The sequence below is a fragment of the Ralstonia flatus genome, assembly GCF_958439105.1.
Classification (GTDB): Bacteria; Pseudomonadota; Gammaproteobacteria; order Burkholderiales; family Burkholderiaceae; genus Ralstonia; species Ralstonia flatus.
Map to the genome: position 1 here is coordinate 338,303 of NZ_CAUDLI010000003.1, position 56,768 is coordinate 395,070.

The 56,768-nt window shown below is 65.2% G+C and carries 50 protein-coding genes, 1 tRNA gene and 2 pseudogenes (2 of these 53 running past the window's edge); 25 read left to right on the forward strand and 28 right to left on the reverse strand.

Features of this window, described 5'->3' with window-relative positions:
• From R2676_RS08620 to R2676_RS08630, 3 genes are all read left to right on the forward strand, one after another.
• On the forward strand, window positions 1-509 hold the 3' portion of the coding sequence (locus R2676_RS08620; protein ID WP_206275545.1) for a GNAT family N-acetyltransferase. It extends 100 nt beyond the left edge of the window; only the last 509 of its 609 coding nucleotides appear in the window; the start codon falls outside the window, past its left edge; its stop codon occupies window positions 507-509.
• Between the two features lie 16 nt (window positions 510-525).
• Window positions 526-1,701, forward strand: a complete 1,176-nt coding sequence (locus tag R2676_RS08625; protein ID WP_012761614.1) for a vWA domain-containing protein — start codon at window positions 526-528, stop codon at window positions 1,699-1,701.
• 148 nt (window positions 1,702-1,849) lie between these two features.
• Window positions 1,850-2,248: a nuclear transport factor 2 family protein gene (locus R2676_RS08630; RefSeq protein WP_316857035.1), complete on the forward strand. Its 399-nt coding sequence runs from the start codon at window positions 1,850-1,852 to the stop codon at window positions 2,246-2,248.
• Between the two features lie 68 nt (window positions 2,249-2,316).
• Here the strand turns inward: R2676_RS08630 and R2676_RS08635 are convergent, their stop codons facing one another.
• The 6 genes from R2676_RS08635 to R2676_RS08660 all read right to left on the reverse strand — a co-directional run bounded on the left by R2676_RS08635 (window position 2,317) and on the right by R2676_RS08660 (window position 8,850).
• Window positions 2,317-3,192: a class I SAM-dependent methyltransferase gene (locus R2676_RS08635; protein ID WP_206275547.1), complete on the reverse strand. Its 876-nt coding sequence runs from the start codon at window positions 3,190-3,192 to the stop codon at window positions 2,317-2,319.
• Between the two features lie 8 nt (window positions 3,193-3,200).
• Window positions 3,201-3,959 carry a tetratricopeptide repeat protein gene (locus R2676_RS08640; protein WP_206275548.1) on the reverse strand — a complete coding sequence of 253 codons (759 nt, stop codon included), beginning with the start codon at window positions 3,957-3,959 and terminating at the stop codon, window positions 3,201-3,203.
• Window positions 3,960-4,167: 208 nt separating this feature from the next.
• Window positions 4,168-4,677, reverse strand: coding sequence for a DUF1993 domain-containing protein (locus R2676_RS08645; RefSeq protein ID WP_206275549.1), 510 nt, complete (start codon window positions 4,675-4,677; stop codon window positions 4,168-4,170).
• A 163-nt stretch (window positions 4,678-4,840) separates the two neighbouring features.
• Window positions 4,841-5,338 (reverse strand): DNA-deoxyinosine glycosylase, encoded by a 498-nt coding sequence (locus R2676_RS08650; RefSeq protein ID WP_206275550.1) that lies wholly within the window; start codon window positions 5,336-5,338, stop codon window positions 4,841-4,843.
• An 8-nt stretch (window positions 5,339-5,346) separates the two neighbouring features.
• A complete protein-coding gene (htpG, locus tag R2676_RS08655) occupies window positions 5,347-7,269 on the reverse strand; it encodes a molecular chaperone HtpG (protein WP_027677813.1) in 1,923 nt (640 codons plus the stop codon).
• Window positions 7,270-7,371: 102 nt separating this feature from the next.
• Window positions 7,372-8,850, reverse strand: a complete 1,479-nt coding sequence (locus R2676_RS08660) for an aminotransferase-like domain-containing protein (protein WP_206275551.1) — start codon at window positions 8,848-8,850, stop codon at window positions 7,372-7,374.
• Between the two features lie 130 nt (window positions 8,851-8,980).
• Here R2676_RS08660 and R2676_RS08665 point away from each other — a divergent pair, with 130 nt between their 5' ends.
• The 7 genes from R2676_RS08665 (at window position 8,981) to R2676_RS08695 (ending at window position 15,371) form a co-directional block, all read left to right on the forward strand.
• Window positions 8,981-9,700, forward strand: coding sequence for an alanyl-tRNA editing protein (locus tag R2676_RS08665; protein ID WP_206275552.1), 720 nt, complete (start codon window positions 8,981-8,983; stop codon window positions 9,698-9,700).
• Between the two features lie 9 nt (window positions 9,701-9,709).
• On the forward strand, window positions 9,710-10,648 hold the full coding sequence (locus tag R2676_RS08670) for a DMT family transporter (RefSeq protein WP_206275553.1): 939 nt from the start codon (window positions 9,710-9,712) through the stop codon (window positions 10,646-10,648).
• 45 nt (window positions 10,649-10,693) lie between these two features.
• Complete coding sequence (locus tag R2676_RS08675) at window positions 10,694-11,164, forward strand: RidA family protein (RefSeq protein ID WP_009238591.1); 471 nt, start codon at window positions 10,694-10,696, stop codon at window positions 11,162-11,164.
• A gap of 131 nt (window positions 11,165-11,295) precedes the next feature.
• Window positions 11,296-12,486 carry an aminotransferase-like domain-containing protein gene (locus R2676_RS08680; RefSeq protein ID WP_102064829.1) on the forward strand — a complete coding sequence of 397 codons (1,191 nt, stop codon included), beginning with the start codon at window positions 11,296-11,298 and terminating at the stop codon, window positions 12,484-12,486.
• Window positions 12,487-12,532: 46 nt separating this feature from the next.
• A complete protein-coding gene (locus R2676_RS08685) occupies window positions 12,533-13,174 on the forward strand; it encodes a glutathione S-transferase family protein (protein WP_206275554.1) in 642 nt (213 codons plus the stop codon).
• 89 nt (window positions 13,175-13,263) lie between these two features.
• A complete protein-coding gene (locus R2676_RS08690; protein ID WP_206275555.1) occupies window positions 13,264-14,550 on the forward strand; it encodes an MASE1 domain-containing protein in 1,287 nt (428 codons plus the stop codon).
• The gene (locus tag R2676_RS08695) at window positions 14,547-15,371 is read left to right on the forward strand and encodes an alpha/beta hydrolase (RefSeq protein WP_206275556.1); all 825 of its coding nucleotides are present in this window, start codon (window positions 14,547-14,549) and stop codon (window positions 15,369-15,371) included. The genes R2676_RS08690 and R2676_RS08695 overlap by 4 nt, the downstream gene beginning before the upstream one ends.
• Before the next feature lie 12 nt (window positions 15,372-15,383).
• Here the strand turns inward: R2676_RS08695 and R2676_RS08700 are convergent, their stop codons facing one another.
• The 3 genes from R2676_RS08700 to R2676_RS08710 form a co-directional block, all read right to left on the reverse strand.
• Window positions 15,384-18,314: an efflux RND transporter permease subunit gene (locus R2676_RS08700; RefSeq protein WP_206275557.1), complete on the reverse strand. Its 2,931-nt coding sequence runs from the start codon at window positions 18,312-18,314 to the stop codon at window positions 15,384-15,386.
• Between the two features lie 2 nt (window positions 18,315-18,316).
• The gene (locus tag R2676_RS08705; RefSeq protein WP_206275558.1) at window positions 18,317-19,498 is read right to left on the reverse strand and encodes an efflux RND transporter periplasmic adaptor subunit; all 1,182 of its coding nucleotides are present in this window, start codon (window positions 19,496-19,498) and stop codon (window positions 18,317-18,319) included.
• 181 nt (window positions 19,499-19,679) lie between these two features.
• Window positions 19,680-22,055: a patatin-like phospholipase family protein gene (locus tag R2676_RS08710; RefSeq protein ID WP_206275559.1), complete on the reverse strand. Its 2,376-nt coding sequence runs from the start codon at window positions 22,053-22,055 to the stop codon at window positions 19,680-19,682.
• Window positions 22,056-22,314: 259 nt separating this feature from the next.
• Between R2676_RS08710 and R2676_RS08715 the strand changes: the two genes are divergently transcribed.
• Together R2676_RS08715 and R2676_RS08720 are read left to right on the forward strand one after the other, a co-directional pair.
• Window positions 22,315-23,991 carry an L-lactate permease gene (locus tag R2676_RS08715; protein WP_206275560.1) on the forward strand — a complete coding sequence of 559 codons (1,677 nt, stop codon included), beginning with the start codon at window positions 22,315-22,317 and terminating at the stop codon, window positions 23,989-23,991.
• A 441-nt stretch (window positions 23,992-24,432) separates the two neighbouring features.
• Window positions 24,433-26,265, forward strand: a complete 1,833-nt coding sequence (locus tag R2676_RS08720; protein ID WP_206275561.1) for an ABC transporter ATP-binding protein — start codon at window positions 24,433-24,435, stop codon at window positions 26,263-26,265.
• Between the two features lie 3 nt (window positions 26,266-26,268).
• Here R2676_RS08720 and R2676_RS08725 read toward each other — a convergent pair whose 3' ends face one another.
• From R2676_RS08725 to R2676_RS26175, 10 genes and pseudogenes are all read right to left on the reverse strand, one after another.
• Complete coding sequence (locus tag R2676_RS08725) at window positions 26,269-27,588, reverse strand: MFS transporter (protein WP_206275562.1); 1,320 nt, start codon at window positions 27,586-27,588, stop codon at window positions 26,269-26,271.
• 47 nt (window positions 27,589-27,635) lie between these two features.
• Entirely contained in the window at window positions 27,636-29,018 is a 1,383-nt protein-coding gene (locus R2676_RS08730) for an amino acid permease (RefSeq protein WP_147214160.1), read from the reverse strand.
• 238 nt (window positions 29,019-29,256) lie between these two features.
• On the reverse strand, window positions 29,257-29,802 hold the full coding sequence (locus tag R2676_RS08735) for a chromate transporter (RefSeq protein ID WP_206275563.1): 546 nt from the start codon (window positions 29,800-29,802) through the stop codon (window positions 29,257-29,259).
• Window positions 29,784-30,356 (reverse strand): chromate transporter, encoded by a 573-nt coding sequence (locus tag R2676_RS08740; protein ID WP_316887242.1) that lies wholly within the window; start codon window positions 30,354-30,356, stop codon window positions 29,784-29,786. Before R2676_RS08740 ends, R2676_RS08735 begins: the two co-directional genes overlap by 19 nt.
• A 4-nt stretch (window positions 30,357-30,360) precedes the next feature.
• Complete coding sequence (parC, locus tag R2676_RS08745; RefSeq protein ID WP_206275565.1) at window positions 30,361-32,703, reverse strand: DNA topoisomerase IV subunit A; 2,343 nt, start codon at window positions 32,701-32,703, stop codon at window positions 30,361-30,363.
• Window positions 32,704-32,752: 49 nt separating this feature from the next.
• Window positions 32,753-33,643, reverse strand: coding sequence for a lytic transglycosylase domain-containing protein (locus tag R2676_RS08750; RefSeq protein WP_206275765.1), 891 nt, complete (start codon window positions 33,641-33,643; stop codon window positions 32,753-32,755).
• A 16-nt stretch (window positions 33,644-33,659) separates the two neighbouring features.
• A complete protein-coding gene (locus R2676_RS08755) occupies window positions 33,660-35,645 on the reverse strand; it encodes a DNA topoisomerase IV subunit B (protein ID WP_206275566.1) in 1,986 nt (661 codons plus the stop codon).
• Between the two features lie 172 nt (window positions 35,646-35,817).
• Window positions 35,818-36,123, reverse strand: coding sequence for a hypothetical protein (locus tag R2676_RS26165; RefSeq protein WP_410003868.1), 306 nt, complete (start codon window positions 36,121-36,123; stop codon window positions 35,818-35,820).
• Between the two features lie 258 nt (window positions 36,124-36,381).
• A pseudogene (locus R2676_RS26170) lies at window positions 36,382-36,693 on the reverse strand (ATP-binding cassette domain-containing protein); the annotation flags it as partial.
• A gap of 201 nt (window positions 36,694-36,894) precedes the next feature.
• A pseudogene (locus tag R2676_RS26175) lies at window positions 36,895-37,728 on the reverse strand (ABC-F family ATP-binding cassette domain-containing protein); the annotation flags it as partial.
• A gap of 175 nt (window positions 37,729-37,903) precedes the next feature.
• Between R2676_RS26175 and R2676_RS08765 the strand changes: the two are divergent.
• Together R2676_RS08765 and R2676_RS08770 are read left to right on the forward strand one after the other, a co-directional pair.
• Window positions 37,904-38,110, forward strand: coding sequence for a hypothetical protein (locus R2676_RS08765; RefSeq protein WP_206275766.1), 207 nt, complete (start codon window positions 37,904-37,906; stop codon window positions 38,108-38,110).
• Between the two features lie 472 nt (window positions 38,111-38,582).
• Window positions 38,583-39,494, forward strand: coding sequence for an amino acid ABC transporter substrate-binding protein (locus R2676_RS08770; protein ID WP_206275568.1), 912 nt, complete (start codon window positions 38,583-38,585; stop codon window positions 39,492-39,494).
• A gap of 80 nt (window positions 39,495-39,574) precedes the next feature.
• Here R2676_RS08770 and R2676_RS08775 read toward each other — a convergent pair whose 3' ends face one another.
• Complete coding sequence (locus tag R2676_RS08775; protein WP_024976225.1) at window positions 39,575-39,790, reverse strand: hypothetical protein; 216 nt, start codon at window positions 39,788-39,790, stop codon at window positions 39,575-39,577.
• 311 nt (window positions 39,791-40,101) lie between these two features.
• Between R2676_RS08775 and R2676_RS08780 the strand changes: the two genes are divergently transcribed.
• A tRNA-Arg gene (locus R2676_RS08780) sits at window positions 40,102-40,176 on the forward strand.
• Window positions 40,177-40,288: 112 nt separating this feature from the next.
• Here R2676_RS08780 and R2676_RS08785 read toward each other — a convergent pair.
• The gene (locus R2676_RS08785) at window positions 40,289-40,477 is read right to left on the reverse strand and encodes a hypothetical protein (protein WP_012435166.1); all 189 of its coding nucleotides are present in this window, start codon (window positions 40,475-40,477) and stop codon (window positions 40,289-40,291) included.
• A 494-nt stretch (window positions 40,478-40,971) separates the two neighbouring features.
• On the opposite strand from R2676_RS08785, the gene R2676_RS08790 reads away from it, so the two are divergent.
• Window positions 40,972-42,837 (forward strand): DEAD/DEAH box helicase, encoded by a 1,866-nt coding sequence (locus R2676_RS08790; RefSeq protein ID WP_206275569.1) that lies wholly within the window; start codon window positions 40,972-40,974, stop codon window positions 42,835-42,837.
• A 140-nt stretch (window positions 42,838-42,977) separates the two neighbouring features.
• On the opposite strand, the gene R2676_RS08795 is transcribed toward R2676_RS08790, so the two are convergent.
• Together R2676_RS08795 and egtD are read right to left on the reverse strand one after the other, a co-directional pair.
• Window positions 42,978-44,276, reverse strand: a complete 1,299-nt coding sequence (locus R2676_RS08795) for an SUMF1/EgtB/PvdO family nonheme iron enzyme (protein WP_206275570.1) — start codon at window positions 44,274-44,276, stop codon at window positions 42,978-42,980.
• A gap of 67 nt (window positions 44,277-44,343) precedes the next feature.
• Complete coding sequence (gene egtD, locus R2676_RS08800; protein ID WP_206275767.1) at window positions 44,344-45,390, reverse strand: L-histidine N(alpha)-methyltransferase; 1,047 nt, start codon at window positions 45,388-45,390, stop codon at window positions 44,344-44,346.
• A 43-nt stretch (window positions 45,391-45,433) separates the two neighbouring features.
• Here egtD and R2676_RS08805 point away from each other — a divergent pair, with 43 nt between their 5' ends.
• The gene (locus R2676_RS08805) at window positions 45,434-45,706 is read left to right on the forward strand and encodes a hypothetical protein (protein WP_316857044.1); all 273 of its coding nucleotides are present in this window, start codon (window positions 45,434-45,436) and stop codon (window positions 45,704-45,706) included.
• A gap of 198 nt (window positions 45,707-45,904) precedes the next feature.
• Window positions 45,905-46,597 (forward strand): TerC family protein, encoded by a 693-nt coding sequence (locus R2676_RS08810; protein ID WP_206275573.1) that lies wholly within the window; start codon window positions 45,905-45,907, stop codon window positions 46,595-46,597.
• Here the strand turns inward: R2676_RS08810 and R2676_RS08815 are convergent.
• The gene (locus R2676_RS08815; protein WP_206275574.1) at window positions 46,594-47,595 is read right to left on the reverse strand and encodes a threonine dehydratase; all 1,002 of its coding nucleotides are present in this window, start codon (window positions 47,593-47,595) and stop codon (window positions 46,594-46,596) included. The two genes, R2676_RS08810 and R2676_RS08815, sit on opposite strands and share 4 nt — an antisense overlap.
• Window positions 47,596-47,807: 212 nt before the next feature.
• Here R2676_RS08815 and R2676_RS08820 point away from each other — a divergent pair, with 212 nt between their 5' ends.
• Together R2676_RS08820 and R2676_RS08825 are read left to right on the forward strand one after the other, a co-directional pair.
• The gene (locus R2676_RS08820) at window positions 47,808-48,602 is read left to right on the forward strand and encodes a thymidylate synthase (RefSeq protein WP_206275575.1); all 795 of its coding nucleotides are present in this window, start codon (window positions 47,808-47,810) and stop codon (window positions 48,600-48,602) included.
• Between the two features lie 4 nt (window positions 48,603-48,606).
• Window positions 48,607-49,110, forward strand: coding sequence for a dihydrofolate reductase (locus R2676_RS08825; RefSeq protein WP_206275576.1), 504 nt, complete (start codon window positions 48,607-48,609; stop codon window positions 49,108-49,110).
• Between the two features lie 63 nt (window positions 49,111-49,173).
• On the opposite strand, the gene pmbA is transcribed toward R2676_RS08825, so the two are convergent.
• On the reverse strand, window positions 49,174-50,547 hold the full coding sequence (gene pmbA, locus R2676_RS08830; RefSeq protein ID WP_206275577.1) for a metalloprotease PmbA: 1,374 nt from the start codon (window positions 50,545-50,547) through the stop codon (window positions 49,174-49,176).
• Window positions 50,548-50,640: 93 nt separating this feature from the next.
• Between pmbA and yjgA the strand changes: the two genes are divergently transcribed.
• A complete protein-coding gene (gene yjgA, locus R2676_RS08835) occupies window positions 50,641-51,258 on the forward strand; it encodes a ribosome biogenesis factor YjgA (protein WP_308217190.1) in 618 nt (205 codons plus the stop codon).
• Window positions 51,255-51,902: a molybdopterin adenylyltransferase gene (mog, locus tag R2676_RS08840; protein WP_206275578.1), complete on the forward strand. Its 648-nt coding sequence runs from the start codon at window positions 51,255-51,257 to the stop codon at window positions 51,900-51,902. Before yjgA ends, mog begins: the two co-directional genes overlap by 4 nt.
• On the opposite strand, the gene orn is transcribed toward mog, so the two are convergent.
• Window positions 51,903-52,550, reverse strand: coding sequence for an oligoribonuclease (orn, locus tag R2676_RS08845; RefSeq protein WP_410482486.1), 648 nt, complete (start codon window positions 52,548-52,550; stop codon window positions 51,903-51,905). It abuts the gene before it with no gap.
• A gap of 76 nt (window positions 52,551-52,626) precedes the next feature.
• On the opposite strand from orn, the gene R2676_RS08850 reads away from it, so the two are divergent.
• Genes R2676_RS08850 through R2676_RS08860 form a run of 3 tightly spaced genes read left to right on the forward strand, consistent with a single transcriptional unit; the run spans window position 52,627 to window position 55,175 of the window.
• The gene (locus R2676_RS08850; protein WP_206275580.1) at window positions 52,627-53,886 is read left to right on the forward strand and encodes a M48 family metallopeptidase; all 1,260 of its coding nucleotides are present in this window, start codon (window positions 52,627-52,629) and stop codon (window positions 53,884-53,886) included.
• Window positions 53,883-54,830, forward strand: coding sequence for a ribosome small subunit-dependent GTPase A (gene rsgA / locus R2676_RS08855; protein WP_206275581.1), 948 nt, complete (start codon window positions 53,883-53,885; stop codon window positions 54,828-54,830). Before R2676_RS08850 ends, rsgA begins: the two co-directional genes overlap by 4 nt.
• 30 nt (window positions 54,831-54,860) lie before the next feature.
• Complete coding sequence (locus tag R2676_RS08860; RefSeq protein WP_206275582.1) at window positions 54,861-55,175, forward strand: putative signal transducing protein; 315 nt, start codon at window positions 54,861-54,863, stop codon at window positions 55,173-55,175.
• Between the two features lie 36 nt (window positions 55,176-55,211).
• On the opposite strand, the gene R2676_RS08865 is transcribed toward R2676_RS08860, so the two are convergent.
• Entirely contained in the window at window positions 55,212-56,153 is a 942-nt protein-coding gene (locus tag R2676_RS08865; protein ID WP_027677851.1) for a CobD/CbiB family protein, read from the reverse strand.
• Between the two features lie 107 nt (window positions 56,154-56,260).
• A protein-coding gene (locus R2676_RS08870) for a CoA pyrophosphatase (protein WP_206275768.1) crosses the window boundary here: on the reverse strand, window positions 56,261-56,768 show its 3' portion. 197 nt of this gene lie beyond the right edge of the window; the window shows 508 of its 705 coding nt (coding positions 198-705); its start codon lies beyond the right edge, outside the window — the gene reads right to left on this strand; the stop codon is at window positions 56,261-56,263.

Sequence of the window (56,768 nt, forward strand, 5' to 3'; positions counted from 1 at the left end):
ATGGCGAGCTGTGGAAGCTTTGGTACACATCCGTCCCCTCGCCCGACAAGACCGGCGATTGGCTGGCCATTGCGCTGGACATGCGCGAACGCCTCGGCGCGATGCCGTTTGTTGTGCGCGAGATGCGTGACGGACAGCCCGGCAAGGTGGTCGGTGCGACGCGCCTGTTCAACGTGGACGAAGCCAACCGCCGGCTCGAAATCGGCCACACGTGGTACGCCAAATCGGTACAGCGCACGGCCGTCAACACGGAATGCAAGTTGCTGCTGCTCACGCATGCGTTCGAAACCGTGCGCTGCATTGCCGTGGAATTCCGCACGCACTGGATGAATCACCAGAGCCGAGCCGGCATCGCCAGGCTCGGCGCCAAGCAGGACGGCGTGCTGCGCAACCACCAGCGCATGCCGGATGGCAGCTTCCGCGACACGGTCGTGTTTTCGATCATTGAATCGGAATGGCTGGCCGTGAAACGCCATCTGCAATACAAGCTCGAGCAACCGCGCGCCTGAGCGCCGGAGGACCACCATGCTCATCGATTTCTTCTTCACGCTGCGGCACGCCAAGCTGCCGGTCTCGGTCAAGGAATACCTGACGCTCCTGGAAGGGCTCAAGCAGCAGGTCATCGCGCCGTCGCTCGACGAGTTCTACTTCCTCGCGCGCATGACGCTGGTGAAGGACGAAAAGCACTTCGACAAGTTTGACCAAGCGTTCGGCGCCTACTTCAAGGGCGTGGAAGGCGCGGTCGATTGGCGTGCGGACATTCCGCTGGATTGGCTCACCAAGAAGCTGGAGCGCGAACTGTCGCCCGAAGAGAAGGCCAAGATCGAGGCCATGGGCGGCCTCGACAAGCTGATGGAGCGGCTGAAAGAACTGCTGAACGAGCAGCACGAGCGCCACGAAGGCGGCAACAAGTGGATCGGCACCGGCGGCACGTCGCCGTTCGGGCACGGCGGCTACAACCCGGAGGGCATCCGCATCGGCGGGCCATCGAAGGGCAACCGCACCGCGGTGAAGGTGTGGGAAGCACGCGCGTACAAAGACTACGACGACACCGTCGAACTCGGCACGCGCAACATCAAGGTGGCGCTGCGCCGCCTGCGCAAGTTCGCGCGTGATGGTGCCGACATCGAGCTGGACCTGGACGACACCATCCACTCCACCGCCGCCAACGCCGGCATGCTCGACATCAAGATGCGCCCCGAGCGGCACAACAACGTCAAGGTGCTGATGCTGATGGATGTGGGCGGCTCGATGGACGACCACATCAAGCGCGTGGAAGAACTCTTCTCCGCCGCCAAGACCGAGTTCAAGCACCTCGAGTATTACTACTTCCACAACTGCGTCTACGAATGGCTGTGGAAGAACAACCGGCGCCGCCACGCAGAACGCTTCTCCACCTGGGACGTCATCCGCAAATACCCGCCCGACTACAAGCTGATCTTCGTGGGCGACGCGACCATGAGCCCGTATGAAATCCTGCAGGCCGGCGGCTCGGTGGAATACAACAACGCCGAAGCCGGCGCCACATGGCTCAAGCGGTTGATCGAACAGTTCCCGAAATTTGTCTGGCTCAACCCCGAGCCGGAAGGCCTGTGGGAATACCGCCAATCCATCTCGGTGATCAACCAGATCATGAAGACGCGGATGTATCCGGTGACGATTGCCGGGTTGGAATCCGCAATGCGGCTGCTATCGAAGTAACGCACCTCCGAGCGCTTCTCCGGGCGTGGACACGGTGATTACCTGACGCGTAATCGACACCATCCACGCTGCCGCCGAAGATGAAGCCATCCAGCGCATGCCCCATCACCGCGCTGGGCAAGCTTCCCACTTCGAACGGAGAAACGTCATGACCGCCACCCAACTCGCCGCCAACGACACGCTCGCCGATACGCTGGTCGACCGTTACATCGCCGCGTGGAACGCAACAGACACTGCGCAACGCCGCGCCCTCGTCGCGCAAACCTGGACGGAGAGCGCCACGTATGTCGATCCGCTGATGCAGGGCGCCGGCCATGACGGTATCGAGGCGCTCATTGCGGGCGTGCAGGCCAAGTTCCCCGGCTTCCGCTTTGCGCGCGACGGCCGCGCGGATGTCGTGCAGGACACGATCCGCTTCCGCTGGACGCTCGGCCCCGACGGGCAGCCGCTGGTCAAGGGCACCGATTTCGTACGCATCGAAGGCGACCGCATGCAGACGGTGACCGGCTTCATTGACCAGATGCCAGGCATGGGCGACGCCGCCTGAGCGCGCCCCGCACAACAGCAAACGCCCCGAAAGTCGGGGCGTTTTGCATGGGCGGCACGCGGCAGCGATCAGATGGACAGCGCGTCTTCCTGGCCCGCGTTGGCACTGCGCAAACCCTCAGCCCAGCCCTTGGTCGGCAGCTTGAGCGAGGCCTGCAGCGCGGCGGCGCGCGCCTGCACATCTTCCCAACTGACGTGCAGCGGCGGCCCATTGAAGGCAAGCGCGATCACATTGCCGTCGTGCACTTCAGGGAAGACCAGCACGCGATTGTCGAACGCGTCGCAGATGCGCTCGATATTGCGCGGGAAGCTGGTGTGGTCGCCAAATAGGTTGATCGTCATCACACCCGGCGAGCGCAGCACCTGGCGGCAAGCCTTGTAGAACGCCGGCGTATCGAGCACGGGGCCGCGCGCGGTGGCGTCGTACAGGTCGATCTGCAATGCATCGACGGTGCCGTGGTGGCTGGCGTCCATCACCCAGTCGTAGGCGTCCTGTTCGAGCACGCTCAACCGCGCGTCGTCAAACGGCAGGCCGAACATGCTGCGCGCCGCGACGATCACCGACGGGTTCAGCTCCACCGCCGTCACCTGCGCGGGCGCGAGATGACGGTGGCAGAACTTGGTGAGCGCGGCAGCGCCAAGGCCGAGCTGCACGACGTGGAAGTCCGCTCGCGCGGCAGGGTCGAGAAACAGCAGCCACGCCATCATCTGCTGCGCATATTCCAGCTCGATGGCATCGGGCTTGGACAGCCGCATAGCGCCCTGCACCCATTCGGTACCGAAGTGCAGATAGCGGACCCCCGCCAGTTCAGAGAACGTGACGGGCGCAAAGCGCGGGGCCATGCGCTTCGGTTCGTCATCGTGGCTCTGGCGGTCTTCGCGCTTGGCACGGGCTGGACGGCGCGAGGCGACGGCCTCGATGGATTTACGTTTCAACAGCGTCATAAAGCGGATCAACGGGAAGAAGACTGAGCGGCCGCGGCACGCTGCAGCCATTCGCGATTGTGGTCTTTGGCGTAGCGCGTCCAGTGCTTGGCGTCGCGCAGGATTTCTTCAAACAGGGCCTGCGCGCGCTGCTTGTCGGCATCGTTGTTCTGGGCGAGCAGCCATTCGCCGAAGAGGCAACGGGCTGCGGCATCGTTCGCGCAGGTCAGGGCCTGCTCGAACGCTTCACGCGTATTCGGCGCGTTCGTCACGGCCAATGCACGTGCGTACAGCAATGTGGGGTCGGGCTGCTGGCGTGTCACGCGATGCGCTTCGAACAGCTTGTCGAGCGTGTCCTTGGCGCGCGCCGCCTCGCCCGTGGCGAACTGCGCGCGCGCCAGGCCGAGCAGCACGGCCGGGTCGCCGGCAAACGGGCCGGTCGCCGCCTGCTCGAAGTGCTGGCGCGCTTCCTTCGCATCGCCGGCTTCCAGCAGTGCTTCGCCCAGACGCAGGCGATGCTGCACGGTCGGCGCGCGGTCGAAATCGTTGCGGGCTTCGCGCACGGCGCGGTTCGGATCGATCAGTTGCGTCACTGCGCGGCTGGCAACGCGGGCGCCGCGCGAGTGACGCATCTCCGGCAGATAGATCGCGAAGAAATACACCACGCTGCCCAGCAACGGAAACGCAAACAGGATGAACAACCAGTACATGTTCTGGTTGTTGCGCACGACGTGCACCGCAAAGAACAGCGCGACGATGACGTGAAACCCGATTCCAAGAAACGGCATGTGAAGGCCCGGTAGTGAAATGCACCGACGCCCCCCGCGTCGGCCTCGGGCGCGATTGTGACAGATGCGCTGCGAGGCGGGTGTGTCAGGCCCTTAACGTTTGCGCATTGGCGGCCCGGAATCCGCATGGAGCCGCGGTTGGACCGCTCGTTCGGCAATGCACGCCGGCGCCTGTCATCAGGCGGCCGGCGTGGTTCTGCGGCGCTTCTCAGGGGCGCCCGAGAAAATCCATCTTGCCGATTTCCACGCCGTTATGGCGCAGCAGCGCGTAGGCCGTGGTGACATGGAAATACAGGTTCGGCAGCACAAAACCGCGCAGGTAATCGATGCCCGTGAACTGCAGTTCGCGCGTCGGGCTCTTGAGCGTGATCTGGCGATCTTCACTGCCGGCGAACGCCGCGGGGTCGATGCTGTTGACGAACGCGAGCGTCTTGGCAATGCGCGCCTTCAGCTCCGGAATGGTCGTCTCCTCATCCGGGTACGACGGCACCTCGTTGCCCGACAGCCGCGCTGCACCGCCCTTGGCCTGATCGCAGGCAATCTGCACCTGCCGCGTGAACGGATGCATGTCCGGCGCAAGACGCGCGGTCATCAGGTTGGCCGGGTCGAACTTCTTCGCTTCTGCGTAGGCGGCTGCCTTGTCGAGCAGCGCCGACAGGTTGCCAAGCATGCGGTTGGCAGTCGGGACGAGAAACTCGTACATCGAAGGTGTGGTCATGGAACTGATTTCCTTGGTATCCGTTGTTGTGGCAGCGAACGATCCGTCGGCGCCGCGCTTTCTCGCGCAGGGCACAGTGTAGGCCAGCGATTCGGCCGATGCAGGACGCGCCTGCACGCCACCTGACGCGACTATCCAGTACAACGGCTGGCCAGGTCGCGCGCTACGACAGCCACTCACGCAACGCCTGCCACGCCGCCAACTTCTGGGCATACGGCACGGCTGCATAGGCCGGACTGCTGGAAGGAAGTTTGAGGATGGTGTGGCGATCGCCCATATCGCCCAGCGCTTTCATGCCGATGCGCGCGGCGGTACCGCCGTTGAAGGCAATGACCGCCAGTTCCGGCAACGAAGCGATCAAGCCCGCGAGGTCATTCCCGGCAAGGTCCCGAATCTTGCTGTCGAGACTGCCTTCGCGCTTGGCTTCAGCCACCACGTCCCACAAGCCGATGCGATGCGCGAGCAGCGCCTGCAAGCGCGCTGCGTACTCCATGCCCGGCAAGTCCTCGCCGATCACCTCGCCGGCGAGGCGCCAGAACTGGTTGTGCTTGTAGGCGTAGTACTGCGATTGCGCAAGCGATGCTTCGCCGGGCAGGCTGCCCAGGATCAGCACGCGCGTGCGCGCGTCGACCACAGGCGGAAAGCATCGCTTGAGCGTCACGCTCGTCGTCAGGCCAGCAGACGGTTCACGCGTTGGACGTAAGCCGCCGGGTCGGTCAACGCGCCGCCTTCCGCCAGCAGTGCCTGATCGAACAACACGTGAATGCGATCCTCGAACGCGGCGCGGTCGGCTTCGTTGCCGGTCACGGTTTCCAGCAGCGCGAGCTTGCGCACGAGCGGATGCGTCGGGTTCAGCTCCAGCACCGGCTTGCTGTCGGGCGCCTGTTGGCCGGCCTGCTTCAGCAGACGGGCCAGCGTGCCGCTGATATCGCCTTCATCGGCCACCAGGCACGACGGCGAATCGGTCAGGCGATGCGTGATCCGCACGTCCTTGGCCTTGTCGCCCAGCACCGCCTTGGCGCGCTCGACCAACGGCTTGAACTCGCCTTCCACCTTGGCGTGCTCGGCCTTCTCGGCTTCGTCTTCCAAGGCGCCCAGGTCCAGATCGCCACGCGCCACCGACACCAGTTCCTTCTCTTCGAAGTCGTGCAGGAACGAGAGCATCCACTCGTCCACGCGGTCGGTCAGCAGCAGCACTTCCACGCCCTTCTTGCGGAAGATTTCCAGATGCGGGCTCGACTTCGCGGCCGTCCAGTTTTCGGCGGTCACGTAGTAGATCTTGTCCTGGCCTTCCTTCATGCGGCCGATGTAATCCGCCAGCGAAACGGTCTGTGCGCTGTCTTCGTTGTGCGTGGAAGCAAAGCGCAGCAGCTTGGCGATGCGATCCTTGTTGGCGTGGTCTTCGCCGATGCCTTCCTTGAGCACCTGGCCGAAGTTCTGCCAGAACGTGGCGTACTTTTCCTTCTCGGCGGCGTCATCCGACTCGGCCATCGATTCGAGCATGCCCAGCACGCGCTTGGTGGAACCTTCGCGGATGGCCTTCACGTCGCGGCTTTCCTGGAGGATTTCGCGCGACACGTTCAGCGGCAAGTCCGTCGAATCGATCACGCCCTTCACGAAGCGCAGGTAGCCCGGCAGCAGTTGCTCGGCGTCGTCCATGATGAAGACGCGCTTGACGTACAGCTTCAGGCCGCTGCGGCGCTCGCGATCCCACAGGTCGAACGGCGCGTTGGTCGGGATGTACAGCAGCTGCGTGTATTCGCTGCGGCCTTCCACGCGGTTGTGCGTCCAAGCCAGCGGCTTGCCGTTTTCGTGCGCGATGTGCTGGTAGAAGGCGATGTACTGATCGTCGGTCACGTCAGCGCGCGGACGTGCCCACAGGGCGCTGCCCTGGTTGATGGTTTCCCATTCGTCCTGGGCGACCATCGCTTTTTTCTCTTCGTCCCATGCTTCCTTGCGCATCTGGATCGGCAGGGAGATGTGGTCCGAATACTTCTGCACGACCGACTTGACGCGCCAGGCGGAGAGGAAATCGTCCTCGCCTTCACGCAGGTGCAGCGTGATGGTGGTGCCGCGCTCGGCGCGTTCGATCGTGTCGACGGTGAATTCGCCGTCGCCCGTGCTTTCCCAGCGCACGCCTTCTTCGGCCGGCACGCCGGCGCGGCGCGATTCCACCGTTACGCGGTCGGCCACGATGAACGCCGAGTAGAAGCCCACGCCAAACTGACCGATGAGGGCGGCGTCCTTCTGCTGGTCGCCCGACAGCTGGCTGAAGAACTCGCGCGTGCCCGAACGGGCGATGGTGCCGAGGTTGCGGATGGCCTCGTCGCGGCTCATGCCGATGCCGTTGTCGGCGATGGTGATGGTGCGCGCGGCAGCGTCAAAGCCGATGCGGATGCCCAGCTCCCCGCCGCCTTCCAGCAGCGACGGATCGGCGATGCCCTCGAAGCGCAGCTTGTCGACCGCATCCGACGCATTGGAAACCAGCTCCCGCAGGAAGATTTCCTTGTTGCTGTACAGCGAGTGGATCATCAGATGCAGAAGCTGCTTCACTTCTGCCTGGAAAGCCATCTTCTCGTGCGGTGCGCTCATGGTGTGCATAAAAAGTCTGGAAAGTGGAAAGAGAAGCGGGCTACACCTTGCGCGTGCGCCCGCATGAATTTGTGAGGCTAGATAAGGCGTGGCGACCGTTTTTCAAGCCCCGCGATCGAGCTGCTCGGCCAGAAACCGCAGCAACTCCGGATCGGCGCTGGTCGCAATGTTGAAGCGCATCCACGTCGACGGCATCTGCGACGGCGAAAACAGGCTCCCCGGGGCAAACACATAGCCTTGTTCGTGCCCGGCGCGGGCAATGGCGTTGGTGTCCTGGCCGGTATCGGCCCAGAGAAACATGCCCGCGCCCTGCTGCGCAAACAGCTTCAGGCCCGTGCGCTCCAAGTTGCGCTGCACGCCGTCGCGGGCGCGGTCCAGCCGGGCGCGTATGCGTTCGACATGCTTGCGGTAATGGCCTTCGGTCAGGATCTTGTAGAGCACGCGCTCGTTGATCTCGGGCGTGACCAGGCCCGTCAGCAGCTTGCCGTCGACGAGGTTCTTGGCCAGCTCGGGGTGGCAGGCGATGAACCCCACGCGCAGGTTGGCCGCGAGCGTCTTGGAGAAGCTGCTCAGGTAGATCACACGGCGCAGCTGGTCGAGGCTAGCCAGCCGCGTGCCCGGGTGGCCGGGCGGGGCGAGATCGCCGTAGATATCGTCTTCGACGATCAGGAAACCGTACTGCTCGGCCAGCCGCAGCAGCTGAAACGCCTTGGCCGCCGACAGCGACGTGCCGGTCGGGTTATGCAGGATCGAGTTGATGATCAGCAGCTTGGGCCGCCGCACCTGCACCAGCCCCTCCAGCGCCACCAGGTCGGGCCCCTCGGCGGTGTACGGCACGCCGATCACCTGCGCCCCTTGCGCGGCAAAGCGGCCGAACATCAGGAACCACGCCGGGTCGCCCACCAGCACCGTATCGCCGGGCTGCACGTACTGGCGCGCGATCAGGTCGAGCGACGAGGTGATGCCCGAGGTCATGACGATCTGGTCCGGCCGCGCGCCGATCTCCAGCTCCGCCAACCGCGTCTGCAACTGCTGGCGCAGCGGCAAGAAGCCCTGCGGCGATCCCCACGCCAGAAACTGGTTGCCGTTCTGCCGGCCGAGCGTGCGCAGCGCGTTGGCGATCAGTTCGCCGTCAAGCCAGCCGTTGGGCAGAAAGCCGATGCCCGGCGCCTTGCGTGGCTCGGCGGAATGGAACATGTTCCGCAGCAGCCACGTCACGTCGATCTTGCGCGCGGCGGTGGGCGGCGGCGCGACCGGCTCTTCGGGCAATGGCGCCTGGCGCTCCTTGACGTAGAAGCCCGATCCGCGGCGCGATTCCAGATACCCCTGCGCCACCAGCCGCTCGTATGCCTCCACCACGGTGAAGCGCGAAATGCTCTTCTCCTGTGCCAGTTGCCGGATCGACGGCATGCGCATGCCGGCACGAAACACGCGCTCGTCGATGCGCATACGCGCCCATTCGGTGAGCTGATCCACCAGCGTCATCTGCGCCGACGGAATCGGGTCGGGCAGCTGCTCCGCGGCCGGGCGGGCAGCCGCGCGGCGGGCATCCAAGCTGATGATGTGGGAGGTGGAATTCATGACAAGGTAGGCGGAAGCGGGCCGAAAACTGTACAGAAAGCGCCACGACAAAGTGTACAGGTACTGTACAGACGCAGTTCGGTAGGATCAAGGTCAGAATTCCGCCCCCAGCGAACCCGGAGACGCCCCGATGCCAACGTTGAAACGCTTTGATGAAGACGCCTACCGCGCCACCTGCGACGCTTCGGTCGTCGCCGTGCATCCGGAAGGCATCGAACTGGACGCCACGGTGTTCTACGCCCGCAGCGGCGGCCAGGCGGGCGACACCGGCACGTTGGTCCTGGCCGATGGGCACACCCTTGCGATTGCCGACACCGTCTACAGCGCCGATCGCCAGACCGTTCTGCATGTGCCTGCCGACAGCGCAGACCTCTCCCCGCTCAAGCCCGGCACGCCGGTCACGGCCACCATCGACTGGGAGCGCCGCCACCGCCTGATGCGGCTGCATACGTGCCTGCACCTGCTGGGCTCGCTGATTCCGGTGCCGGTCACGGGTTGCGGTATCTCGCCGGACGCTGGCCGCATCGATTTCGACCTGCCGGAATCCACGCTCGACCGCGACACGCTCACCACGCAGCTGAACGAACTTATCGGCCGCAACACGCCGGTGCGCATCGACCTGATCACGCCGGAAGAACTGGCCGCGCAACCCGAACTCGTGCGCACCATCGGCGCGGCGCCGCCGGCAGGCGCCTCAGCCATCCGCATCATCCACATTGACGGCATCGACCGCCAACCGTGCGGCGGCACCCATGTGCGGGCCACCGGTGAAATCGGCCGCGTGGTGGTCACCAAGATCGAAAAGAAAAGCCGCCAGAACCGACGCGTCGCCGTGGCGTTTGCCGATTGAGCGGCCGCCATGAACAAGTCCGTCACCCTGCCCGCACCACACATTGACCACGCTGAACGCCGCGGCCTGCTGCTGGGCTTTATCGGCGTGGCCATCTTCAGCCAGACGCTGCCGTTCACGCGCATGGCCGTCGCCGAACTGGATGCCACCTTCGTAGCGCTGGCGCGCGCGGTGCTGGCAAGCGTTCTGGCGCTCGTGCTGCTCGCGGCCACGGGCGCGTTCTCGGCCGGCAAGCGCCCGCGCGGCAATCAATGGTGGCAATTGGCGGTGACGGCGATGGGCGTGGTGGTCGGCTTTCCGCTGTTCTCGTCGCTGGCGATGCGCGATGTGCCGGCCGCCCATGGCGCCATCATCACCGGCCTGCTGCCGCTTGCGACCGCCATCTTTGCCGCGTGGTTCGGGCGCGAGCGGCCGTCCGCGGGGTTTTGGCTGTGCGCGGTCATTGGCAGCGTGCTCGTTGTTTCATTTGCACTGCTGCAAGGTGCGGGAGCGCTGCACCGCGCCGATTGGCTCCTCTTCGCCGCCATGGTGACGGGCGCCCTCGGCTATGCAACCGGCGGCAGGCTGGCGCGTGAGCTGGGCGGCATGCAGACAATTGCCTGGGCGCTGGTCGTCTCCCTGCCCGTGCTGCTGCCGCTGGTGGGCGCGCTGGCATGGCTGCCGTCCACACATCAGGCCGAGGCGCTGGCGCATGCGTCGTCCCGGGCCTGGATGGGGCTGGCTTATGTATCGGCCTTTTCGATGTTCATCGGCTTCCTGTTCTGGTATTCCGGCCTGGCAGCGGGCGGTGTTGCGCGGGTCGGCCAGATACAATTGCTGCAACCTTTCATGACGTTGATCGGCGGCTGGCTGCTGCTGGGCGAATCGCTCGATGCGCCGACCGTGCTGTTTGCGCTGGCCGTCATTGCCGTGGTCGGCATCGGCCGGCGCACGTCGGTCCGCCGATAGCAACGTCTTCCCTCTTTTGTTGACCGCACTTACCAAGGAGTCTTCATGACCGCCTCGCACGACGCTCAGGCCAAGCTCAAGCAACTCGGCATCGAACTGCCCGCCGCCGGCGCCCCCGCTGCCGCCTACGTCATGGCCGCGCAAACCGGCAACCAAGTCTTCCTGTCCGGCCACATCGCCAAGAAAGACGGCAAGCCGTGGGTTGGCAAGCTGGGCGCCGACATGACGACCGAGCAAGGCAAGGCAGCCGCACGCGCCATCGCCATCGACCTGATCGCCACGCTGAACACGCACCTGGGCGGTGACCTCAGCCGCGTCAAGCGCATCGTCAAGGTGATGAGCCTCGTCAACTCCACCCAGGAGTTCACCGAGCAGCACCTGGTGACCAACGGCGCATCGGAACTGTTCGTCGAAGTGTTTGGCGACGCCGGCAAGCACGCCCGCAGCGCCTTCGGCGTCGCACAGATTCCGTTTGGTGCGTGCGTCGAGATCGAGCTGATTGCCGAAGTCGCCTGAGCGACGCTTTTTCCTGCTGTGCCACCGGCAGCCGGCCAGTGTTAGACGGGCCGGTTGCCTGCTATTCTCACCGTCTTGCCCACCCACGGCGCCCGCTCACGAGGTGGGCGCCGCAACACTAGGACCACACCATGGACCACACCGCCTGTACCTTCTCCAGCCGCGCTCAGAAACTCACCAGCTCGGCGATCCGGGAAATCCTCAAGATCACCGAACGTCCTGAGGTCATTTCGTTTGCCGGCGGCCTGCCCGCCCCGGTCACCTTCCCGGTCGAAGCGATTCAGGCGGCGTGCGCCCGCATGTTTGCCGACAACCCGCAGGCCTCGCTGCAGTACACGCCGACCGAAGGCCTGTCGGTGCTGCGCGAGTGGATCGCCCAGCGTCATGGCACCACCGCCTCGCGCGTGCTCATCACCACGGGCTCGCAACAGGGGCTGGACCTGCTCGGCAAGATCTTCATCGACCCGCAAAGCAAGGTGCTGGTCGAAACGCCGACGTACCTCGGCGCGCTGCAGGCGTTCTCGCTGTTCGAGCCGAGCTATACGTCCATCGCCACCGACGACAAGGGCCTGTTGCCCGACGCGCTCACGCCCGAGCTGGCGGCTGGCGCGCGCTTCTTCTACACGATCCCGAACTTCCAGAACCCGACTGGCCGCCGCCTGCCGCTGGACCGCCGCCAAGCCCTGGTCGCCCGCGCGAAGGAACTCGGCGTGCTCCTCGTTGAAGACGACCCGTACGGCGAACTCAGCTACACCGGCGACGCCCTGCCCTCGCTGCGCTCGCTCAATCCGGACGGCGTGGTCTACATGGGCTCGTTCTCGAAGATCCTGGCACCGGGCATGCGCCTGGGCTACATCATCGCGCCCGAACATATCCACTTCAAACTCGTGCAGGCCAAGCAGGCATCGGATCTGCACACGCCCAGTTTCACGCAGCGCGTGGCGTATGAGGTGCTGAAGACCGGGCTGCTCGACACGCACATCCCGAGCATCCGGAACCTCTACGGCAAGCAATGCGAAGCGATGCTCGACTCGCTCACGCGCCACATGCCGGCTGGCGTGCACTGGAACCGCCCGGAAGGCGGCATGTTCATCTGGGTGGAAGTGCCGGAAGGCATCGACACGATGTCGCTGCTGGAAAAGGCCGTCGCGCGCAACGTGGCGTTCGTGCCGGGCGCGCCGTTCTATGCCAATGCGCCGCGTCGCAACACCCTGCGCCTGGCGTTCGTGACGGTGGCACCGGAGCGCATCGAGCAAGGCATCGCCGTGCTGGGCGAGCTGATCCGCGCAGAAATCGCTGCGCTCACGCCGAAGGCCGCCTAAATTACCTACCTGTCCATTCATCCATTCGAGAAAGGAGCCGTCGTCGATGCTGCGGATCTGGGGAAGACTCTCTTCGGTCAACGTTCAGAAAGTGGTCTGGTGCGCGCGCGAGCTGTCGCTGGACCATGAGCGCATCGACGTCGGCGGCGCCTTCGGCGGCGTCGACACGCCGGAATTCAAGGCGATGAACCCGAACGGGATGATCCCCGTCATCGAAGACGGCCTGAACGATGCCGGCGATACGCGCTTCGTGCTGTGGGAGTCCAACGCCATCGTGCGCTATCTCTCGGCACGCTACGGCCCGGGCAACCTCTACCCGCTCGAGCTTCACGAGCGCGCCGATGCCGACCGGTGGATGGACTGGCAGACCACGTCGTACAGCCCGTCGATGGTGGATGCGTTCATGCAGCTCGTGCGTACGCCGGACGACCAGCGCGACGCCGCACGCATTGAACGCTCGCGCCAGGCCGCGGAGCGCAGCACCGCCATCCTCGAAGCCGTGCTGGCCAAGCAGCCCTACGTGGCCGGCCGCCGCTTCACCATGGCCGACATCGTCTGCGGCTGCGCCACACACCGCTGGCTCGGCCTGCCGATGGACCGCCCGGCGCGCCCGAACCTCGAGCGCTGGATGGCCGAGTTGCGCGACCGCCGCGCCGCGCGGGAAGTCTTGGCGCTGCCTGTCGTCTAAGCCCGCCCGAAACCGGTTGCGGTAGCATCACCAACCGCGCACGGCATCCAAGCCGGCGCGGTTTTTTGTTTTCACCGAGGGAAACCCGGATGCCATTGAACCGACCTTCCACCACCGTCGCCACGATCCTCTGGGGCGCGCTTTACCTGGTTGCCGCCATCGTGTCGCACCGGCTGAATGGGCCGGTCGACATGACGGGATACATCTGGCTGCCGGCAGGCGTGACCATGGCGGCGTTCATGCTGCGGCCGTACCGCGAATGGCCGGGGCTGGGCGCGGCATTTGCCGTGGCCCAGCTGGCGCTGGCCGCGATTGAACACACCAACCCGGCGCACGCCATGCTGTTCGTGCTCGACGAAGCCGGGAGCGCGGCCCTGGCCGTGGCGCTGGTGAGGCTCGCGCGCGTCCCGCTCGAAGGTTTGTACTTCGTGCGCGCGATGCTGGTGGCAGGCGCGGTCAGCGCGCTGCTCGGGGCGCTGTTCGGGGCGGCATGGTTTGCGTGGTCGCAGGGCGGCGCGTTCGGGCACGTGCTGCGCATCTGGGCGGCGTCGGACTTCCTGGGCGTGCTGATCGTCACGCCGGTGCTGGCGGCGTGGTCCCGCTTTCGCGCGTTCCGCTCGGGCGGCACGGACCGCACGGATTTCCTGCTCGGCCTGGCGGCCGCGATTGCGCTGGCGCTGTCGGCGTACGTCATTTTCGATGGCAACAGCGATGCCAAGTTTGGCGACGGCATCGGCTTTGCGCTGACCTACGTCCCGCTGTTCTTTGCCGTGGTGGTGGCCCTGCTGTGGGGCGGCCGCGGCGGCTCCATGGCCGTGCTGCTGCTCACGCTGGTGGCGCTGACGCAAACCGCCGAGGGCGACGGCCCGTTCGCCGTGCTCGATCACCACTATGGCCAGTCGCTGCTGGAAGCGCAGCTGTACCTGGGCATTGCCGCGCTGCTGGTGCTGCTGGTGAGCGCGCTCAAAACCACGCGCGAACAACTGCACGAGCAGAGCGCGCAATGGCAGAACCGCGTGGAACTGGCGTTGGCAACATCGGGCCAGCTCGTCTACACCATCGACCCGGCCAGCGGCCGCATCGACTGGGGCGGCGACGTGGTCCTCGTCTTCGGACACGACGCGGCGAGCATGGCGTCGATCTCGACCGTACTGCAACTGGTGCACCCGGATGATCGCGATGCGCTGCGCGCACGGTGGCTCGGAGAAACCGCGCTGGACGACGGGGCCGCCATGCCCGCACGCCGCCAGACGCTGCGCATCACCGCGCGTGACGGCACGCTGCACACCGTGGTGGATACCGGTGGGCCGCTGAGGGATGCGGTCGGCAACATGGCGCTCGTCGCCGGTACCTGGTCGGTCGAGACCGCACTGTGACGACATCGGCGCCCGGCAGCACGGCTGTGCTGCTGATCCATGGTCTGGGCGGCACGGCCTACGACGTGGGCGTGCTGCAGAAAGCGCTGCGCAACGCCGGCGCGGTCACGCACGTGCCAACCTTGCCCGGCCACGGCACGCGCCCCGAAGACCTGATCCACATGCCCGCCGAGGCCTGGCTTGAAACGCTCACGCAAACGTATGAGCAGCTCATCGCCGAGCACGACACCGTGCATATCGCTGGGATGTGCATGGGCGCATTGCTCGCGCTGGTGCTGGCGCACCGGGTTCGGCATGGCATTGCGCGCCCGCAGGACAGGCTGGCGCTGCTCGCCACGCCGATCCATATCGATGGCTGGTCGACGCCGTGGTATCGGGATCTGCGCTACCTGGTCTATCGCATCCCGGGCATGGCGGCGCGCATGCGCGTGGAAGAAGACGAGCCGTTCGGCATCAAGAACCCGCTGTTGCGGCGGATCATCAAGGCGAAGCTCGCACGCGGCGACAGCTTCCACTACCCGTGGGTACCGCTGGCATGCATTCGGCAGGTGGATCGGCTGCGACGCTGGGCGCTGTCCGGCGCGCCCGAGACGCAGTGCCAGACGCTGGTGATCCATTCCCGCGAAGACGAACTCACCAGCCTGCGCTCGGCCCAAACACTGCAGGCCACCCTGCCCCATGCGCGCAGCGTGGTGCTGGAAAACAGCTACCACATGATCTGTGTGGACAACGACCGCGATCAGGTCGCCGCCGAGGTCCTCGGCTTCTTCGGTTTCGACCCCGCAGCAGCCAGGCGCAAAGGCCCAGCCGCCGCAGATTGATCACGACGCCGATCAGGCCGCCGGCCCCGCAGTCTCGTGCTCGTGCGCCGCGTCCAGCCGGCGCTGCCGCTCGCTACCCTTGAACACGCGCCGCACCACCACAAAGAACACCGGCACCAGGAACACTGCCAGCACCGTCGCCGCGATGATCCCGCCCAGCACACCCGTGCCGATGGCGCGCTGGCTGGCCGATGCCGCGCCGGTCGCTATCGCCAGCGGCACGACGCCAAAGGCAAACGCCAGCGACGTCATCACGATCGGCCGGAAACGCAGCCGCGCGGCCTCCAGCGTGGCTTCAATCAGGCCCATGCCCTGCGCCACCAGATCCTTGGCCACTTCAATGATCAGGATCGCGTTCTTGGCCGACAGGCCGATGGTCGCAATGAGCCCGACCTTGAAGTAGATGTCGTTGGGCAGGAAGCGCAGCGTGGCGCCCAGCAGCGCACCCAGCACGCCCAACGGCACCACCAGCATGACCGCCAGCGGAATCGACCAGCTCTCGTACAGCGCCGCCAGGCACAGGAACACGACGAGGATCGACAGCGCAAACAGCGCCGGCGCCTGCGCGCCCGACAGCCGCTCCTCGAACGACTGCCCCGTCCACTCGTAGACGCGCTGCTTGCCGTCGGCCTGCACGATCACGCGACGCACCTGGTTGCGGTAGACGAAATCGCCTGCGTAATCGGAGCCGAACATCACGGCCAGCGTGCGGTTGATGTCATCAATCGACACGCCCATCGACAGCGCCTTCTTGCGATCCACATCGATCAGCACCTGCGGTGCATCGCCCTGGCCCGCAAACGTGACTTCCGACAGTGCGGGATGCTTCGCGGCCTCAGCGAGCATGCGGTCGCGTGCCTGCGCGAGGCGCTCGTAGCCGGCGCCTCCGCGGTCCTGCAGACGCAGGTCGAAGCCGGGCTTGCTGCCCAGCTCCGGCAGCGCGGGCGAGTTCATCGCCATGACCATCGCGCCCTTGATCTTGCCGAACGCTGCGTTGGCACGCTCGACCACGGCATCGACGTGCTGGTCAGCGCCCTTGCGCTCCTTCCAGTCCTTGAGCGTCAGGAACAGCATGGCCGCGTTCTGCCCGTTGCCGTACAGGCTGAAGCCCGTGATGGCCAGCGTCGACGCCACCGCCGGCTCCTGCGTCATGAAGTGCTGCTCGGCTTGCCGCACGACGTCGAGCGTTTGCGCCTGCGTGGCGCCGGTCGGCAGCATGACGACGGTCATGAACTCGCCGGTGTCCTCTTCCGGCAGAAAGGCCGTGGGCAGTTGCGTGAACAGCAGCACCACCACGCCGATGACGGCGCCGTACGCCACCAGCACGCGGCCCGTGCGGTTCAGCAGCCTGGCAACGCCGCCTTGGTAGCGTGCCGTCAACCGCGCAAAGCTCCGGTTGAATGCGCCGAAGAAGCCCTTGCGCTCGGCACCCTGGCCGGCCTGCACCGGCTTGAGCAGCGTCGCGCAAAGCGCTGGCGTAAGCGTCAGTGCCAGGAATGCCGAAAACACAATCGACACCGCCAGCGACAGCGAAAACTGCCGGTAGATATTGCCCACCGCGCCACCAAAGAACGCCATCGGCACGAACACCGCCGTCAGCACCAGCGAGATGCCGACGATGGCCCCGCTGATCTGCCGCATCGCCTTGGCCGTTGCCTCGCGTGGCGAGAGCCCCTCTTCGTGCATCACGCGTTCGACGTTTTCCACCACCACGATCGCATCGTCGACGAGGATGCCGATGGCCAGCACCAGGCCGAACAGCGTCAGCACGTTGATGGAAAAACCCATCGGCAGCATCACCGCAAACGTGCCCAGCAGCGCGATCGGCACCACCAGCGTCGGGATCAGCGTCGCGCGCAGGTTCTGCATGAACAGCATCATCACCAGGAACACCAGCACCACGGCTTCGAGCAGCGTCTTGACCACCTGCTCGATGGCGATGCCGACAAAGCGCGAGCTGTCGTACGCCACCTCGTAGCGCACGCCGGGCGGGAAATGCGCCTGCGCTTCGTCCAGCACCGCGCGCACGCGCTTGGCCACGCCCACGGCATTGGCGCCAGGGGCAAGCTTGATGCCGATGGTCGTAGCCGGCTTGCCGTTCATGCGCGAGAGGTAGAGGTAATCGCTGCCGCCCAGCTCCACGCGCGCCACATCGCGCAGCAGCACCATGCGGCCCTGCGCGTCCGCACGCAGCGGAATCTGGCCGAATGCATCCGGCGTGGTCAGCCCATCGTCGCCGGTGACGCTCGCATTGATGGGCGCGCTGCCCGGCACGGCGCCGCTGCCGATCTCGCCCACGGTGATGCGCGCGTTGTAGCGGCGCACGGCGTCGCTCAGGTCGCCGGCGGTCAGGCCCAAGGCGGTCAGCTTGTCGGCATCGGGCCAGATGCGCATGGCGTATTCCGCATCAAACAACTGCGCGGTGCCCACGCCCGGCACGCGACGCAACTGCGGAATCAAATCCGACGAAGCAAGGTCGCCCAGGTCGATGCCGTCAAAGCGGCCACGCTCGGCCGTCAGCGACAGATACATCATGTAGTTCTCAGCCGCCTTCTCGATGCGGATGCCATTGCGGCGCACGACCTCAGGCAGACGTTCCTCGACGATCTTCAGCCGGTTCTGCACCTCCACCGCCGCAAGATCGGGGCTCGTGCCCTGCGTGAACGACAGGTTGATCGACACGTTGCCCGCCGCATCGGACGACGACGACATGTACAGCAGCCCCGGCGCGCCGTTCATTTCGCGCTCGATGATGGCGGTGACGGCACTCTCCACCGTGCGCGCCGACGCGCCCGGATAGTTGGCCGAGATGCTGACGTTGGGCGGGGCAATGTTCGGGTACTGCGCCACGGGCAGCTTAGGCAGCGCGAGCAGGCCGGCCAGGATGATGGCCAGCGCAATCACCCAGGCAAAGACCGGGCGGTCGATAAAGAAGCGCGCCATGGTCAGCCCTTCTTCGGCGTGGTGTCAGCACGCGGTGCTGCGGGCACCGGCTTGACCGCCATGCCCGCTTCCAGCGTCTGCATGCCTGGAATGGCGAGGCGCTCTCCGCCGGACAGCCCGCTCGTCACCAGCCATTGGTCACCGGCCAACGTTTGCGCAGCCACGGGACGCACGGCCAGCGTATTGTCGGCCTGCACCACAAACACGGATGCCCCCTGGCGGTCGCGCTGCAACGCGCCCTTCGGAACCGTCACCGCGCCCTGCTGCACGGCGTGCGAGAGCTTCACGCGCACGTACATGCCAGGCAGCAGCAGGCCGTCGGGGTTGGGCAGCACGGCGCGCATCGAAACGTTGTCCGTTGCGCGGTCCACCGCCAAGTCGGAGAACAGCAGCCTGCCCGGGCGCTCGTACGCCACGCCGTCGCTCAGGATGACCTGCACGCCGATGTCCTGGCCGCTCAATGCGGCGGCCTGGCCCTTCTTGAGCGCGCGCTGCAAGGCCAGCACTTCGGCGGCGGGCTGCGCAAAATCCACGTAGATCGGATCGATCTGCTCGACGGTGGTGAGCGGCGTGGCAGCGTCTTCCTTGACCAGCGCACCTTCGGTGACCTGCGCGCGGCGCGAGCGGCCGGCAATCGGCGCCGTGACAGTGGCATAGCCCAGGCGCAGTTGCGCGGTTTCCAACGCGGCACGGCTGGAAACCACGTCTGCGGCGGCCTGACGCTCCGCGGCTTGCGCTTCAGCGTATTCCAGCTCGCTCACGGCGCGCGTGGCGGCCAGTCCCTTGTAGCGCGCCGCCTTGTCTCGCGCGATGGCGAGTTGCGCCTGCGCACGGGCAAGTGCGCCTTGCGCGGCGTCCACCTGTGCCTTGAGCGGCGCCGGATCGATGCGGAACAGCACCTGACCGGCCTTGACCACCTGGCCTTCTTCGTAGGCGCGCTTGAGGACGATGCCGTCCACGCGCGCCCGCACTTCCGCCGTGCGATACGGCTCAAGCCGGCCCGGCAATTCGGTCACCAGCGGCGCATCGGAGGGCTGTGCAACGGCAAACTCGACCTCCGGCGGACCAGCGGGCTTGGCGGCCTCATCCGCATGCTTGCCGCACGCCTGCAACACAGCCAGGGCGCACGCGCACAACAACCACCGGGACGAACGGTAACGACGGAACAACACGGAGAACATCATGAGAAAGGGGGCTGGGCGCGACCGCGCCCGAGGTCTTGAACGAAGCGAAGCGGAAGGCTAGCACGCACGTCCGCTGCGACCTGACCGATTGATTTCCCAGTCTGATCAAGACCTTACGAAGCACGCAAGACTGCGGCACGCCCAAGCCTGCAGCCGCCTGAAGCGGCTTCAGAACGTCTGCTCAGAAGACGCGACCCAGCTGCAGGTACACGTTCCACACGCCCTGCGGCGCCACCGCAAAACCGAAGTACAGCGGCCCGATCGGGCTGTTGCCGCCGACGAATACGCTGCCGCTCTTCAGGTAAGGGCCGGTGCCGAAGTTGTTGCGCAGCTGCCAGACGTTGCCGGCCTCCGCACTGGCGCCGAACACCGGCGCGCGCAGGCCGAGCAGATCGTCGACGCGCAGGTCGTACAGATAGGTCAGGCGGCCGTACAGCATGTACTGACCGTTGAACTGATCCTGCGCGTAGGCCGAAAGGTGCTGGAAGCCGCCCAGGAAGAAGCCTTCGTTGGCGCCGTTGCTCGTGTTGCCACCGTTTTCCCGCGTCGGGCTGTTCACGCCAAACAGGCCTGCGCCTTCCAGCGCCACATTCAACGTGTGGCGGCCGTAGCTGGTCGCCCATAGGCCCTTGGCCTGGGCGGTGTTGAACTTCTTGTCGAGCGTGCCGAAACCCGCTTCCACGCTGCTGTAGAAGTAGTAGCCGCTGCGCGGGAACAGCGGATCGTCGAGCTGGTCCAGCGTGAGCTGGGCGCGAAACGCCGGTTGCTGGGCACGCATGGGGTCGACGCTCGTCGCATCCACGACATTGCCGGACTCGTCCGCGATCAGTTCCAGGTAATTGAACGTCGCCGTCTTCCTGACGTAGTTCACGCCCAGGCGCAGTTCACCCTTGCGGCCCAACGGGATGCCCAGGTCAACGCCGGCGCGCGCCGTCTCGATGGTCAGGTTGTTGAAGGGCTTGGCGTCTCGGGTGGGGGGCTGATCGTCAAAGTAGAGATCGGAGCGGCGGCGCGAGTACTCCGCATACGGCGCCACGTAAAACCCCTGTGCCTGCCACAGCGGCTGGCGCAGCTCGGTATGGATGCTCGCCCGGTTGCTGCCGAGCACGATGTCATTGCGCCACTCCAGCCCGCTCTGCGTGAGCCACGGATACCGATGGCCGAGATTGACGTTGAACGCGCCGCGCCCGTCGAAGTTGGTCGACATGCCGAGCCCGAACAGGAAGAACTGGTTGCCCCAGGATTTTTCGTGCGCGTCGATCTTCAGGGTATGCACGCCATTCTGTTCGACCAGCCGCTGGGTGACGGTTTCGAAGTCGCCCGTGGTGGCCAGCGCCGACAGCTCGCGATTCAGTGCCTCGGCGTCATACGCATCGCCTTCGCGCACCTTGATCAACTGGCGCACACGCGCCGCAGGCACGCGGCCGCTGGTGGTCACGTCAATGGCGTCGATGCGCGCGCCTGCCACCAACGTGCCCTGCGGCTCGTGGGCAGCCCGGTACGCGGCATACGCCTGCGGCGACAGGGACAACGTCGCCAGCTTCGCCTCGACGCCCTGCGCCGCGCGTTCACCTTGCAACACCCCCTGCGGGCCCTTGGCGAAATCGGTGAACGAAAGCTCCGAGAGCTGCGGCTCGATCAGCACATCCTTGCCGCGCAGCAGTGCCTTTTGCGCCCGCACGTTCTGCCCGACGAGGATGGTGATCATCTGCTGCGTGACCGCGGCCGGCGAGGCCAGGTCTTCCGGCCGCAGCAAGTCCGACCCGATATTGACGGCGATGATGATGTCCGCGCCCATGTCGCGCGCGAGCTGCACGGGCAGGTTGCTCACGAGGCCGCCATCCACCAGCGTGCGCCCGCCCACCTCGATGGGGGCGAACAGGCCCGGCACCGCCATGCTGGCGCGCATGGCCAGCGGCAGCGAGCCGTGGTCGAGAATCACCCCGTCGCCCGTGGCCAGATCGGTCGCCATGGCCTTGAAGGGAATCGGCAGGCGCGAGAACGCGATGTTGTCGGGCCACTGCGCCGTCCAGTTCTTGAGCAGCGCCAGCAGGCGGTTGCCCTGCACCAGCCCGGCCGGCAGCTTGAGCCTGCCGTCGCCATAGCCGGCGGACAGCCCGATCGGATACTGGAAGTCATCTTCGCGCAGCGACTGCGGCAGCTTGGCCCGATCGTTGCGATCGAAGGCGATGTCGCTCAAGTCCACCTGCGAGAGCTTCTGCTCCAGCGCGTCCGCACGCATCCCGCTGGCGTACAGGCCGCCCACCACGGCGCCCATGCTGGTGGCGGCAATCACATCCACGGGAATGCGCATGCGCTCGAGCATCTTCAGCACGCCAATATGCGCATAGCCGCGCGCCCCGCCGCCCGACAGCACCAGGCCGATACGCGGCCGCGTCGATTCGGTATTCGCCTGCGTTGGGGCGCCCGCAGTCTGGCCATGCACGACAGGCGACAGCGTCGCCAATGCCACAAACACGGTGACCACGGCGGACGCCAATCGGGTAGCCAATCGGGAGCCGTGGCGGCGAAGCAGGAAGGCCGTCAGAGAAGCCATGAATGGAAGGCGATTTGGGGTGGTGGGCAGCGCTGCAGGCGCAATGATTCCACAACCCGGATTTACCCGGTGCAATTGCTTGCGCCGCGCCAACTCACGCACGGGCGCCGATGAATACTTTTCAGGGCGAAAGTGACAGAATATTGCCCGGACCCGGACACGCTTGTTCCTACAATCCGCGTTTGCCCCTTAAAAATGGGGCGACAGAAGACGTTCGGTATCGAGAAGAACTGAAACGCCCAAACAGGAGGAGATCAAGATGTGGAATCAAGTCTATGACCCGCTCGGCAGCGCCGTGTGGTCAACCCTAGCGGCCGGGATACCGGTGGCAGTGCTGCTGTGCTCGCTGGCGTTCTTCCATATGCAGGCGCATCTGGCCGCCGGCCTGGCGCTGATTGTCGGGGTGGGCATCGCCTCGTTCGTGTTCGGCATGCCGACCGCAATGGCCGGCAAGGCTGCGGGCCTTGGCATCGTCTCGGGCCTGTTCCCGATCGGCTGGATTGTCCTCAACATCATCTTCCTGCATCGGCTCACCACCTTGAACGGGTCGTTCAAGGTCTTGCAGAGTTCCATTTCCGGCATTACCGAAGACCGCCGCCTGCAACTGCTGCTGGTGGCGTTCAGCTTTGGCGCGTTCTTTGAAGGCGCGGCGGGCTTCGGCACGCCGGTGGCGGTCACGGGCGCCATCCTGATCGGCCTGGGCTTCTCGCCGCTGGCCGCGTCGGGCCTGGCTCTGATTGCCAACACCGCGCCGGTGGCCTACGGCGCCCTCGGCGCGCCGCTGATCGGCCTGGCTTCCGTTACGGGGCTGGACTTGCTGCAGCTCTCGGCCATGGTCGGCCGCCAGCTGCCGTTCTTCTCGGTGCTGGTGCCGTTCTGGCTGATCTGGGCGTTCGCGGGCTTCCGCGGCATGCTGCAGATTTGGCCGGCGATCCTGGTGGCGGGCGTGTCGTTTGCGATTCCGCAGTTCCTGGTGTCGAACTTCCACGGCCCGTGGCTGGTGGACGTGATTGCGGCGCTGGTGTCGATGGGCACGCTCACGCTGTTCCTGAAGGTGTGGAAGCCCAAGACGATCTGGACGTCGACCGCCCTGCGCAACCGCGAGGACAACTCCCGCGTCGACCCCGAAGCCGCCGCCGAGGCGCGCGAAGCCACCACCGGCACCAACGGCAAGATCACGCGCATGCAGGCATGGCTGCCGTGGGTGATCCTGACGGTGTTCGTCTTCATCTGGGGCGTGCCGCAGTTCAAGGCGTTTGCCGACGGCCTGTGGGCCTACAAATTCGCCATTCCGGGCCTGGACAAGATGGTGCTCAAGGGCCCGCCGGTGGTGCCCAAGGTGATTGCCGAAGGCGCGGTGTTCAACTTCAACGTCCTGTCGATGGCGGGCACGGGCATTCTGGTATCGGCCATCGTGGGCGGCCTGCTGATGGGCTACTCGCTGCCGCGCATGGCGAAGGAATACTGGAACACCATCAAGCTGACGCGCTATTCGCTGCTGACGATCTGCGCGATGTTCGGCATCGGCTACCTGACGCGCTACTCCGGTCTGGACGCGACGCTGGGCCTGGCCTTCGCCCACACGGGCGTGCTGTACCCGCTGTTCGGCACGATGCTGGGCTGGCTGGGCGTGGCGCTGACCGGCTCGGACACGGCATCGAACGTGCTGTTTGGCGGCCTGCAGAAGACCACGGCCGAGCAGCTTGGCCTGTCGCCGATCCTCATGTCGGCGGCCAACAGCTCGGGCGGCGTGATGGGCAAGATGATCGACGCGCAGTCCATCGTCGTGGCGTCCACCGCCACCAAGTGGTACGGCCACGAGGGCGACATCCTGCGCTATGTGTTCTTCCACTCGCTGGCCCTGGCCTTCCTGGTGGGGCTGATGATTACCCTGCAGGCCTATGTGGAGCCGTTCACGCGGATGGTGGTGCACTGAGCCCCCGCTCCCGACGGAACCCGAAAGCCGCTCAATCGAGCGGCTTTTTTCATGCGAAGCCGACACGTCGAGCGAAAAGCCTCGCACGTCGGGTTCCGAGCTCCACTTGCCGAGTAAAAAGCCTCACGCGTCGAGCTCTGAGCTCCAACCGCCGAGTAAAAAGCCTCACACGCCGAGCTCCGAGCTCCAACCGCCGAGCAAAAAGCCTCACACGCCGAGCTCCGAGCTCCAACCGCCGAGCAAAAAGCCTCGCGCACCGAGCTCCGAGCTCCACTCGCCGAGCAAAAAGCCTCGCGCGCCGAGCTCTGAGCTCCACCCACCGAGCCCTGCACTCCGTAAGCCACCCCGCCAACATGGGCACTTTCACGCGCGTATCATGGGCGGCTCTTCCGCGCACGTCCCGCCCTGGGGCGTCGGTCTCCTCTTCCCCCCCGACCCGACATGCTGCTGCGCCGCCTGGAAAAGCTCATCGATCCGTTCCGTCCCCTGCCCGACACACAGCCTCCGGCCAATGTGTGGCGCTTCTACGCCTACTTCCTGCGCGAAGTGCGCGGCGTGTTCGCGTTCCTGCTGATCGTGGGGCTGTTGGGTGCGCTGATTGAAGTCGCGCTGTTCGACTTCCTGGGCCGCATCGTCGACATGATTCAGGCGACACCCGGCCCCGCGTTCTTTGGCCGCCACCGTAACGAGTTGCTGTGGATGGCCTTTGTGGCGCTGATCGCGCGGCCGGTCATCTTCGGGCTGCACGACGTGCTCGTGCATCAGGTCATCAACCCCAACCTGTCGAACCTGATCCGCTGGCAGAATCACCGCTACGTGCTCAAACAGAGCCTGACGTTCTTCCAGAACGACTTTGCCGGCCGCATTGCCCAGCGCATCATGCAGACCGGTTTTTCACTGCGCGATTCCGCCGTGCAATCCGTGGACGCGCTCTGGCATGTGGTGATCTACGCGATCAGCGCGATGGTGCTGTTCGCCAGGGCCGACTGGTGGCTCGTGGTACCGCTGCTGGTGTGGATTGGCTGCTACGTCGCGGCCCTGAGCTACTTCGTGCCACGCGTGAAGGCGCGATCGGTCATCGCCACGGAGTCGCGTTCCAAGCTGATGGGCCGCATCGTTGACGGCTACACCAACATCACCACGCTCAAGCTGTTCGCGCATACGCAGCACGAAGAAAGCTATGCGCGCGACGCCATGGCCGAGCAGACGGACAAGACGCGCCTGTCCGGCCGCATGATCAGCGGCATGGATTTCACCATCACGGCCATGAACGGCCTGCTGATTGTCGGCACATCGGCGCTCGCGCTGTGGCTGTGGAGCGAGGGCCGTGTGAGCGCCGGCACCATCGCGCTGACCACGGGGCTGGTGATCCGCATCAACAACATGTCGGGCTGGATCATGTGGGTGGTCAACGGCATCTTTGAAAACGTCGGGCAGGTGCAGGACGGCATGCAGACCATCGCGCTGCCGCGCGCCGTGATCGACCAGCCCGATGCCAAGCCGCTGCACGTGACGCGCGGCGAAGTGCGCTTCGAGCACGTCGGCTTTCACTACGGCAAGGGCAGCGGCGTGATCGAAGGGCTGGATCTCGTGGTGCACCCCGGCGAACGGATCGGGCTGGTCGGCCCGTCGGGCGCTGGCAAATCGACGCTGGTCAACCTGCTGCTGCGCCTGTACGACGTGGAGCGCGGCCGGATTCTCGTCGACGGTCAGGACATTGCAGCGGTGACGCAAGAGAGCCTGCGCGAGCAGATCGGCATGGTCACGCAGGACACGTCGCTGCTGCACCGCTCCATTCGCGACAACCTGCGCTACGGCAAACCCGACAGCACCGAGGCCGAGCTGATGCAGGCCGTGCATCGTGCGCGCGCCGACGAGTTCATCCCGCAGCTATCCGATGTGCAAGGGCGACGCGGCTTTGATGCGCTGGTGGGTGAACGCGGGGTGAAGCTCTCGGGCGGTCAGCGGCAGCGCATCGCGATTGCGCGCGTGCTGCTCAAGGACGCGCCGATCCTGATCCTGGACGAAGCCACGTCCGCGCTGGATTCGGAAGTGGAAGCCGCCATCCAGGAAAGCCTGGAAACGCTGATGCAGGGCAAGACCGTGATTGCCATCGCGCACCGGCTCTCGACCATCGCGCGCATGGACCGGCTGGTCGTGCTCGATGGCGGGCGCATCGTCGAGAGCGGCACGCACGCGGAGCTGCTGGAACACGGCGGCCTGTATGCGCGGCTGTGGGCGCACCAGACCGGCGGTTTCGTCGGGGTGGACTGAGCGTTACGACAGGCGGCGGCCGAGCGTCTCGGGCACCATCGCCAGCCCGATCAGCGAGACGAGGCCGCAGCCGATCACGTAGAACGCCGGCGCGTTGGCGTTGCCCGTGAGGTGGATCAGCTCGGTCGAGAAGAACTGCGCGAAGCCGCCAAAGATGGCGATGGCCACGCAGTAGGCGATCGACAGCCCCGTCGCGCGCAGCCGCTGCGGCAGCACCTCGCTCACCAGCACCATTGATGCCGGCGAGGTCATCGACATCGGCACCGACAGGCAGCCGACCACGATCAGCAACCGGGCGAGCGATGGGTCTGCGTTGATGAGTGCAAAGGCCGGATAGATCATCGCCAGCAGTGCAACGCGCGACCCCAGCACGACCTTGCGGCGCCCGACGCGGTCGGCCAGCCGGCCGGCGAACGGCGACAGCACCACCTGGACCAGCGCCGCAATGCACGCCGCCCAGATCCCCAGCGACAGCGGCATGTGCAGCACGCTCACAGCGTAGTTGCTGAGGTAGTAGACGATGATGTACGTGGACGACGCCACGCCGATCATCAGCAGGATGCTGGCGACCAGCGCACGACGGTGTTCGCGCAGCAACGGCAGCGTGGCGTCGGCTTCGCGCGTGCTGGGCGGTGCGGCGGTTTCTTCCAGACGGCGGCGGATGATCAGGCCGACCGGAATGACGAGAATGCCGATGACGAACGCCAGGCGCCAGCCCCACGACTCCAGCGCCGCGGGCGCCAGCACGTTGCTCAGCAGCAGGCCGACCAGCGCGCCGAACAGCGCGGCCAGCCCCTGGCTGAACGGCTGCCAGCTCGTATAGAAGCCGCGCGAGCGGTCGTCGGCGTATTCCAGCAGCAGCGCAGTCGAAGCACCCATCTCTCCGCCGATGGCAAAGCCCTGCACCAGCCGCGCCAGCACGACGAGCATGGGCGCGAGGATGCCGATCTGGGCGTAGGTGGGCGTGACGACAAAGACGAGCGACGACAGGCCCATCAGCCACAGCGTGAGCGCCACGGCCGGCTTGCGGCCTGCACGATCGGCGTACATGCCGATCAGCAGACCGCCGAGCGGACGCATCAGGAAACCCACGCCGAAGGTGGCGAACGACATCAGCAACTGGCCGGTCGCGTTGCCGACGGGAAAGTACAGCCGGCCGATCAGCGTGGCGAAGAAGCTGTAGACCACGAAGTCATAGAACTCCAGGCCGTTGCCGATGGTGATGGCGGCAATGGCCCGCGTGCGTGACAGCGGTTGCGCGTGGCCGATTGCCTGCGTGCCGGCGCGGCCGGCGTACGACGGCGCAGAGGTGTGGTTCGACATGGGTTGTCTCCGAAACTCGTCTTCTTATTTGCGGGGGCGGGCCTGGCTCACGCCCCGCTGGCCTCTTCGGCCAGAACGGCTGCTGCGTTGGGCTTCACGCGCAGATACCATGCGGCCGACATGAGCAGCACCCAGCCTGCGCCAACGTACAGCGCCACGCGGGTGTCTTCCATCGTGCCCAGCACGCCGATCACGAACAGCATGAACGCGATGGCAAGGGCCGGCCCCACGGGCCACAGCGGCACCTTGAACTTGAGCGCCCGCACTTCTTCGGCCGACAGGCGACGGCGCATCGCCACCTGCGACAGCAGGATCATCAGCCAAACCCACACGGTGGCGAACGTGGCGATCGACGCGATGATCACGAAGACGTTCTCGGGAATCAGGTAGTTCAGCACCACGCCGCACAGCAGCGCGCCGGCCATGAACAGCACCGTTACCCAGGGCACGCCGTGGCGCGACGTGGCCGCAAAGATGCGCGGCGCCTGGCCCTGCTCGGCCATGCCGTACATCATCCGGCCCGCGCCGAAGATGTTGCTGTTGATGGCCGAGATGGCTGCCGAAATGACGATGAGGTTGAGGATTGCCGCCGCAGACTGGATGCCCAGCCCCGAGAAGATCTGCACGAACGGGCTGCCCTGGCCGTCGATGCCCGTCCACGGGAAGATCGCCATCAGCACGCACATGGTCAGCACGTAGAACAACAGGATGCGCGCCGGCACGGCGTTGATGGCCTTCGGGATGACCTTGTCGGGGTTCTGCGCCTCACCGCCGGTGATGCCGATGATCTCGACGCCGCCGTACGCAAACATCACCACGGCAAACGACGCCACGAGGCCGCCCACGCCGTGCGGCAGGAAACCGCCGTGCGACCAGAGATTGCTCAGGCCCGACGCATGCTCGCCGTTCATCTTCACGCCGAGGAACAGGATGACGGTGCCGCCGACGATCATGGCGCCGATCGCCACGATCTTGATCAGCGCGAGCCAGAATTCCATCTCGCCGAACACCTTGACGTTGCAGAGGTTCAGGCCGCAGATGAGCATGACGATGCCGAGCACCCAGATCCATTGCGGGACCTCGGGAAACCAGAAGCCCATGTAGATGCCGAAGGCGGTCACGTCGGCCAGGCAGACGATCACCATTTCGAGGATGTACGTCCAGCCGGTGAGAAAGCCGGCGAGCGGGCCGAGGTTGTCGCGCGCATAGCGCCCGAACGAGCCGGAAACCGGCTGGCGCACCGCCATCTCGCCGAGCGCGCGCATGACCATGTAGACGGCCGCGCCGCCGATGATGTACGCGAGGATCACGGCCGGCCCGGCCAGCTGGATGGCAGAAGCAGAGCCGTAGAAAAGGCCCGTGCCGATGGCCGAACCGAGCGCGAGAAAGCGGATATGCCGCGCGCGCAGGTTGCGTTGAAGGTGTTCCAAACTGTCTCCTCTTTATGTCGGCGAGGCTGTCGGCGCAGTGCCGGGCTGGACGCACGCGTCGAGCCGACCGGAATTCACATACAGACAACATCGCTTTGATCGATATGTTGTTGTATATACATCATGAACGGCATTGGGGTATTCCCGAGGGCCGTGGCGCCATCTCGTTGGCGAGCGGGCCAAGAAAAAAGGCGGACATGCGTCCGCCTTGGTTTTTGCAGGCCGTGCGAGCCGAGCGCTACACCCAGCCCATGCCGCCGACCAATGCCCCCAGCCCCACCAGCACCAGCGGGTGGACGCGGGTGAAGGAGCACGCCACGACCGTCGCCACGGTCAGCGCGATGGTGCTGAAGCTGCTGTCTGCGCCGCGTGCGAGCACCCAGCCGGTGGAGAACAGCAGGCCGATCGTCAGCGGTGCGAGGCCGCGGCGGATCAGCGCAATCCAGCGCGCGTCGGGCTTGCGGTCCATGACGCGCGCGATGACGGCAGCAATCACACACGACGGCCCGCAGATGCCGACCAGCGAGGCAATCGCCCCGCCCAGACCCGCCGCCTGCCAGCCGAACAACTCCACGAACAGCACGTTGGGGCCCGGCGCCGCCTGCGAGATGGCGTACATGGCGCTCAACTGCTCGCTTGTCATGTAATGCCGCGTGTCAACCAGGAAACGGTGCATGTCGGGCAGCGTCGAACTGGCCCCGCCGATGGCGAGAAACGACAGCACGAGGAAGTGCCAGAAGAGGTCGAAGACGGTGGTGAGATAACTCATCGCATTGCCCACCATTCGAGCACGAGCGCAAGCGGAATCAGCACCAGCATCACGGGCAGCAACGGCCACTGCAGGACGCCGATGGTGAGGAAAACCGCCAGGCCGATGCCGAGCGCGAGCCAGGTGCGCGACTGGCCCTGCGCCAGTTTGACGGCCGTTGACAGTACCAGCCCCGCTGCCACCGCCGCCATGCCCTTGAGCAGGTTCTGCACCACCGACAGCGCGCTGAAATGGTCGTACAGCATGACGATCAGCAGCAACACCACCGCGGGCGTCAGCACCAGGCCGGCCATTGCGGCAGCGGCGCCGCGCACCCCGTGAAAGCGGTAGCCGAGCATCACCGAAAGGTTGACCACATTCGGGCCCGGCAACACCTGGCCCAGGCTCAGCAGCTCGGCGAACTCGGTGTTGGAGAGCCAGCGGTTGCGATCGACAATGCCGGCGCGCGCAAAGGGCAGCACGCCGCCGAAGCCCGACAGGCCCATCCGCGCAAACTCGGTGAAGAGCTTGCTGCAGGACGGGATGTGCGCTGCGGTGCTGGCTTCAGGCGCGGCGGTCGGATCGCTCATGGGCTCAGGCGGCGTCCGGCGCGGGCTTGGGCAACGAGAGCTTCGGATCGCGCAGCTTGGGCTCCAGCGTCTTGCCCTTGCGTGCGCGCTTGCCGGCGTACGGCTCTTGGGCGCGCGTCGTCAGGGTCTGCTCGACTGCCTTGCCGCCGCGCGGGCCGGTGCCCGAGAGCACAAAGCCCGCTGCGCCAAAGGCCACCGCCTGGAGCAGCGTTTCGTTCTTCTCCAGCTCCATCAGGATCACGCCACGGCCACCGCTGGCGAGCGTCTTCAACTCGCTGATCTGGAACAGCAGCATGCGGCCGCCTTCGGACAGGCACGCCACGCCGTAAGCGTCCGGCGGCACCGGCGCCGGCTTGTTCGGTTGATCGCCCTCGTCCAGCGTCAGGAACGCCTTGCCGGCCTTCTGGCGGCCGACCATGTCGCCCACCTTGGCGAGGAAGCCGTTGCCGCCGCGCGTGGAGATCACCAGGTTCTGTTCGGCATGGCCCGCGAAGGTGTGGGCGATGTGCGTGCCCGGCGCGAGTTCGATCAGCGTCGTCAGCGGCACGCCGTCGCCACGGCCGCCCGGCAGGTTCGCCACGGCCACGGAATAGACGCGACCCGTGCCCTTGTCGTCGCGCGTGCCGAAGATCAGCAGCGCATCGGTGGTGCGGCATTCAAACGTGTCGTACAGCGTGTCGCCCGCCTTGAAGGCGAATTGCGTGGCGTCGTGGCCGTGGCCCTGGCGCGTACGCACCCAGCCCTTCTGCGAGACGATCACCGTGACGGGTTCGTCGACGACCTTCACTTCGGCAGCGGCACGGCGCTCTTCCTGGATGAAGGTGCGGCGGTCGTCGCCGTATTGCTTCGCGTCGGTCTCGATCTCCTTGATGATGCGACGGCGCATCATGGTCTCGGACTTCAGCAGCACGTCCAGCTCGCCCTGCTCTTCGCGCAGGTTCTTCAGCTCCTGCTCGATCTTGATGGCTTCCAGGCGAGCCAACTGGCGCAGGCGGATTTCCAGGATGTCTTCGGCCTGACGATCGCTCAGGTTGAAGACCTGGATCAGCGCGGCCTTGGGCTCCTCGCTCTCGCGGATGATGCGGATCACGTCCTCAATGCGCAGCAGCACCAGCTGCCGGCCTTCGAGGATGTGGATGCGGTCTTCGACCTTGCCCAGACGATGGCGCGTGCGGCGCGTGACCGTGGCGAAGCGGTAGGCGATCCACTCGCGCAGGATCTCAGCCAGGCCCTTCTGGCGCGGCCGGCCATCCGTGCCGATCATCACCAGGTTGATGGCCGCGCCCGATTCCAGCGATGTGTGGGCCAGCAGCGCATTGGCAAATTCCTGCTGGTCGATGTTCTTGCTCTTGGGCTCGAACACGAGGCGCACCGGGGCGTCCTTGCCGGACTCGTCGCGCACGGCATCGAGCAGGCCCAGCATGGTCTGCTTCATGGTGAGCTGATCCGGCGACAGCGACTTCTTGCCCGTGCGCACCTTCGGGTTCGTCAGCTCTTCAATCTCTTCGAGCACCTTCTGCGACGAGGTGTTGGGCGGCAACTCGTTCACCACCAGTTGCCACTGGCCGCGCGCGAGTTCTTCGATCTTCCAGCGCGCGCGCACCTTCAGGCTGCCGCGGCCGCTTTCGTACACCTGCGCAATGTCGGCTGCGGACGAGATGATCTGGCCGCCGCCCGGGAAGTCCGGACCGGGCATGTACTGCATCAGGTCGGTGCTGGTGAGCTTGTCGTCGCGAATGAGCGCCACCGTGGCATTCGCCACCTCGCGCAGGTTGTGCGACGGGATTTCCGTGGCCATCCCCACCGCAATGCCCGATGCGCCGTTGAGCAGCACGAACGGCAGGCGGGCCGGCAGGAGCTTCGGCTCTTCCATCGAGCCGTCGTAGTTGGGGATGAAGTCGACCGTGCCCTGGTCCAGCTCTTCGAGCAGCAGGCGCGAGATGGGCGTGAGGCGCGCTTCGGTGTAGCGCATCGCCGCCGCACCGTCGCCATCGCGCGAGCCGAAGTTGCCCTGGCCGTCGATCAGCGGATAGCGCAACGAGAAAGCCTGCGCCAGGCGCACCAGCGCGTCGTAGGCGGATTGATCGCCGTGCGGGTGATATTTACCCAGCACGTCACCCACCACACGCGCCGATTTGACGGGCTTGGCATCGGCACGCAAGCCCATCTCGTGCATTGCGAACAGGATGCGGCGCTGCACCGGCTTCTGGCCATCGGCCACTTCGGGCAGTGCGCGGCCCTTGACCACGCTGATGGCGTAGTCGAGGTAGGCGCGCTCGGCATAGGCGCCAAGCGTGAGCGCTTCGGCCGGCTCGCTGGGGTCGAAGAGGATGTCTTGTTGTTCCATGGAGGCTCAAGCGAAAGCGGCGCGCTTCAACGTGGCGGCGCCGCCAGGATCAATGTTGGGGTACGTTCGTGGCCACGCCGGTGGCCGGGTCCAATACGAGTTCGATGCGTGCGGGCCGGCCTGTGCGGCCCGGCTTGCGCGTGGCGATGACGCCGTTGCCGCTCACGTTCATCAACCCGGGCACGGCGGCGACAGGGTTGTAGTAGCGATAGAACTGCAGCACCGTCTTCACGTAGTTCTGTGTCTCGGCGTACGGCGGAATGTCATTGCCGTGCTTCTGAACCGCGCCCTCGCCCGCGTTGTAGGCGGCCAGCACGAGTTCGAGGTTGCCCGAGAACATGCGCAGCAGATCGCTCAGGTAACGCACGCCGGTGGTGATGTTGGTCTTGGGGTCGGCCAGCTTCTGGGCGGCGGTGCGGCGGGCGTCGCCCGTCACGCCGTAGCGCGCGCCGGTGTCCGGAATCACCTGCATCAGCCCGATCGCGCCCTTGGGCGACACGGCCTGCGGGTTGAAAGCGGATTCGGCGGCAATCACGGCCTTCACCAAAGCGGGGTCGATACCGTGCTTGCTCGCGGCCTGGCGGATCAGCGGTTCCACCGTCGGCACGTTCGGATGCTGCAGCACCGCGCGCACCAGGCGCTGGCGCATGCCGGCGGCGTTGTCGAGTGCATCGCGCTTGCTGGCGTTGAGATAGGCGTCGGCATCGGGCAGCTCGGTCGCCGGCAGGGCGATGGCGCTGTCGTCCTTGGCCTTGTCGTCGCCCTTGCTCGCCACTGCAGCGCCTTTCATGAACAGCACGTAGCGATCGTCCAGCCGTTCGGCAGCGAAATGCGCGAGACCGTTTTCATCGATGTAGCCGTAGACGTCCGCGCGCGCCGGCTGGCTGGCCAACAGGCCCAGCGCCGTCAATGCGAATGCGAAACGTACGGAAAGCTTCATCATTGTCGGTTTGCGGTCAGATATCGGCTTCGACTTCGTTGCCGCGCGCTTCCAGCCACGTGCGGCGTGCACCGGCTTCGCCCTTGCCCATCAGCATGTTCATCATGTTGATGGTCTGGTCTTGGCCCAGTTCGCCCAGCGCCACGGGCAGCAGGCGGCGCGTGTCGGGATTCATGGTGGTTTCCCAGAGCTGCTCCGCGCTCATTTCGCCCAGGCCCTTGAAGCGGGAGATCTGCCACGCGCCTTCCTTCACGCCGTCCTTGCGCAGCTTGTCTTCAATGGCTTCCAGCTCGCCGTCGTCCAGCGCGTAGAGCTTCTGCGCGGGCTTCTTGCCGCGCGCCGGGGCATCGACACGATACAGCGGCGGACGGGCCACGCACACGTGCCCCCGATCGATCAATTGCGGGAAGTGCTTGAAGAACAACGTGAGCAGCAGCACCTGGATGTGCGCGCCGTCCACGTCAGCATCGGACAGGATGCAGATCTTGCCGTAGCGCAGGCCCGACAGGTCGACCGTATCGTTCGGACCGTGCGGGTCCACGCCGATGGCGACTGCAATGTCGTGCACTTCGTTGTTGGCGAACAGGCGATCGCGCTCGGTCTCCCAGGTGTTCAGCACCTTGCCGCGCAACGGCAGGATGGCCTGGAATTCCTTGTCGCGGCCCATCTTGGCCGAGCCACCGGCGGAGTCGCCTTCCACCAGGAAAAGTTCGTTGCGGGTGACGTCGTCGGATTCGCAGTCGGTGAGCTTGCCGGGCAGCACGGCCACGCCGGAGCCCTTCTTCTTCTCGACCTTCTGCGCGGCACGTGTGCGCGCCTGCGCCTGCTTGATGACGAGTTCGGCCAGCTTCTTGCCGTGATCGACGTGCTGGTTCAGCCACAGCTCCAGCGCCGGGCGGCTGAAGGTCGACACGAGCCGCACCGCATCGCGGCTGTTCAGGCGTTCCTTGATCTGCCCCTGGAATTGCGGGTCGAGCACCTTGGCCGACAGCACGAACGAAGCGCGCGCAAACACGTCTTCGGACATCAGCTTGACGCCCTTGGGCAGCAGCGCGTGCATCTCGACAAAGCTCTTCACGGCCTGGAACAGGCCTTCGCGCAACCCGGATTCGTGCGTACCGCCGGCGGGCGTGGGGATCAGGTTGACGTACGACTCGCGCACCGGCGAGCCCTCTTCCGTCCAGGCCACCACCCACGATGCGCCTTCACCGAAGGCAAAGCCTTCTTCGCCCGGCTTGTCGGGATCGGCAAAGTGCTCGCCTTCGAACAGCGGGATCACCGGCTCGGCACCGCTGCCCTGCGCAAGCGATTCGATCAGATAGCCGCGCAGGCCCTGGTCGTATTGCCATTCGAGCGTCTCGCCGGTTTTTTCCAGCGTGAGGCTGACCTTCACGCCCGGCAGCAGCACGGCCTTGCTGCGCAGCAGACGCTGCAGTTCGGCCTGCGGGATATTCTCGGAATCGAAATACTTGGGGTCCGGCCACGCGCGCACGCGTGTGCCGCTCTTCTTCTCGCCGCGTTCGGCCTTGCGGGTGGTCAGGGGCTCGATCACGTCGCCGCCGGAGAACGCGAGCGTCGACACATTGCCGTCACGCCAGACCGTCACTTCCAGCCGCGTCGACAGCGCGTTCGTGACCGACACGCCCACGCCGTGCAAGCCGCCGGAGAACGCGTAGGCGCCGCCGCGGCCCTTGTCGAACTTGCCGCCGGCATGCAGACGCGTGTAGACGATCTCGACCACCGGCACGCCCTCTTCGGGGTGGATGCCGACAGGAATGCCGCGCGCATCGTCTTCGACGCTCATGCTGCCGTCCTTGTGCAGCGTCACGGCGATCAACTTGCCGTAGCCGCCCAACGCTTCGTCAGCGGAGTTGTCGATGACCTCCTGCATGATGTGCAGGGGATTGTCGGTGCGCGTGTACATGCCCGGCCGTTGCTTGACCGGTTCCAGGCCCTTGAGGACCTTGATCGACGATTCGCTGTATTGGGAGGTTTTGCTCATGGAAGGCGGAAAAACTGACCAGGCTTGGGTCTGTCCCCAAGCGCCGGGAATGCAGCGCGCATTGTAAAGGAAGCTGTCCTGAACAATGAGGAGGGATCGTCAGCGTCGGGATGCGCGCGAAAACTCACATTCGCCCGACATCCCGCTGACATATTGCGTGGTTATTGCAGCGTCACACCGTGCCGGCGCGCTTGGCTTCGAGGGCTTCCCAACGCTCCAGCGCTTCCAGCAGCTCCAGTTCGATGGCTTCGTGGCGCTCGGCCAGCTTTTGCGCGCGCTCCGGGTCGCGGCCGTAGATCGTGCCGTCCTCCAGTTCGCCGCCGACCTGCTTCTGCTCCGCCTCCAGCGCTTCGATGGTGGCGGGCAGCGCATCGAGTTCGCGCTGTTCCTTGTAGCTCAGCTTGACCGTGGCGCGCTCGCGGGGCTTGGCGGCTTCGGGCTTCTTCTCTTCGGCGACGGGCTTGGCGGCTTGCGCCATCTGCGCCGCGCGTGCCGATTGCGTCTGCCAGTCCGAGAACCCACCCACGTATTCGCGCCAGCGGCCCTCGCCCTCAGCCGCAATCACCGAAGTCACGACGTTGTCGACGAACGCGCGATCGTGCGAAACCAGGAAAACGGTACCGCTATATTCCTGCAGCAGTTCTTCCAGCAGTTCGAGCGTGTCGATGTCCAGATCGTTGGTCGGCTCGTCGAGCACCAGCACGTTGGCCGGGCGGGCAAACAGGCGAGCCAGCAGCAGCCGGTTGCGCTCGCCGCCCGACAGCGAGGCCACCGGCGAGCGCGCGCGCTCGGGCGGGAAGAGGAAATCGCCCAGATAGCTCATCACGTGCTTGCGCTGGCCATTGACTTCGATCCAGTCACTGCCGGGGCTGATGGTGTCGGCAAGCGAGCGGTTCAGGTCCAGTTGCGCGCGCATCTGGTCGAAGTACGCGACCTGCAGGTTGGTGCCGTTGCGCACCGTGCCCGAATCGGGCGCCAGTTCGCCCAGGATCAACTTCAGCAGCGTGGTCTTGCCGACGCCGTTGGCGCCGAGAATGCCCACCTTGTCGCCGCGCATGATGGTCGCGGTGAAGTTGTCGACGACGGTCTTGTCGCCATAGCGCTTGGTCACGTCGATCAGCTCGGCGACGATCTTGCCGGAGCGGTCGCCCTGCGAAACCTCCAGCTTCACGTTGCCCTGCACGTCGCGGCGCGCCTGACGCTCCACACGCATCTGTTCCAGCCGCGCCACACGGCCGACGCTGCGTGTGCGGCGCGCTTCCACACCCTTGCGGATCCACACTTCTTCCTGCGCGAGCAGCTTGTCGAAGCGGGCATTTTCCAGCGCTTCGGCTTCCAGCTCCTGCGCCTTGCGCGTCTGATACGCCGTGAAGTTGCCGGGGTATGAGCGCAGTTTGCCGCGATCGAGTTCGATGATGCGCGTGGCCACGCGGTCAAGAAACGCCCGGTCGTGCGTGATGAACAACACGCTGCCGCGGAAAGCCAACAGCAGGTCTTCCAGCCAGCGGATGGAGTCGTAGTCGAGGTGGTTGGTCGGCTCGTCCAGCAGCAGGATGTCGGGCGCGCCCACCAGCGCCTGGGCGAGCGCCACACGCTTGGTCAGGCCACCCGAAAGCGAACCGATGCGCGCGCCGGGCTGCAGGCCCAACTGGGCGATCGTCGTTTCGACGCGCGTGCGCAACTGCCACGCGTCTGCCGCTTCCAACTGGGATTGCAGCGCCTGCAGCCTGTGTAGCGCGTCTTCATCGTGGGAATCGCCCATCGACGTGATCAGCGCCTCGTATTCAGCCAGAAGGCCGGCGGCGTGCGGCACACCCATCGCCACGGCTTCGGCCACGGTCTGTTCGGGGTCGAATTCAGGCTCTTGCGGCACATAGGCTGAGGTCACGCCGCTCTGGCGGGCGATCAGGCCATCATCCGGGGAGGTCGTCCCCGCCACGATCTTGAGCAGCGACGACTTGCCGGTGCCGTTGCGGCCGATCAGGCCAACGCGCTCGCCGGCCTCCAGCGAGAAATCGGTGTGGTCGAGCAGCGCCACGTGGCCGAACGCCAGTTGCGCATCGGTAATGGAAAACAGGGCCATGCTGGAGTGAAAAAGGTGCGGGCCGCGTACGGGCCGGAAGGCGCGTATTGTAGTCGCCCCGCGCGTCGCCCATCGGCGGCATTGCGCTTGCAGATGCCGGTGCTATAACGCTTGTGCCGCCGGACTCGCTTTTTCCGGCCGCGCCATCCATACCGTTACGAAAGGGGGAATGACGATGCGCGGACTCTTCGGAGTGTTGATCATCTTGATCGTGGCAGGTATTCCGGTACGGCAGATCTTGCTGCGGACCGGATTCTCACCGTGGTGGGCCCTGCTTGTGCTGGTGCCGGTGGTGAACCTGGTGGCGCTGTGGATTTTCGCGTTCTCGAACTGGCCGCGGCAGGCGCCTCAGCCGGGCAACGTGCTGCCGAATCAGAACTGATTCCCGTAGAAACACGCAAGCGCCAAAGAAAACGGCCCGCTTTCGGCGGGCCGGAAGAGTCTCTCCTCGATGCCTTGCGAACAAGACATGGCCGCAGCATAGCGCCCCTCGTCAGTCTCGGGCAGTCAGGACAAACCCGGTAGGGAAAAACGCGTAACGCCAAGCCCAGTGCGGCTTCGCACCGCAGCAACGCATGCTGCGTCAAGCATACACCGCAGGCGAGTTCACTGCACCGGCTGCACCATGTGAGCGGTGCGTTACGCACGGCGGGTGTGCGCGACGCACCACTGCAAGGCAGTCGCTCCCGACCGTCTTTTAGAAGCCGGAATCCAGTCTTGCAGCCTGCTTACAACACCAGAAAGGCGCGGGCCAGCAGGTTGCAGCGCCGCGCCGTATCATGCGGCAGGCCCTCCGGTCACGAGCCGGGCATAACGATAACGTGGGCCACCGATTCTTTCCGGGGGATACAACCATGCCGTTCTTCACGCGCACGCTGCCGGCTGCAGCGCTGCTCTTCGCTTCGCTGTCCAGTTTCGTACCGGGTACGGTCCTGGCCTCGTCCACGCCCGTGCTTGACCGCATCCGCGATACCGGCGCCGTCCGCGTCGCCTATCGCGAAAGCTCCGTGCCCTTCTCGTTCTACGACGCTGACAAAAAGCCCGTGGGCTACGCCATGGACCTGTGCCTGCGTGTGGTCGACAAGCTGCGCGCCGATCTCAAGCGGCCGGACCTGAAAGTCCAATATGTGATGGTCACGCCTTCAACTCGGATGCCGGCCATCATCGAAGGCAAGGCGGACCTCGAATGCGGCTCGACCACGAACAACCGCGAACGCCGGGAGAAAGTGGCCTTCACGATCCCGCACTACATCGCGGGCATTCGCATGCTGGTCAAGACCTCGTCGGGTATCCGCAAGTGGGACGATTTGCGCGGCAAGACCGTCGTCACCACGAAGGGCACCACGAGCGTGGCAGAACTGCGCAAGATGAACGATGTCCGCGTCTTGAACATGACCTTCCTGGAAGCCAAGGACCACGCCGAATCGTTCGCGATGGTCGAAACCGGCAAGGCAGACGCCTTCGCAATGGACGACGTGCTGCTCTACGGCTTCCGCGCCAATACCAAGAACCCGAGCGACTACGCCGTCGTCGGCGACATGCTGACGGTCGAGCCCTACGCGATCATGCTCAGCAAGGACGACGCCGAGTTCAAGCGCCTGGTGGATCGCGCGATGACGAACATCATCCTCGACTATGACGCCGAGAAGCTCTACAAGAAGTGGTTCCAGCAGCCGATTCCGCCGCACAGTGCCAAGCTCGATATCCCGATGAGCTTTCTGCTGCGCGACTCGTTCAAATATCCGAGCGACAAGGTCGCCGATTAAACGGATCAGCGCGCAGCATCAACGCCGCCGTCATGCATGGCGGCGTTTTTGTTTGTGGGCGACACAAACAGCAATGGGCTTTAAAGGAAGTGTTTGACGACCTGTTCTTCCAGGCCGACAAAGCGCACGAGCTGGCGTGAGCCATCAGGAAACTGCTTGATGACGTGGCCGTCGGGCGTATCGGTGTGACGGAAATAGATCGGCCGATCGATCGTCCCGGGCCGATGCTTGGGGAGCAGGCTTTCCAGCGACGGCTCCACCGTCCACGGATCGTCCCGTTCTTCGGATGTCAGCATGTTGGTCGCCTAGGGGTTTCTGAAAAGGGGTGATGAAGCATAACTTCCGTGAAGAACCGTGGAAAGTTCGTAATACTTAAATCTGATTCTTTGACCGATCGTTCGTTCGCTTTAGCGTTTGCATCATCACAAGAGCGCTTGAACTGTGGGCGGCAACCTACAAAAACCATGGCGTCATCATCGTTTCATGTGGCGTCGGTATTAGCTGCCCGTGTGACGCCCCGCCCCGTGGTTCTCTGGTCTTGGTCCCGCAAATTGCGTAGAATCGCGGCTCGCTCGGGCGGCCCTTCGCGTCACCCGGGGGTCGGTCACTCGCCGTAGCACAATGGATAGTGCACGCGCCTCCTAAGCGTGAGATACAGGTTCGATTCCTGTCGGCGGGACCAGCAGATACGACAAAGCCAGGCAGCACGCCTGGCTTTTGATTTCTGAGCCGCACAAAACGACGAGGCCCGCCACACGCGGGCGGGCCTATGGCTGCGGATGGCCCCGGGCCATCTAGGTCAGCACCGGCAGCGCTTCGAGCACGAGCAGGCCGATCAACACCCCGATGATCGTCAGCAGCACGCGAATCCCTACTCGCGCGCCTCGAATCACCAGTGGCGCAGACGCCAGTCCAATCACGCCCGCAACGCAAACGGCGAGCAACAGATATAGGTTGGAGAAGGCCATCGGGAATTCCATCATCCGCCCCTTTCCGGCCGAGCGTGGCCGGTCCCTGGAGTATAGGCCGCACGTTCGATCCGGCAAGCGGCGGCGCTGACACGCGCGGCGCCAGCGGAATTTTTGCGCACTGCAAAAATTCGTGCTATAGTCCGTGGCTTGGCTGCTTACTGCCGTATTTTTCGGTCCGCGGTTGGCCGATGTGCTGGTTCCGACCAGCGCGCATCGTCCGAATCCCCGCCCGTTGCATGCATGCGCAGCCGATTGCCATTGTGCTTGGCATCGTCTCCGATCTCCCGCGTGGATTCACATCACGCCGAAGGGACCGCCGCCCCACCTCGCTGACCAGTTCAGCTTGAGGCCGGCCCACTCCCCCGCCTTGTCCGTTCTGCAGCCCGTCTGTCGAACCGGCCTTATCCGATTGGCGCCGACGCCCGTGATTAACCGGTCGCCGTATCCCATTTCCGTCGTCTGCATCCGTTGATGTAGCGGCGCGGCAGCCTTACTACCTATTCGACATGACGCAGCCTCAAGACGGCAGCGGCGCTATTGCGCACGCTGAAACCATCAACACCAATACCGAAAACCTGATCGCCGAAGCCGCGACCCGTGCCAGCGCCTTTGCTGCACTGGGCCTGGACGACCGCATCGTCCGCGCGCTGGGTGAAGTGAACTACACCACACCGACGCCGGTGCAGGCCCAAGCCATTCCGGCCTGCCTGTCGGGCCGCGACCTGCTGGTCACGAGCCAGACCGGTTCGGGCAAGACCGCTGCGTTCATCCTGCCGGCCATCCAGCGCATCAGCGAGCAGCCTGAGCCGCAGCGTCCGCGCATGGACGGCCCGCCGCAACGCATGAAGGGTCGCCGCCCCCGCCCAGCGCCGGCCAAGCCGTCGCTGCTGGTGCTCACGCCCACGCGTGAACTGGCCCTCCAGGTGACCACCGCCACCGCACAATACGGCCGCCATCTGCGCCGCATCGTCTGCGCGAGCATCCTGGGCGGCATGCCTTACCCGAAGCAGCTCGACATGCTGGCACGCATGCCGGACATCATCATCGCTACGCCGGGCCGCCTGCTCGACCACATCGACTCGGGCCGCATTGACCTGTCGGCGCTCGACATGCTCGTCTTTGACGAAGCCGACCGCATGCTGGACATGGGCTTCTCGGATGACATCGAAGCCATCGTCGGGGCCACGCCGGCCACACGTCAGATGCTGATGTTCTCGGCAACGATGGACCGTCGCATCGAGCAACTGGCCGAACGCATGATGCGCGAGCCGCAGCGTATCGAAATCGCCGCAGCCAAGGTCGACCAGAGCCACATCGAAGAGCGTCTGCACTTCACCGACGACATGTCGCACAAGCAGCAGCTGCTGGATCACCTGCTGCGCGATGCATCGCTCAAGCAAGCCATCGTCTTCACGGCGACCAAGCGTGATGCCGACTCGCTGGCCGAGCGCCTGACCGAGCACGGTTTCTCCGCCGGCGCCTTGCATGGCGACATGCACCAGGGCGCGCGTAACCGCACGCTGACGGCACTGCGCCGCGGCCAGTTGCGCGTGTTGGTGGCCACCGACGTGGCCGCCCGCGGCATCGACGTGCCGGACATCACGCACGTGGTCAACTTCGACCTGCCCAAGCAAGCTGAAGACTACGTGCACCGCATCGGCCGTACGGGCCGTGCCGGTCGCAGCGGTATCGCCATCAACCTGGTGAACCACAACGACACGTTCCAATGGCGCCGCATCGAGCGCTTCGTTGATCGCCGCATCGACGCCTCCGTGGTGGAAGGCCTGGAGCCGAAGCGCTCGCCCAAGCCGCGTACCGGCGGCCCGCGTGCCGGCGGCGACCGTGGCGGCTACCGTGGAAACGGTGGCAATGGCGGCGGTTATCGCGGCCAGCGCGAAGGCTACGGCGCACGCCAGGGTGGCAATGGCGGCAACAGCGAAGGCCGCTTCCAGCGCAGCTTCGGCGGCGACCGCGACGGCTTTGCTCCGCGCCGCGACGATCGCAACGGTAACGGCGGCGGCTACCAAGGTGGCCAACGTGAATGGAACCGCGACGACCGCGCTCCGCGTCAGTCGTACGGCCAAGGCCAGCAAAACCGTGGCGATTGGCAACAGCGCCCCGCCCGTACGCAAGACGGCAGCCGGGGCTACGGCAACACCACCGGCGGCAACGCTGGCGGTTATGGCAATCGTGACGGCAACCGCGAAAGCTACGGCAACCGCGAAGGCGCCCCGCGTCGCTTCGGCGACAACAACGGCGGCAGCCGCTTCGGCGACGGTGGCAACGGCGCGCAGCGTCGCAGCTACGGCAATCGCGACGGCAACCGTGACAGCTACGGCAGCAAGGGCCGTTCGCGCGACTTCGATCGTTGATCGATGAAGGGCCGTCTCTTCGGGATGGTCTGAGCTGCAGCCAACAAAAAACCCCACGTCTAACAGCGTGGGGTTTTTTGTTTGGGCGGCAACTTTGATGAATTGCGTTCGACTTGCCTATCCTGTCCAACAAGCTTCCGTCAAAGCGCGCAGGTTCGGAAGCCAACGAAGACGTCATCGCGCTGCGGCAGCAGAAAGCCCCGGAAACGCGGATGACGCGCGCGCTGCGGGGTATGGGCGGCGGCACCGCGCACCGTCTGCATCGTTTGGAAGTGCGGCGCCGACAGGCTCGCCACACGGCCGCGCGGCATGCCCGGCACGAAATCCGGATACGGCTCGAACGGCGACGACGTCCACTCCCAGACCTGCCCCCAATGGAAACCGGCGCGCCCCTGCACCGCCGCCATCTCCCATTCGTCTTCCGTCGGTAAGCGACGGCCCGCCCAGCGGCACCATGCCTGCGCTTCATACAGGCTCACATGGCGCACGGCTTCATCTCGGTTGATCGTGCGCGCCTGACCGTAGCGCAGTGCCTGCCAGGTGCGCGTGGCGGGATCCCGCTGCCAGCCTTGGGGCGCCGAACGCTCTTGCATCATCAGCCACTCCATGCCGGCGGGCGACCACCACTGCGGATGGTCGTAACCACGGTCCTCGATGAACTCGAGGAATTGGCCATTCGTGACGGGCTGGGCATCGATTTCGAACGCGGGCACATAGGTGCGATACGGCGGACATTCGTTGTCGAAGAAGAACCCGTCGGCGTCGGGCCACCCCATCTGGAAGCGGCCACCTGGCAACGACAATGTCTGCGCAGCCGGCACGGCCACGGCGGCCAGCGGCGGTTGACCCACGGGTTGCAGGCCTAACACCTGCAGCAGGCCGTGCAGATGCTCGGCGCGCAGGTCTTCGTGAAAAACCGCCCAGCGAAACGGCTCCAGCGCCGCATCGTCGTCGGTGCCGAGCGTAGCGAGCTTGCGTAGCACCCGGTCGAGCACGTCATGCGCGTACTGCTTGATCGCCGAGATGCCCGGCAGCGTCAGCTCCCAGCAGGCCTCCGGCGGCATGCGGTCCATGTCGAAGAACGTATCGGCACCGTCGAGCGCGGCCGGCAGCGTGGCTTGCCAACGCGCTAGGTCCCACTCCGTTCCGGCGCCGTCTTCGATGGTGTCGCTGCCGTTGCGACGCGGCTCGCGCAGGCACCAGAATTCGGCAAACCAGGCGAGCTGGCCCAGCGTCCACAGGGGCGGGGCATGATGCTCCACGCGTTCGATCTGCCAGCCGCGCTGCGTGTCGCCAAACGCGGACAACAAGGCCAGCGTCCGATTGCGCGCGTCGACCAGGCTGTGCGCGATGCCCTGGCGCGGCAAGCGCCGGCCGTCGGTCCAGTCGGGAAGCGATCCGATGAAGGTCGGATCGGGGAGCATGAAGAATTCAGCCATCGCGGCACACCTCGGGCGGGAATCGATCCATTATCGCACCGGGCCGCCTGGTGTTCTGCCGCCCGGCCTAGCGGCCTACGCTCGCGTGGCAGACGGCAAAGTCGCCGCTGACATCAGTCCAGGCATGCAGGTCTTCGAAGCCGGCGTCGGCAAACATCGCTTGCAGGCTTGGGAGGTCGTATTTGACCGAGTTCTCGGTGTGCATGCGCTCCCCCGCGGCGAAGGCGCGCGCGTGCTTGCCCCACCGCACCGTGACATCGCGACGCGCTTCCAGATGCATCTCAACGCGGTGCGCCTCTGCGCGGTACAGCGCGACATGGCGCCAATCCCGCACGTCGAAATTCGCACCCAGGAGGCGATTCAGGTTGCGCAACACGTTCAGGTTGAAGGCCGCCGTCACACCGAGCGGATCGTCGTAAGCGGCTTCGAGCCGTTGCGCGTCTTTGATGAGGTCGATGCCGATCAGCACGCTGTCGCCAGGTGCCGAAGCTTCGTGCAGGCGCGACAGAAATGCCCCCGCCTCCTCCGGCGTGAAGTTGCCCAGGCTCGAACCGGGGTAAAACCACACGCGGCGCCCGTCGCCGACGGCATCGGGCAGCACCAGCGGCGCACACAGATCGGCGCCAATGCCGACCATCGGCAACTGCGGATGCTGACGCGCAAGCGCACGCAGCGTATCGCGGAGGAAATCCGCCGAAATATCGATCGCCACGTACCGCGACGGTGCCAGCGTGCGGAACAGGCGCGCGGCCTTTTCGCAGTTGCCGGCGCCCAGGTCGATCAACGTGGCGCCGCGCCCCACACGCAGCGCGATCTCGGCCGCATGCAGACTGAAGATGGCGGCTTCGGTGCGCGTCGGGTAGTACTCGGGCAGGTCGGTAATCGCCTCAAACAGGCGCGAACCGAGGGCGTCGTAAAAGAACTTCGGGCTGATGCTGGCCGCAGATGCGAGCAGGCCCGCCTCCGCCTCGGCACGCAGGGCAGCGTCGTCTTCCGTAAAGAGCTGGTAGAAGGTCAAGCCCGCGCCAACGGCGTCGACCGTGGGCTGCGGCTGGATCAAACGGGCCAGCGCGCGGCGGGCATAGGCATCGGCGGACGGCTTGGTGGCCTGCATGGTGTCTCCCGGTGTGGGTGGAACGGCGCGGTGCTGCATGGTCATGAAGGCCATCGACAGCGAGAAATGTGCCATCGCGCCTAGGCCATCACCGCAGGCCCGTGGCGCGCGGATGAAATTGCAGCGTAGACGCCGCTTTGTGACAGCGCCACCGTTCTTTCGCCGGAGGCGCCCACAACGCACCATCTCGCCGTTCGTAAAAATCACCCGCACCGCTGAAAAAACCGCGCATACCGCGCCCGCAGGCCATGTTGCGTTTTTGCAGCGCACAATCAGCCTGCTGCGATATAATGCGGACTTCCTCAAAGGGGAGTAGCTCGGGGGTTCTTCAGCCCCAGGCACGATCGTCATGACGAAGCGCACGCTTCCGGTCGTGCCGGCACCAGCAGGTTCCCAACCTGCGCGTGTCGAGCAAGACCTTTGCAACCGGATTCATGGTCTGCAAAGCGTCTCGCCCCAGCACTCCATGCAGTTCGGTCAACCGATTTTTATTGTTGTTTGACCTGGAGCCACCATGGAATGGTTGTCTGACATTTTCACCATGCAGTTTGCTGCCGCGCTGGCATCGATCATCGTGATCGACCTTGTGCTTGCGGGCGATAACGCCATCCTCATCGCGCTGGCTGCGCGCAACCTGCCCCCCGAGCTGCAGAAGAAAGCCATCATGTGGGGCGCCGCGGGCGCCATCGTTGTGCGCGCCTTGATGACGCTGGCAGTGGTGTGGCTGCTGAAGATTCCAGGCCTGATGCTCGTCGGCGGTCTGGCGCTGGTGTGGATTGCGTGGAAGCTTCTGGCAGACGACGGCCAGGGCGGCGATGAACACGGCGCGGGCAGCACCACGCTGATGGGCGCCATGAAGACCATCATCATCGCCGATGCGGTGATGGGCATCGACAACGTACTCGCCATTGCCGGTGCGTCGCACGGCAGCTTCCTGCTGGTGGTGCTGGGCCTGCTGATCAGCGTGCCGGTCGTGGTGTGGGGCAGCGGCGTGGTACTGCGCCTGATCGAGCGCTTCCCGATCATCATCTATGGCGGCGCGGCAGTGCTGGCTTATACCGCCGCGCACATGATCGTGGCCGAACCGGTTCTCAAGGCGTTCTTTGCTGAGCAGCCGCCGCTCAAGTGGGCCGTGTATGTGGTGGTGTTTCTGATCGTGCTGGGCGGCGGATGGCTGGTGCAACGTCGCCGCCAGCAACCCGCCTAAGGCAGGATCGGCTGACCGGCAAGCACGCGCGCCAGCTTGGCGCGGTCGATGTTTCCGCCGGTCAGCGGCAGGCCGACGCGCTGGCCGGCAATCTGCCCGCGCTGCTGCCATGCCCCCGCCAGGGCCGCGGCGGCAGCGCCCTCGGCCACGTTGTGGGTGGTTGAGAAATACAGGCGAATCGCCTCCGCCACTTCGTCGTCCGTCACCGCAATGATCTCGTCGACACCGGCGCGGATGACCTCAAGCGCGTTCGCATCCGGGGTGCGGCACGCCAGCCCGTCGGCCAGCAGCGTCGACACTGGCGCCGACACCGCCGTACCGCTTTTGAACGACTGCTCGTAGCATCGTGCATGTGCCGACACGACGCCGACAATGCGCGTGGACAGGCCCAGCGCATCGCGCGCCCGTACCGCCGCGCAAATCCCGGAACCCATGCCGATCGGCACGTAGACCACATCCAACGGTGTGGCCTCCAGAAACTCGAGCCAGTAGCTCGCCACCCCGACGACCAGATCGTCGTGATACGAAGGGACAAAGTGCAAACCGCGTTCAGCGGCGAGTTGATCGGCCGCCTCGCGGCTGGCCTGGAAGTCGTCGCCCGCTCCGATCAGTTCTGCGCCGAGCGCGCGCATGGCCGCGTTCTTCTCCACGCTATTGCCATGCGGCACAACGATGGTGACCGCAATGCCGTTGCGACGCGCCGCCCATGCAATCGACTGGCCATGATTGCCACGCGTCGCGGCGATCACACCGCGCACCTGGGGCTCGCGTTGGCGCAGGGCATGCAGATAGGTCAGCCCGCCCCGAAGCTTGAACGCACCCACTTCGGTGTGGTTCTCATGCTTCACCCACACCGCTGCGCCCATGGCTTGCGAGAGCAATGGCCAGCAATATTGCGGGGTCGGCGAAATCACCGCATGAACCACGCCAGCCGCTGCGCGCAGATGGCGCAATTCGGCGGCCCGGTCCAGCGACGCAGCGGTAGCAGTGAGCGACATGGTTTCTCCGGCTGACAGTTGAAGCGATGGCGCCATCTTGGCCGCCCCGCGTGTCTGGCAACATCGACAATTCCGCGCTTTGTCAGCCCAGCCGTGCTGCCGATTCGACCGGGCCAGTTTCCGGACACTGCCGGTACAGTCGACGCCGCGCCGGTCACGTTACAATGCGGCTCACCCGATTTCAGACGCCCCGCCTCTTCGCCCGCGCTCGCATGAAGCCCTATCTCGACCTGATGCGCCATGTCTACGAACATGGCACCGACAAAGCCGACCGCACCGGCACCGGCACGCGCTCCGTATTCGGCCACCAGATGCGCTTCAACCTTCAGGACGGCTTTCCGCTGGTCACCACCAAGAAGGTCCACATCAAGTCCATCGTCTATGAGCTGCTGTGGTTCCTCCAAGGCTCGACCAACGTGCGCTGGCTGCAAGACAACGGCGTAACGATCTGGGACGAATGGGCTGATGCCGACGGCGAACTGGGCCCCGTCTACGGCTCGCAATGGCGCTCGTGGCCGACGCCCAACGGCGAACACATCGACCAGATCGCCGAGCTGATCGCCCAAATTAAGCGCAACCCCGATTCGCGCCGGCTGATCGTCTCTGCCTGGAACGTGGCGGACATCCCGCGCATGAAGCTGCCGCCCTGCCACGCGTTCTTCCAGTTCTATGTGGCCGACGGCAAGCTGTCGTGCCAGCTCTACCAGCGCAGCGCCGACATCTTCCTCGGCGTGCCGTTCAACATTGCGAGCTACGCGCTGCTGGTGCATATGGTTGCGCAGCAGACCGGCCTCGATGTGGGCGATTTCGTCTGGACCGGCGGCGACTGCCACCTCTACAACAACCACTTCGAACAGGTGGAGACGCAACTCGCGCGCGAACCGCTGCCGCTGCCGAAACTGATCATCAAGCGCAAGCCCGAGAGCATCTTCGATTATCAGTACGAAGACTTCGAGATCGTCGGCTACCAGAGCCACCCCGCGATCAAAGCGCCGGTGGCCGTGTAACCCTATGACCATCCTGACGCTCATCGTCGCCCGCGCCCGCAATGGCGTGATTGGCCGCAACAACACCCTGCCCTGGCGCCTGCCCGAAGATCTCGCGCACTTCAAGCGCACGACCATGGGCGCGCCCATCGTGATGGGCCGCAAGACGTACGACTCGATCGGCCGTCCGCTGCCGGGCCGTCGCAACATTGTCGTCACGCGCAATGCCAAGCTTGAACTGCCCGGCTGCGAAATCGCGTATTCGATGGAAGACGCGCAGCGCCTGTGTGTGGGCGCCGAGCAGATTTTCCTGATCGGCGGCGCGCAACTGTATGCGGATGCCCTGCCGAGCGCGGATCGCCTGATCGTGACCGAGATCGACGCCGATTTCGAAGGCGATGCGCACTTTCCCCCGCCGGACCCCAAGGTCTGGCGCGAAGTCTCCCGCGAGACGCACCACGCGGCAGCGCCCAACGATTTCGACTACGCGTTCGTTACCTATGAACGCCCACCATCGGACGAGCAGTAACCGCAGCAGGCAATAAAAAACGCGCTCAGTTTCGAGCGCGTTTTTCATTTCGGCTGGGGCGATTTATTCGCCGGCAATCGTCATCTGTTCAATGAGGATCGAGCCCGTTTCCTTCGTACCGCGCACCAGCGCATCCGCGCCGATGGCGACGATCTGGCGGAACATCTCGCCCAGGTTGCCGGCAATCGTGATCTCCTCCACCGGGTACTGGATCACGCCGTTCTCCACCCAATAGCCCGACGCACCGCGCGAATAGTCGCCCGTCACATAGTTCACGCCCTGGCCCATCAGTTCAGTCACCAGCAGGCCGGTACCCATACGGCGCAGCATGCCGGCAAAGTCATCCTGGGGCGTCGTCTTGTCAGAGAACAGCGTCAGGTTGTGCGAGCCGCCCGCGTTGCCGGTGGTCTGCATGCCGAGCTTGCGCGCGGAATACGTCGACAGGAAGTAGCCTTCCACCACGCCGTTCTTCACCACATCGCGGCGCTGCGTACGTACGCCTTCCTCGTCGAAGGGCGCGCTGCCCATCCCGTTGAGGACATGCGGGTCTTCCTTGATCTGCACATGCGGTGCGAAGACTTCCTTGCCCAGCGTATCGAGCAGGAACGTCGACTTGCGGTACAACGCGCCACCCGACACCGCCTGCACGAACGCACCGAGCAAACCTGCCGCGAGCGGCGCCTCGAACAACACCGGGCACTTGCGCGTGGTCAGTCGACGTGCGCCCAGACGTGCCAGCGCGCGTTCCGCGGCGTACTTGCCAATCGCTTCCGGCGCAGCCAGATCGTCCGGCGAGCGCTTCGACGAGTACCAGTCGTCGCGCTGCATATGCGCGCCCGAACCGGCGATCGGCGCGGCCGAAATGAAGTGACGCGAATATGGGTAGCCGCCCATGAAACCGCGCGACGTGGCCAGCACGAAGTGCGAATGCTGCGCCGAAATGCTCGAGCCATCGCTGTTGCGGATTTTCGGGCTCACGGCAAAGGCAGCGGCTTCCGCGGCGCGTGCGATCTCCACGGCGGCTTCGGCATCGATCATCCACGGGTGATACAGCTGGAGGTCTTGCGGGTGCTTCTCCAGCAGTTCTTCTTCTGCCAAGCCGGCGCAGTCATCGTCGGCGGTGAAACGCGCGATGTTGTAGGCGGCCTCGACGGTGGATCGCAATGCCGCCGGCGAGAAATCCGACGTGCTGGCGTTGCCGCGCTTCTTGCCCAGCATGACCGTCACGCCAACGACCTTGTCGCGGTTCTGCTCGATGGTCTCGACCTCGCCCTTGCGTACCGTGACCGACAGGCCCTGGCCTTCGGAGATTTCCGTCGCGGCATCGGAGGCGCCGAGTTCGCGTGCAATGCGCAGCACATCGGTGGCCATCTCTTCGAGTTGTTCGCGGCGGTAGGCAAACACTGGGGCGGTCTTGGAATCGAGCGTTTGAGACATAGGCAATGGAGGGGAGAAACGGGTGCCGCGATTTTGCCAAAAGCGGGCAAGAACTGGCGGAAACGCCCATCATAGCAAGATACAATGCGCGCCATGAGCCGAGCATCCCGACATAACCCCACGTATCTGCAACCCGTCGTGCGCACCGACATCGGTGACGAGGACGATCCGGATACGCCCAAGAGCAAATCGCAGCGCAAGCGCGAGGTCAACGCCTTGCAAGACCTGGGCGCGGCGCTGGAAGCGCTGCCCAAGGACAAACTCGCCAAGGTGCCGCTGCCCGAAAAGCTGGTCGACGCCCTGCGCGAGGCCAAACGCACCACCGCGCATGAAGGCAAGCGCCGCCAGATGCAGTACATCGGCAAGCTGATGCGCGCGCTGACCGACGAGGAAGTCGAGGCCATCCGCCGCGTCCTCGCCACCTTCGTCGGCGCCTCCAAGGCCGAGACCGCACGCCTGCATGCCATCGAACGTTGGCGCGATCGCCTGATCGCCAGCGACGACGCCATCACCGAGTTCATTGCAGCGCACCCGGATGCCGACGTGCAGGCCTTGCGTACGCTCGTGCGCAATGCGCGCAAGGAAGCGCAGCTGGCCAAGCCGCCCAAGTCGTCGCGTGAACTGTTCCAGATGGTCAAGCAGGCCCTGTCCGGCAACGACCGCGACGAAGACGACGCCGATCAACCCGAAGCCGAAGACGACGAAGCATGACAGCCCCTGCCCCCTCCGCGCCGATCACCCGCCGCCACGCCGACGAGCTGATCGTCGGTTTTGTGTCGATTTCGGACCGCGCCTCGGCCGGTACGTATCAGGATGAAGGGATTCCGGCGCTGCGCGACTGGTTTGGCGCCGCGCTGTCTTCGCCGTGGCAAGGGGTAGAACGCCTGATTCCGGACGACCAGGCCACGATTGCTGAAACATTGATCGACCTCGTCGACCATGCGGGCTGCGATCTGGTGCTCACCACGGGCGGCACCGGCCCGACGCGCCGCGATGTGACGCCTGAGGCCACGCTGGCCGTCGCCACCAAGGAAATGCCGGGCTTTGGCGAGCAGATGCGCCAGATCAGCCTGCATTTCGTTCCGACGGCGATTTTGTCGCGTCAGGTGGCGGTGATCCGCGAGACGCCCTCACGCGCTGCGCTGATCATCAACCTTCCCGGCCAGCCGCGCGCCATCAGGGAAACGCTGGAAGGCTTGAAGGATGTGGAGGGCCGCGCCACGGTGCCGGGCATCTTTGCGGCCGTGCCGTACTGCATCGACCTGATCGGCGGCCCGTACATCGAGACTCGCGACAGCGTGGTCAAGGCCTGGCGGCCCAAACACGCTGTGCGCGCAAAACCGCTGCAGGTCTGATTACGGGGCGACAGAAGACGCCAGCGCCTCAGCGTCCGGCGTTTGCGGCACATCGCGGATGAAGTGCTCGCGGTAATAGCGCAGCTCTTCGATCGACTCGATGATGTCTGCGAACGCCGTGTGCCGTTGGTGTTTCGTAAAGCCCTTGGCAATGGCCGGCTGCCAGCGCTTGCAGAGTTCCTTCAGCGTGGAGACGTCCAGATTGCGGTAATGGAAGTACTCCTCCAGCTTGGGCATGTAGCGCGCCATGAAGCGGCGGTCCTGGCAGATGGAGTTACCGCACATCGGCGACTTGCTCTTCGGCACCCACTTCTTGAGGAACGCCAGGAGTTCCGCTTCCGCTTCCGCTTCGGTCGTGGTCGATGCCTTGACCTTGTCGATCAGGCCTGAACGGCCATGCGTGCCCTTGTTCCACGCGTCCATGCCGTCGAGCAGCTCGTCGGATTGATGGATCACCAGCACGGGGCCCTCAGCCAGGATGTTCAGCTCCGAATCCGTCACCACCACGGCCACTTCGATGATGCGGTCGTTCTCAGGGCTCAGGCCGGTCATCTCCATGTCGAGCCAGACCAGGTTGTTGTCGCTCTTGGCAGCAACACGGTTCGGGGTCGAGGGGGATGCGGCGGACGGGGAAACAGGGTTACTCACTGGGGTGCTCACTCAAGGGCCTTGAGAAAATGACTGAAGGCTATAATTTTCGCATATCTGATAGGTGTTTCCCCATATGCCCGCCTTTACCGCTGTCTTCCTGATCGCCCTTGTCCTGATGTCCGCCACGCGCCTGTGGCTGGCCGCGCGGCAAGTCCGTCACGTCGCGCGTCACCGCGATGCCGTGCCCGCGCAGTTTGCCGAGTCGATCACACTGGACATGCACCGCAAGGCCGCCGACTACACCATCGCCCGCACGCGTCTGGCGATGCTGGAAGTGCCGGTTCAGGCAGCCCTGCTGATCGCGCTGACGCTGCTTGGCGGGCTGAGCTGGATCAACCAGGCCTGGCTGGGCGTGTTTGGCCCCGGCTACGCGTATGGCGTGGCGCTGATCGCGTCGGTCATCGTGATCAGCAGCGTGATCGAGTTGCCGTTCTCGCTGTATGCGCAGTTTGTCGTCGAGGAGCGCTTCGGCTTTAACCGCATGACGTTCAAGCTCTGGCTGGCCGACAACCTCAAGGGCCTGGCCATCGGCACCGTGCTGGGTCTGCCGCTGCTGCTGGCAGTGCTCTGGCTGATGGACAAGATGGGCGCGCACTGGTGGTTGTACACCTGGGTCGTGTGGATGGCGTTCATGCTGTTTGTGCAGGCCATCTACCCGAACGTCATCGCGCCGCTCTACAACAAGTTCACCCCGCTGCAGGACGAAGAGATGCGCTCGCGCATCGAAAGCCTGCTCAAGCGCTGCGGCTTCGCCAGCAAGGGCCTCTTCGTGATGGACGGCAGCCGCCGCAGCGCCCACGGCAACGCCTACTTCAGCGGCTTTGGCGCAACCAAGCGCATCGTCTTCTTCGACACGCTGCTCGCCCGGCTGAATCCGTCCGAGATGGAAGCCGTGCTTGCCCATGAGCTGGGCCATTTCAAGCGCCATCACATCACCAAGCGCATCGCCGTGACCTTCGTGCTGAGCCTCGGTGCGTTGGCGCTGCTCGGCTGGCTCATGACGCGCACGTGGTTCTACCTGGGCCTGGGCGTGGCGCCCAACCTGTTCTCCGACAACCATGCGCTGGCGCTGATGCTGTTTTTCCTGGTGCTGCCGGTGTTCACGTTCTTCATCTCCCCGCTGGCGAGCCTGTCGTCACGCAAGGACGAGTACGAAGCCGACGCTTTTGCCGCCGAGCACGCCGACGCCAATCAACTTGTCTCGGCGCTGGTCAAGCTGTTCCAGGACAACGCATCGACGCTCACGCCGGACCCGGTCTACTCAACGTTCTACTATTCGCACCCGACTGCATCGCAGCGCGTGGAGCGCCTCGTGCAGGCTCGCGCGGCATGACGCGCGGCAAACCGGGCCGCGCCCATAAGCAGGCTGCCACTGGCGAACATGGGCTTGTGATCGCCGCGCACGGGCGCCATTACCTGGTCGAACGCGACGGGGGCGGTTTCCTGCAATGCTTCCCGCGGGGCAAACGCAGCGAATGCGCCGTGGGCGATCGGGTGGTCTATGAAGCCACCGCCGTCGACCAAGGCGTCGTGGTGCGTGTGGACGAGCGCCGCAACCTGCTCTATCGCTCCGATCAGTTCAAATCGAAGGTGCTGGCCGCGAATCTGGATCAGGTCATCATCATGCTGGGCACTGAGCCGAGTTTTTCGGAAGACCTGCTCGGCCGCGCGCTCGTCGCCGCAGAATCCCTCGGCATCACCCCGCTGATCCTGCTCAACAAGGTCGACCTGACCGCGCGACTGGAGACGGCTCGCTCACGCCTGGCGCTCTATCGAGACCTGGGCTACACCATCGTGGAACTGACCGTGCACGGCGCGCCGGAAGCCGCGCATGCCGCGCTTGAACCGCACGTGGCCGGGCGCGCTTCGATCCTGATCGGGCAATCGGGCATGGGCAAGTCGTCGCTGCTGAATCTGCTGATTCCCGGCGTGGACGCGCAAACGCGCGAGATCTCGGAAAAGCTCGACTCCGGCAAGCACACCACCACGTTCACGCGGCTCTATCACCTACCCGCAGATTGGGGCCAGGGCGGCGTGCTGATCGATTCGCCGGGCTTCCAGGAATTCGGCCTGCATCACCTCAGCGAAGGGATGCTGGAACGCGCCTTCCCGGAGTTCCGTCCGCGCCTGACCGAGTGCCGCTTTTATAACTGCCGGCACCTGCAGGAACCCGGCTGTGGCATTCTCGGCGCGATGGCCGAGGGCAAGATCGATCCACGCCGTCACCAGCTTTACGCGCAATTGCTGCACGAATCGGAACAGCAGAAGCCCTGGTAACGGCTCCGTCATACGCTCGTGGAGGGTGGGATGAAGTTGCTGATCAGCAGTCCATCGCTCGGCATGGCGGCGCACTGGCAGAACGTCCTGTCCGCCGCCGGCATTCGCACCGAGCTGCGCAACATCTACTTGAGCAGTGTGGCGGGTGACGTTCCGCCGCAGGATTGCGCGGCGCAGGTCTGGCTGGTGAACCCGGCGCAGGAAGCGCAGGCCCGCGCGCTGCTCGATCAGGCACAGCACCCGCCGACCGGCCCCGCATGGCGTTGCGCCTATTGTGGAGAGAGTCATGAACCGCAGTTCGGCCAGTGCTGGCGCTGCGGCAAAGACCGCGAGAACGCGGCCTGATTGATCGATTCTTCAGCGGCTAGCTGTCGTGCCCCATCAGCCGAGCCAGACGGCAATCGACAGCATTGCCAGCAGCAGCATCCACAGCACCACCGCGCGCCACACCAAGCCCACTGCTGACTGCAGCGTGCGCACGTTCGGCTCCTGCCCTACTTCCATCGGATAAGCGCCGTCCTCATCGGCAATGCTGTCGGCCGAATCGCGTTGCGGAATGGGCGTGCCAAGACGGACGCCGAGCGCGCCTCCACCCGCTGCCAGCAGGATGCCGTTCACTTCGTCGTTCCACTTGGCCGCACGGTTGCGCCACGCGTACACGGCATCCTCAAAGTTGCCGACGATGGAGAAGCCAATCGCAGTAAGGCGCGCGGGGATGTAGTCGATGACGAAAAACGCCTGACGGGCAAACAGACCAAGCGCGGGACTGCGTTCCGTCGACGTATCGCTCCAGTGGCGAGCGAGGTATTCAGCGCCGCGGTACAGCACAACACCCGCCGGCCCAATCGGGACCAGGAACCAGAAGAACACGCCAAACACGTGACGATGCGCCGCCACGATCGCGCATTCGAGCGTGTGACGGACGATCTCATTGACCGGCATGTCCGTCGTGTCGCGTCCCGACCACTCGTTCAGCAGCAGGCGCGCGGTGACAACGTCATCGCTGCGCAACGCCTCATGGATATCGGTGAAGTAGTGGCTGAACTGGCGGAAGCCGAGCGTCAAGTACACCATCAGCACGTTCCACAGGAACGCCAGACCGAGGCTGATGGAAGACAGCAGGTAGTGCACCAGCGCCACGACCACCACGGCCGGCAGCGTGACCACGCACCAGGCAAGCACGGCGTCGCGACGATGGCCCGTATCGAACCATTCCTCTGCCCGTGCTGCCAGGGCGCGCACGACGTCGTAGATCGGGTTGTCCCGGCTGAGCGCACGGAACTGTTCGAGAATCAGCGCGCAGAGTACGGAGAAAAAAGTCATTGGAAGGGCGTTGCGAAGGCGCGGATCACGCCGTGAATGCGATGTGCAAGACGATAGCACACAGCGTGCGCGCAACAGCGCACAGAGCGCCCATATTCGCGCCGACGCTACGCTGCCAGCAGGTGATAGAGGTTGCGCAGCATGCCGGCCGTCGCGCCCCAGATGAAATGATGGCCGGCGTCAGGTGCCTGGTCGGATTGCCCAGACCGTCGATAAGGCATCGCATAGAAACGACGCACCCGGTCTTCCCATCGCAGCTCGCGCACTTGGTGGTTGGCCGGGTCCATCAAAAAGGCCAGCGGCACTTCAAACACTTCGGCGACTTCACTGGGGTCCGGCTGCAGCGTGAAATCGGGCGCGAGCAATCCGACAATCGGGCTCACGTGAAAACCCGTTCCGGTGATGTAGTCCGGCAAGCGACCGATCACTTCGATGTGATCGGCACTGATGCCAACCTCTTCCATCGTCTCGCGCAGCGCCGTGTCGACCATGTCACGATCAAAGTCTTCACGTCCGCCGCCCGGGAAGCTGACCTGGCCGGCATGTTGGCTAAGCGACGCATTGCGCTGCGTCAGCAGCACCGTGAGCCCCGCCTCGCGCTGCACGAGCGGTACG

What these genes read in the sequence shown, in the direction of transcription:
- R2676_RS08710 (WP_206275559.1), bottom strand. Translation starts at nt 22,055, where the DNA reads ATGGCTTCTCTGACGGCCTTCCTGCTTCGCCGCCACGGCTCCCGATTG.
- R2676_RS26165 (WP_410003868.1), bottom strand. Translation starts at nt 36,123, where the DNA reads ATGGCGCAAGCCGCCAAGCCCGTCGCCGAAGAGAAGAAGCCCGAAGCC.
- R2676_RS08740 (WP_316887242.1), bottom strand. Translation starts at nt 30,356, where the DNA reads ATGAGCGATCCGACCGCCGCGCCTGAAGCCAGCACCGCAGCGCACATC.
- R2676_RS08795 (WP_206275570.1), bottom strand. Translation starts at nt 44,276, where the DNA reads ATGGCTGAATTCTTCATGCTCCCCGATCCGACCTTCATCGGATCGCTT.
- R2676_RS08720 (WP_206275561.1), top strand. Translation starts at nt 24,433, where the DNA reads ATGCTGCTGCGCCGCCTGGAAAAGCTCATCGATCCGTTCCGTCCCCTG.
- R2676_RS08660 (WP_206275551.1), bottom strand. Translation starts at nt 8,850, where the DNA reads ATGAATTCCACCTCCCACATCATCAGCTTGGATGCCCGCCGCGCGGCT.
- R2676_RS08785 (WP_012435166.1), bottom strand. Translation starts at nt 40,477, where the DNA reads ATGATGGAATTCCCGATGGCCTTCTCCAACCTATATCTGTTGCTCGCC.
- R2676_RS08810 (WP_206275573.1), top strand. Translation starts at nt 45,905, where the DNA reads ATGGAATGGTTGTCTGACATTTTCACCATGCAGTTTGCTGCCGCGCTG.
- R2676_RS08815 (WP_206275574.1), bottom strand. Translation starts at nt 47,595, where the DNA reads ATGTCGCTCACTGCTACCGCTGCGTCGCTGGACCGGGCCGCCGAATTG.
- parC (WP_206275565.1), bottom strand. Translation starts at nt 32,703, where the DNA reads ATGGAACAACAAGACATCCTCTTCGACCCCAGCGAGCCGGCCGAAGCG.
- R2676_RS08790 (WP_206275569.1), top strand. Translation starts at nt 40,972, where the DNA reads ATGACGCAGCCTCAAGACGGCAGCGGCGCTATTGCGCACGCTGAAACC.
- R2676_RS08685 (WP_206275554.1), top strand. Translation starts at nt 12,533, where the DNA reads ATGCTGCGGATCTGGGGAAGACTCTCTTCGGTCAACGTTCAGAAAGTG.
- R2676_RS08775 (WP_024976225.1), bottom strand. Translation starts at nt 39,790, where the DNA reads ATGCTGACATCCGAAGAACGGGACGATCCGTGGACGGTGGAGCCGTCG.
- R2676_RS08735 (WP_206275563.1), bottom strand. Translation starts at nt 29,802, where the DNA reads ATGGTGGGCAATGCGATGAGTTATCTCACCACCGTCTTCGACCTCTTC.
- R2676_RS08750 (WP_206275765.1), bottom strand. Translation starts at nt 33,643, where the DNA reads ATGAAGCTTTCCGTACGTTTCGCATTCGCATTGACGGCGCTGGGCCTG.
- R2676_RS08765 (WP_206275766.1), top strand. Translation starts at nt 37,904, where the DNA reads ATGCGCGGACTCTTCGGAGTGTTGATCATCTTGATCGTGGCAGGTATT.
- R2676_RS08725 (WP_206275562.1), bottom strand. Translation starts at nt 27,588, where the DNA reads ATGTCGAACCACACCTCTGCGCCGTCGTACGCCGGCCGCGCCGGCACG.
- R2676_RS08640 (WP_206275548.1), bottom strand. Translation starts at nt 3,959, where the DNA reads ATGCCGTTTCTTGGAATCGGGTTTCACGTCATCGTCGCGCTGTTCTTT.
- pmbA (WP_206275577.1), bottom strand. Translation starts at nt 50,547, where the DNA reads ATGTCTCAAACGCTCGATTCCAAGACCGCCCCAGTGTTTGCCTACCGC.
- yjgA (WP_308217190.1), top strand. Translation starts at nt 50,641, where the DNA reads ATGAGCCGAGCATCCCGACATAACCCCACGTATCTGCAACCCGTCGTG.
- R2676_RS08645 (WP_206275549.1), bottom strand. Translation starts at nt 4,677, where the DNA reads ATGACCACACCTTCGATGTACGAGTTTCTCGTCCCGACTGCCAACCGC.
- R2676_RS08850 (WP_206275580.1), top strand. Translation starts at nt 52,627, where the DNA reads ATGCCCGCCTTTACCGCTGTCTTCCTGATCGCCCTTGTCCTGATGTCC.
- R2676_RS08865 (WP_027677851.1), bottom strand. Translation starts at nt 56,153, where the DNA reads ATGACTTTTTTCTCCGTACTCTGCGCGCTGATTCTCGAACAGTTCCGT.
- R2676_RS08705 (WP_206275558.1), bottom strand. Translation starts at nt 19,498, where the DNA reads ATGATGTTCTCCGTGTTGTTCCGTCGTTACCGTTCGTCCCGGTGGTTG.
- rsgA (WP_206275581.1), top strand. Translation starts at nt 53,883, where the DNA reads ATGACGCGCGGCAAACCGGGCCGCGCCCATAAGCAGGCTGCCACTGGC.
- R2676_RS08825 (WP_206275576.1), top strand. Translation starts at nt 48,607, where the DNA reads ATGACCATCCTGACGCTCATCGTCGCCCGCGCCCGCAATGGCGTGATT.
- R2676_RS08665 (WP_206275552.1), top strand. Translation starts at nt 8,981, where the DNA reads ATGCCAACGTTGAAACGCTTTGATGAAGACGCCTACCGCGCCACCTGC.
- R2676_RS08700 (WP_206275557.1), bottom strand. Translation starts at nt 18,314, where the DNA reads ATGGCGCGCTTCTTTATCGACCGCCCGGTCTTTGCCTGGGTGATTGCG.
- R2676_RS08715 (WP_206275560.1), top strand. Translation starts at nt 22,315, where the DNA reads ATGTGGAATCAAGTCTATGACCCGCTCGGCAGCGCCGTGTGGTCAACC.
- R2676_RS08680 (WP_102064829.1), top strand. Translation starts at nt 11,296, where the DNA reads ATGGACCACACCGCCTGTACCTTCTCCAGCCGCGCTCAGAAACTCACC.
- R2676_RS08675 (WP_009238591.1), top strand. Translation starts at nt 10,694, where the DNA reads ATGACCGCCTCGCACGACGCTCAGGCCAAGCTCAAGCAACTCGGCATC.
- R2676_RS08690 (WP_206275555.1), top strand. Translation starts at nt 13,264, where the DNA reads ATGCCATTGAACCGACCTTCCACCACCGTCGCCACGATCCTCTGGGGC.
- egtD (WP_206275767.1), bottom strand. Translation starts at nt 45,390, where the DNA reads ATGCAGGCCACCAAGCCGTCCGCCGATGCCTATGCCCGCCGCGCGCTG.
- R2676_RS08630 (WP_316857035.1), top strand. Translation starts at nt 1,850, where the DNA reads ATGACCGCCACCCAACTCGCCGCCAACGACACGCTCGCCGATACGCTG.
- R2676_RS08860 (WP_206275582.1), top strand. Translation starts at nt 54,861, where the DNA reads ATGAAGTTGCTGATCAGCAGTCCATCGCTCGGCATGGCGGCGCACTGG.
- htpG (WP_027677813.1), bottom strand. Translation starts at nt 7,269, where the DNA reads ATGAGCGCACCGCACGAGAAGATGGCTTTCCAGGCAGAAGTGAAGCAG.
- R2676_RS08635 (WP_206275547.1), bottom strand. Translation starts at nt 3,192, where the DNA reads ATGACGCTGTTGAAACGTAAATCCATCGAGGCCGTCGCCTCGCGCCGT.
- R2676_RS08625 (WP_012761614.1), top strand. Translation starts at nt 526, where the DNA reads ATGCTCATCGATTTCTTCTTCACGCTGCGGCACGCCAAGCTGCCGGTC.
- mog (WP_206275578.1), top strand. Translation starts at nt 51,255, where the DNA reads ATGACAGCCCCTGCCCCCTCCGCGCCGATCACCCGCCGCCACGCCGAC.
- R2676_RS08820 (WP_206275575.1), top strand. Translation starts at nt 47,808, where the DNA reads ATGAAGCCCTATCTCGACCTGATGCGCCATGTCTACGAACATGGCACC.
- R2676_RS08805 (WP_316857044.1), top strand. Translation starts at nt 45,434, where the DNA reads ATGAAGGCCATCGACAGCGAGAAATGTGCCATCGCGCCTAGGCCATCA.
- R2676_RS08670 (WP_206275553.1), top strand. Translation starts at nt 9,710, where the DNA reads ATGAACAAGTCCGTCACCCTGCCCGCACCACACATTGACCACGCTGAA.
- R2676_RS08755 (WP_206275566.1), bottom strand. Translation starts at nt 35,645, where the DNA reads ATGAGCAAAACCTCCCAATACAGCGAATCGTCGATCAAGGTCCTCAAG.
- R2676_RS08770 (WP_206275568.1), top strand. Translation starts at nt 38,583, where the DNA reads ATGCCGTTCTTCACGCGCACGCTGCCGGCTGCAGCGCTGCTCTTCGCT.